The sequence below is a fragment of the Mycobacterium sp. D16R24 genome, assembly GCF_002013385.1.
GTDB lineage: Bacteria > Actinomycetota > Actinomycetes > Mycobacteriales > Mycobacteriaceae > Mycobacterium.
Window position 1 is genome coordinate 1 of record NZ_MAEV01000010.1, and the last position, 57,379, is coordinate 57,379.

General features: G+C 64.1%; 52 protein-coding genes, 1 tRNA gene, 1 other RNA gene and 1 pseudogene (1 of these 55 cut by a window edge). 34 read left to right on the forward strand and 21 right to left on the reverse strand.

The features are described 5' to 3' along the window. Positions 1-57: 57 nt before the first annotated feature. The 5 genes and pseudogenes from B4383_RS27385 to B4383_RS07750 form a co-directional block, all read left to right on the forward strand. Positions 58-702 (forward strand): annotated as a pseudogene (locus B4383_RS27385) (hypothetical protein); the annotation flags it as partial. 764 nt (positions 703-1,466) lie between these two features. After that, complete coding sequence (locus B4383_RS26220; RefSeq protein ID WP_139360619.1) at positions 1,467-2,366, forward strand: hypothetical protein; 900 nt, start codon at positions 1,467-1,469, stop codon at positions 2,364-2,366. A gap of 903 nt (positions 2,367-3,269) precedes the next feature. Then, positions 3,270-4,217 carry a hypothetical protein gene (locus B4383_RS07740; protein WP_139360620.1) on the forward strand — a complete coding sequence of 316 codons (948 nt, stop codon included), beginning with the start codon at positions 3,270-3,272 and terminating at the stop codon, positions 4,215-4,217. 132 nt (positions 4,218-4,349) lie between these two features. Beyond that, positions 4,350-5,141, forward strand: a complete 792-nt coding sequence (locus tag B4383_RS07745; protein WP_078290016.1) for a hypothetical protein — start codon at positions 4,350-4,352, stop codon at positions 5,139-5,141. Next, positions 5,138-5,506, forward strand: coding sequence for an SdpI family protein (locus B4383_RS07750; protein WP_078290017.1), 369 nt, complete (start codon positions 5,138-5,140; stop codon positions 5,504-5,506). The genes B4383_RS07745 and B4383_RS07750 overlap by 4 nt, the downstream gene beginning before the upstream one ends. A gap of 237 nt (positions 5,507-5,743) precedes the next feature. Here B4383_RS07750 and B4383_RS27065 read toward each other — a convergent pair whose 3' ends face one another. Together B4383_RS27065 and B4383_RS07760 are read right to left on the reverse strand one after the other, a co-directional pair. Further along, the gene (locus B4383_RS27065) at positions 5,744-6,238 is read right to left on the reverse strand and encodes a hypothetical protein (RefSeq protein WP_286143807.1); all 495 of its coding nucleotides are present in this window, start codon (positions 6,236-6,238) and stop codon (positions 5,744-5,746) included. Between the two features lie 78 nt (positions 6,239-6,316). Next, entirely contained in the window at positions 6,317-6,868 is a 552-nt protein-coding gene (locus B4383_RS07760; RefSeq protein ID WP_078290018.1) for a DUF4334 domain-containing protein, read from the reverse strand. An 86-nt stretch (positions 6,869-6,954) separates the two neighbouring features. Between B4383_RS07760 and tgt the strand changes: the two genes are divergently transcribed. Together tgt and B4383_RS07770 are read left to right on the forward strand one after the other, a co-directional pair. After that, positions 6,955-8,190, forward strand: a complete 1,236-nt coding sequence (tgt, locus tag B4383_RS07765; protein ID WP_078290019.1) for a tRNA guanosine(34) transglycosylase Tgt — start codon at positions 6,955-6,957, stop codon at positions 8,188-8,190. A 47-nt stretch (positions 8,191-8,237) separates the two neighbouring features. Then, entirely contained in the window at positions 8,238-9,467 is a 1,230-nt protein-coding gene (locus tag B4383_RS07770) for a cytochrome P450 (protein WP_078290020.1), read from the forward strand. On the opposite strand, the gene B4383_RS07775 is transcribed toward B4383_RS07770, so the two are convergent. From B4383_RS07775 to B4383_RS07785, 3 genes are read right to left on the reverse strand one after another with little or no spacing between them, the layout of a single operon-like run. Further along, positions 9,464-10,909 (reverse strand): ABC transporter permease subunit, encoded by a 1,446-nt coding sequence (locus B4383_RS07775; RefSeq protein ID WP_078290021.1) that lies wholly within the window; start codon positions 10,907-10,909, stop codon positions 9,464-9,466. The genes B4383_RS07770 and B4383_RS07775 overlap by 4 nt on opposite strands. Positions 10,910-10,953: 44 nt before the next feature. Continuing rightward, the gene (gene gluQRS / locus B4383_RS07780; protein WP_078290022.1) at positions 10,954-11,820 is read right to left on the reverse strand and encodes a tRNA glutamyl-Q(34) synthetase GluQRS; all 867 of its coding nucleotides are present in this window, start codon (positions 11,818-11,820) and stop codon (positions 10,954-10,956) included. Next, complete coding sequence (locus tag B4383_RS07785) at positions 11,817-12,881, reverse strand: ATP-dependent DNA ligase (RefSeq protein WP_078290151.1); 1,065 nt, start codon at positions 12,879-12,881, stop codon at positions 11,817-11,819. The genes gluQRS and B4383_RS07785 overlap by 4 nt, the downstream gene beginning before the upstream one ends. An 18-nt stretch (positions 12,882-12,899) precedes the next feature. Between B4383_RS07785 and ligD the strand changes: the two genes are divergently transcribed. From ligD to B4383_RS07800, 3 genes are read left to right on the forward strand one after another with little or no spacing between them, the layout of a single operon-like run. Continuing rightward, the gene (gene ligD, locus B4383_RS07790; RefSeq protein ID WP_078290152.1) at positions 12,900-13,928 is read left to right on the forward strand and encodes a non-homologous end-joining DNA ligase; all 1,029 of its coding nucleotides are present in this window, start codon (positions 12,900-12,902) and stop codon (positions 13,926-13,928) included. Then, entirely contained in the window at positions 13,928-15,187 is a 1,260-nt protein-coding gene (locus tag B4383_RS07795) for a glycosyltransferase 87 family protein (RefSeq protein WP_078290023.1), read from the forward strand. The genes ligD and B4383_RS07795 overlap by 1 nt, the downstream gene beginning before the upstream one ends. Then, complete coding sequence (locus tag B4383_RS07800) at positions 15,184-15,690, forward strand: hypothetical protein (RefSeq protein ID WP_078290024.1); 507 nt, start codon at positions 15,184-15,186, stop codon at positions 15,688-15,690. The genes B4383_RS07795 and B4383_RS07800 overlap by 4 nt, the downstream gene beginning before the upstream one ends. Here the strand turns inward: B4383_RS07800 and B4383_RS07805 are convergent. The 3 genes from B4383_RS07805 to B4383_RS07815 all read right to left on the reverse strand — a co-directional run bounded on the left by B4383_RS07805 (position 15,687) and on the right by B4383_RS07815 (position 17,659). Next, positions 15,687-16,361 carry a hypothetical protein gene (locus tag B4383_RS07805; RefSeq protein WP_078290025.1) on the reverse strand — a complete coding sequence of 225 codons (675 nt, stop codon included), beginning with the start codon at positions 16,359-16,361 and terminating at the stop codon, positions 15,687-15,689. The two genes, B4383_RS07800 and B4383_RS07805, sit on opposite strands and share 4 nt — an antisense overlap. A 25-nt stretch (positions 16,362-16,386) precedes the next feature. Further along, positions 16,387-16,475 (reverse strand) — tRNA-Ser (locus tag B4383_RS07810). 5 nt (positions 16,476-16,480) lie between these two features. Further along, on the reverse strand, positions 16,481-17,659 hold the full coding sequence (locus B4383_RS07815) for an MFS transporter (RefSeq protein ID WP_078290026.1): 1,179 nt from the start codon (positions 17,657-17,659) through the stop codon (positions 16,481-16,483). Positions 17,660-17,976: 317 nt separating this feature from the next. Here B4383_RS07815 and B4383_RS07820 point away from each other — a divergent pair, with 317 nt between their 5' ends. The 7 genes from B4383_RS07820 to B4383_RS07850 all read left to right on the forward strand — a co-directional run bounded on the left by B4383_RS07820 (position 17,977) and on the right by B4383_RS07850 (position 27,679). Further along, complete coding sequence (locus B4383_RS07820; protein ID WP_078290153.1) at positions 17,977-18,951, forward strand: NADPH:quinone reductase; 975 nt, start codon at positions 17,977-17,979, stop codon at positions 18,949-18,951. 124 nt (positions 18,952-19,075) lie between these two features. Continuing rightward, positions 19,076-19,624: an SRPBCC family protein gene (locus tag B4383_RS07825; protein WP_078290027.1), complete on the forward strand. Its 549-nt coding sequence runs from the start codon at positions 19,076-19,078 to the stop codon at positions 19,622-19,624. Next, the gene (locus tag B4383_RS07830) at positions 19,621-21,186 is read left to right on the forward strand and encodes an AMP-binding protein (RefSeq protein WP_078290028.1); all 1,566 of its coding nucleotides are present in this window, start codon (positions 19,621-19,623) and stop codon (positions 21,184-21,186) included. Before B4383_RS07825 ends, B4383_RS07830 begins: the two co-directional genes overlap by 4 nt. After that, positions 21,186-22,391 (forward strand): FAD-dependent monooxygenase, encoded by a 1,206-nt coding sequence (locus tag B4383_RS07835; RefSeq protein WP_078290029.1) that lies wholly within the window; start codon positions 21,186-21,188, stop codon positions 22,389-22,391. The genes B4383_RS07830 and B4383_RS07835 overlap by 1 nt, the downstream gene beginning before the upstream one ends. Then, the gene (locus tag B4383_RS07840) at positions 22,392-24,332 is read left to right on the forward strand and encodes an FAD/NAD(P)-binding protein (RefSeq protein ID WP_078290030.1); all 1,941 of its coding nucleotides are present in this window, start codon (positions 22,392-22,394) and stop codon (positions 24,330-24,332) included. Continuing rightward, complete coding sequence (locus B4383_RS07845; protein WP_078290031.1) at positions 24,329-25,711, forward strand: lyase family protein; 1,383 nt, start codon at positions 24,329-24,331, stop codon at positions 25,709-25,711. The genes B4383_RS07840 and B4383_RS07845 overlap by 4 nt, the downstream gene beginning before the upstream one ends. A gap of 240 nt (positions 25,712-25,951) precedes the next feature. Continuing rightward, a complete protein-coding gene (locus B4383_RS07850; protein ID WP_078290154.1) occupies positions 25,952-27,679 on the forward strand; it encodes a helix-turn-helix domain-containing protein in 1,728 nt (575 codons plus the stop codon). Here the strand turns inward: B4383_RS07850 and B4383_RS07855 are convergent. Beyond that, a complete protein-coding gene (locus B4383_RS07855) occupies positions 27,575-28,861 on the reverse strand; it encodes a transposase (RefSeq protein ID WP_078290032.1) in 1,287 nt (428 codons plus the stop codon). The two genes, B4383_RS07850 and B4383_RS07855, sit on opposite strands and share 105 nt — an antisense overlap. Positions 28,862-29,175: 314 nt before the next feature. Here B4383_RS07855 and B4383_RS07860 point away from each other — a divergent pair, with 314 nt between their 5' ends. The 9 genes from B4383_RS07860 to B4383_RS07900 all read left to right on the forward strand — a co-directional run bounded on the left by B4383_RS07860 (position 29,176) and on the right by B4383_RS07900 (position 39,017). Further along, on the forward strand, positions 29,176-30,801 hold the full coding sequence (locus B4383_RS07860) for a carboxylesterase family protein (protein WP_078290033.1): 1,626 nt from the start codon (positions 29,176-29,178) through the stop codon (positions 30,799-30,801). Positions 30,802-30,817: 16 nt separating this feature from the next. Continuing rightward, positions 30,818-31,999, forward strand: a complete 1,182-nt coding sequence (locus B4383_RS07865) for a 3-deoxy-7-phosphoheptulonate synthase (RefSeq protein ID WP_078290034.1) — start codon at positions 30,818-30,820, stop codon at positions 31,997-31,999. Next, a complete protein-coding gene (locus tag B4383_RS07870; protein WP_078290035.1) occupies positions 31,993-32,751 on the forward strand; it encodes an SDR family oxidoreductase in 759 nt (252 codons plus the stop codon). Before B4383_RS07865 ends, B4383_RS07870 begins: the two co-directional genes overlap by 7 nt. 3 nt (positions 32,752-32,754) lie before the next feature. Further along, positions 32,755-33,390 carry an isochorismatase family protein gene (locus B4383_RS07875; RefSeq protein ID WP_078290036.1) on the forward strand — a complete coding sequence of 212 codons (636 nt, stop codon included), beginning with the start codon at positions 32,755-32,757 and terminating at the stop codon, positions 33,388-33,390. Further along, positions 33,387-35,243 (forward strand): anthranilate synthase family protein, encoded by a 1,857-nt coding sequence (locus B4383_RS07880; RefSeq protein WP_078290037.1) that lies wholly within the window; start codon positions 33,387-33,389, stop codon positions 35,241-35,243. Before B4383_RS07875 ends, B4383_RS07880 begins: the two co-directional genes overlap by 4 nt. 5 nt (positions 35,244-35,248) lie before the next feature. Continuing rightward, positions 35,249-36,196, forward strand: coding sequence for an amidohydrolase family protein (locus B4383_RS07885; RefSeq protein WP_078290155.1), 948 nt, complete (start codon positions 35,249-35,251; stop codon positions 36,194-36,196). Between the two features lie 61 nt (positions 36,197-36,257). Continuing rightward, on the forward strand, positions 36,258-37,583 hold the full coding sequence (locus B4383_RS07890) for an HNH endonuclease signature motif containing protein (RefSeq protein WP_078290038.1): 1,326 nt from the start codon (positions 36,258-36,260) through the stop codon (positions 37,581-37,583). A gap of 7 nt (positions 37,584-37,590) precedes the next feature. Continuing rightward, positions 37,591-37,685: signal recognition particle sRNA small type (ffs, locus tag B4383_RS07895), an RNA gene on the forward strand. Positions 37,686-37,733: 48 nt separating this feature from the next. Then, on the forward strand, positions 37,734-39,017 hold the full coding sequence (locus B4383_RS07900) for an aminotransferase class I/II-fold pyridoxal phosphate-dependent enzyme (RefSeq protein WP_078290039.1): 1,284 nt from the start codon (positions 37,734-37,736) through the stop codon (positions 39,015-39,017). On the opposite strand, the gene B4383_RS07905 is transcribed toward B4383_RS07900, so the two are convergent. The 3 genes from B4383_RS07905 to B4383_RS07915 are packed head-to-tail and all read right to left on the reverse strand — an operon-like array spanning position 39,014 to position 41,010. Then, positions 39,014-39,670 (reverse strand): hypothetical protein, encoded by a 657-nt coding sequence (locus B4383_RS07905; RefSeq protein ID WP_078290040.1) that lies wholly within the window; start codon positions 39,668-39,670, stop codon positions 39,014-39,016. The genes B4383_RS07900 and B4383_RS07905 overlap by 4 nt on opposite strands. 33 nt (positions 39,671-39,703) lie before the next feature. Then, positions 39,704-40,429 carry a hypothetical protein gene (locus B4383_RS07910; RefSeq protein ID WP_078290041.1) on the reverse strand — a complete coding sequence of 242 codons (726 nt, stop codon included), beginning with the start codon at positions 40,427-40,429 and terminating at the stop codon, positions 39,704-39,706. 29 nt (positions 40,430-40,458) lie between these two features. Beyond that, on the reverse strand, positions 40,459-41,010 hold the full coding sequence (locus B4383_RS07915) for a hypothetical protein (RefSeq protein ID WP_078290156.1): 552 nt from the start codon (positions 41,008-41,010) through the stop codon (positions 40,459-40,461). Between the two features lie 284 nt (positions 41,011-41,294). Between B4383_RS07915 and B4383_RS07920 the strand changes: the two genes are divergently transcribed. Continuing rightward, on the forward strand, positions 41,295-43,271 hold the full coding sequence (locus tag B4383_RS07920) for a DNA polymerase III subunits gamma/tau (RefSeq protein WP_078290042.1): 1,977 nt from the start codon (positions 41,295-41,297) through the stop codon (positions 43,269-43,271). Here B4383_RS07920 and B4383_RS07925 read toward each other — a convergent pair. The 5 genes from B4383_RS07925 to B4383_RS07945 form a co-directional block, all read right to left on the reverse strand. Further along, the gene (locus B4383_RS07925; RefSeq protein WP_078290043.1) at positions 43,268-44,578 is read right to left on the reverse strand and encodes a class I SAM-dependent methyltransferase; all 1,311 of its coding nucleotides are present in this window, start codon (positions 44,576-44,578) and stop codon (positions 43,268-43,270) included. The genes B4383_RS07920 and B4383_RS07925 overlap by 4 nt on opposite strands. Continuing rightward, complete coding sequence (locus B4383_RS07930; RefSeq protein ID WP_078290044.1) at positions 44,575-45,945, reverse strand: FAD-binding oxidoreductase; 1,371 nt, start codon at positions 45,943-45,945, stop codon at positions 44,575-44,577. The genes B4383_RS07925 and B4383_RS07930 overlap by 4 nt, the downstream gene beginning before the upstream one ends. Before the next feature lie 67 nt (positions 45,946-46,012). Continuing rightward, entirely contained in the window at positions 46,013-47,287 is a 1,275-nt protein-coding gene (locus tag B4383_RS07935; RefSeq protein WP_078290045.1) for an enolase C-terminal domain-like protein, read from the reverse strand. Continuing rightward, positions 47,287-48,258: a phosphotransferase gene (locus B4383_RS07940; RefSeq protein WP_078290046.1), complete on the reverse strand. Its 972-nt coding sequence runs from the start codon at positions 48,256-48,258 to the stop codon at positions 47,287-47,289. The genes B4383_RS07935 and B4383_RS07940 overlap by 1 nt, the downstream gene beginning before the upstream one ends. Continuing rightward, on the reverse strand, positions 48,245-48,916 hold the full coding sequence (locus tag B4383_RS07945) for a TetR/AcrR family transcriptional regulator (RefSeq protein ID WP_176126411.1): 672 nt from the start codon (positions 48,914-48,916) through the stop codon (positions 48,245-48,247). Before B4383_RS07945 ends, B4383_RS07940 begins: the two co-directional genes overlap by 14 nt. Positions 48,917-49,006: 90 nt before the next feature. Between B4383_RS07945 and B4383_RS07950 the strand changes: the two genes are divergently transcribed. Genes B4383_RS07950 through B4383_RS07960 form a run of 3 tightly spaced genes read left to right on the forward strand, consistent with a single transcriptional unit; the run spans position 49,007 to position 51,517 of the window. Continuing rightward, entirely contained in the window at positions 49,007-50,209 is a 1,203-nt protein-coding gene (locus tag B4383_RS07950) for an acyl-CoA dehydrogenase family protein (RefSeq protein WP_078290048.1), read from the forward strand. Further along, positions 50,209-51,021 carry an enoyl-CoA hydratase/isomerase family protein gene (locus B4383_RS07955; protein WP_078290049.1) on the forward strand — a complete coding sequence of 271 codons (813 nt, stop codon included), beginning with the start codon at positions 50,209-50,211 and terminating at the stop codon, positions 51,019-51,021. Before B4383_RS07950 ends, B4383_RS07955 begins: the two co-directional genes overlap by 1 nt. A 49-nt stretch (positions 51,022-51,070) precedes the next feature. Next, a complete protein-coding gene (locus tag B4383_RS07960) occupies positions 51,071-51,517 on the forward strand; it encodes an SRPBCC family protein (RefSeq protein WP_078290050.1) in 447 nt (148 codons plus the stop codon). On the opposite strand, the gene B4383_RS07965 is transcribed toward B4383_RS07960, so the two are convergent. Beyond that, the gene (locus B4383_RS07965; protein WP_286143812.1) at positions 51,514-52,404 is read right to left on the reverse strand and encodes an Rv3717 family N-acetylmuramoyl-L-alanine amidase; all 891 of its coding nucleotides are present in this window, start codon (positions 52,402-52,404) and stop codon (positions 51,514-51,516) included. The genes B4383_RS07960 and B4383_RS07965 overlap by 4 nt on opposite strands. Before the next feature lie 28 nt (positions 52,405-52,432). Here B4383_RS07965 and B4383_RS07970 point away from each other — a divergent pair, with 28 nt between their 5' ends. Further along, complete coding sequence (locus B4383_RS07970; RefSeq protein ID WP_078290051.1) at positions 52,433-52,777, forward strand: YbaB/EbfC family nucleoid-associated protein; 345 nt, start codon at positions 52,433-52,435, stop codon at positions 52,775-52,777. After that, positions 52,770-53,378, forward strand: a complete 609-nt coding sequence (gene recR / locus B4383_RS07975) for a recombination mediator RecR (RefSeq protein ID WP_078290052.1) — start codon at positions 52,770-52,772, stop codon at positions 53,376-53,378. Before B4383_RS07970 ends, recR begins: the two co-directional genes overlap by 8 nt. 1 nt (position 53,379) lies before the next feature. On the opposite strand, the gene B4383_RS07980 is transcribed toward recR, so the two are convergent. The 3 genes from B4383_RS07980 to B4383_RS07990 all read right to left on the reverse strand — a co-directional run bounded on the left by B4383_RS07980 (position 53,380) and on the right by B4383_RS07990 (position 56,081). Next, positions 53,380-54,093, reverse strand: coding sequence for a type 1 glutamine amidotransferase (locus B4383_RS07980; RefSeq protein ID WP_078290053.1), 714 nt, complete (start codon positions 54,091-54,093; stop codon positions 53,380-53,382). Beyond that, positions 54,090-55,370 (reverse strand): Mur ligase family protein, encoded by a 1,281-nt coding sequence (locus tag B4383_RS07985; RefSeq protein WP_139360624.1) that lies wholly within the window; start codon positions 55,368-55,370, stop codon positions 54,090-54,092. The genes B4383_RS07980 and B4383_RS07985 overlap by 4 nt, the downstream gene beginning before the upstream one ends. 111 nt (positions 55,371-55,481) lie before the next feature. Further along, entirely contained in the window at positions 55,482-56,081 is a 600-nt protein-coding gene (locus tag B4383_RS07990) for a hypothetical protein (protein ID WP_078290054.1), read from the reverse strand. 286 nt (positions 56,082-56,367) lie between these two features. Between B4383_RS07990 and B4383_RS07995 the strand changes: the two genes are divergently transcribed. After that, positions 56,368-56,814, forward strand: coding sequence for a MarR family transcriptional regulator (locus tag B4383_RS07995; RefSeq protein WP_078290159.1), 447 nt, complete (start codon positions 56,368-56,370; stop codon positions 56,812-56,814). Between the two features lie 24 nt (positions 56,815-56,838). After that, positions 56,839-57,379, forward strand: the 5' portion of a protein-coding gene (locus tag B4383_RS08000) for a phosphotransferase family protein (protein WP_078290055.1). The gene runs 527 nt beyond the window's last position; only the first 541 of its 1,068 coding nucleotides appear in the window; its start codon is at positions 56,839-56,841; its stop codon lies beyond the right edge, outside the window.

Genomic DNA, 57,379 nt, shown 5'->3' on the forward strand with positions numbered 1-57,379 from the left:
AAACCTTGTGAGAAAGTGAGAACAACGATGACACCTATGAAGTCACCGAAAACCCGGATACCCGTGGGTGTTCGGCGCGCCCTCGCGGCCACCGCCATTACTGCGGTCGCCATGGCAGGTTGGCACCTAAACACCTCCACTCAGCCGGGCATCGGGGCGATCGGCCTAATCCCGGGCGCCACCGCCGAACCGACAGGACCTCCCGGACCAACAGGCGGCATGACAGACGGCGGAGGCTCCCAATTCCAGCCTCCCGGACAAGCGCCACAACTCCCGGAATATCAGGGCGGCAACAACTTACCTCCCATGAACCAAGACTCGGGGATCTCAATCTACAATTCTGGCGCTCCGCAGGCCGGACAACAAGCAGGCGGCCAGCAAGCCGGTCAGCAGCCCCAACAAGGCGCGCAACAACCCCAACACGGCACGCAGCCGCCTGACTACCAGACTGCTACTCCCTACACGCAAGGGCCCGGGCAAAGTAACCCGGATTATCAAGCACCACAGCAGAACTCACCACAACAAGGCTCACAGCAACAGCCCCAACAGCAGCAGCCGAACCAGCAGCAACAACAGCCACAGAATAAACAAGACGACAACACGCAGCAGCTCAAGGAACAGCAGCAGCAGTGCGAACAGATGGGCCAGCAGTTGGGGCAGAAGATGATTTTCATTGCGGCCGCTGGTGGACGTGGCGCATTGATTGGTGGGCGCTGGGTTGTGGCCAAAGCTCCCGGCGCAGGTGATGCCGTGTGCGAGATCTGCGACGAACAAACGGCTCAGCAACAATTAAAAGATAATAAGTGCGGCAGCGGATTTATCGCCGCACCTGGCAGCAATCTCACAATGCTTACTTGCACTCGAATTGACGGAGATCCCACCCGTGATTTCTCGAACTCGAAAGATGTAAATCGACTCACTTCACAGAACAACTGCAATGCGACCGGCGCGCAAAACACGGTGCAGCTCACGACATCGAAGAGTGTGGCTACGTGGATAGGTCAGCAGACTGCGGTCATGAATGGAGGTTCGACTACGAACACTGTTGGTGGAGAAATTGCCGGAAAGGGAAGTATCAAGTTAATTGAGTTAGCCTTGAAAGCTACCTACAGCAACGCGCAGACTGGCAGCAATTCTACAACGGTCACCAATATCAGCCAAGAGGTGACAACAGTTACTACACAGCAGGCCGTATCAGTGCTTGTCGACGCCGGATCTAAAGGATTCTTGGTCCCGACATACACATTGATTCCTTTCACGCAGATTGTAAGCTCCTCCATTACTCCGGGGGGATATCTCCTGAAGCATGATGTCCTGGCAGTCCCGGATGGCGGCACCGCCTCATACACCGGCCCTGCACTGTGTGGTTAATCGAGAAGAGGACAAAGGGAGTGCTGATACAGTTGAGGACGGCGCGGCGATCGAATCTGAGGATATTCAATAGTGCGATCTTGTCCGCGGCCACAATGATCGGTTTGGTAGGGTGCGCTCCCGACTCTTCCACGCCGTCCCAAGGATCGACGACATCATCATCATCATCATCTGCCACCTCTGTCGCTTCACCCGACACCACGCCGCAGTTTCCTCCCCAGATTGTGGACAAAGGACAACTCCGGCTTAAGACCCGTGATGAAGCAATTGAGCGACTGACCGCAGGTTTGTGGAAGCCACGGTTGATCTTCCGCGTCGGAGGGTATCGCTCAACCGATCCGATTAATACAGCGGATCTTAAGGCGCCTGAATATGGGAATCTCCTCGTCAAGTCAGTATGTTTCTACTCGGAGAGGCCCCGTGAGGTGTCTATGGAGTTGATTCGGCGCGAAGATGTGGCTTTCGTTCCCGAAGGCACACGACTGGGGCTCGGCTCGCAGCCGACCAATATCTCAATTCTTGCTGGCCAGTTTGAGAATGACCAAGCATATGAGATACCCGGCGACACCATCGGTTGTGACATGTCCAAAACAGGAATTGACATAGGCAACGAACCTCCTGCGGTAGGCCCTAAGTCGCCGTTCCAGCAGAAGCTCGTTACCGTCGATGATCTCATCTTAAAGACCCGAGCAGACGGGATCAGGCTGCTCAATGCTGGAAAATGGTGGCCAACGATATATGACAATGCTTACGTTCAAGGAGACCCAAAAGACGCAGGCTCCTTGCCCGACTTAGGTCCAGCTTGGGATGACGCGAAAATCATTGATGTGTGCTTTATTAAGGGATCTGCCAGAAGCATCTCCTTGACCTATGTGAAAGATGTAACACCCGAGATCGAAAGAAAAGCAAAGAATAAGGAATACGGATTCTCTGGCGACTGTGACCGCTCTCGGGCAAGTGTAGATATCGGAAACTTCCCACCGTTGGGCCGATGAAAAATGAATAAAGTACTTATCTTGATGACCACAGTAGTTGTGGCTGCCGGTTGCACACCGGATAACACTGGCGGGTCGAGATCGTCAGGTCCGACGCCGAATAACCCGGTGGAGAAGCTCGATCTAGCCAATATTCCTGGGCAGTACCCCACGGTTCCCTCAGCCATACCGGCGGGACAGGACCGCGCGCCGGTGGGCTCATGCGTGAGTTTGTCGGGAAGCACCTCCAAGGCCGCGCTGCTGATGACGGATTGCGGGTCACCTGATACGAACTATCGCGTCGTTCAGCGTGTGGCGACTCCTCGGGAATGCGCTGAGGATGTCGATAGGCGCTACTACAACCTTGATGGCACAGGCGTTGGTTGGACCGCATGTATGGACCTGGCATGGACGCCAGACCAGTGCTTGAGTGTCGGGAAAATGACAGTTCGTCGGGTCTCTTGTAGCGATACAGGCGCAGAAAATCGACAGAAGCCGGTTGCCGTGGTTACTGACACAACTACTGTGAGCAATTGTCCATCTGGCATGGGATTTGCGCATCCGGTGCGCCGGTTCACAGTGTGCACGGAGACACAAAAGTAGGATTCTGTTGTGGGTCGACCGTTTTCTGAGGCGGAGCGTGCGGTGGCGTTGGATGCGTCGTTGACGCCGCGGCAGGCAGCTGAGCGGTTGGGGCGCACGGTGGGCACTATTCGGGCGATGCGTACCCAGGATCGTTTGAGTCGCTGTGAGGTACCTGTCGGCAAACACGGGACGTTTTACGCGTGGTCGACGTATAAGTGTCGCTGCGAGCCGTGCGTGCAGGCGGCCCGGGCGCATCAACGTCAGTGGGAAGCCACGAAACCGGGTCGGCGCCGAATCAGCAACCCCATTCCGCGAAAGACGGTAGACGATGCTGCGTTGGTGACCATTCCGAGAGATGAAGACGGGCGTCCGTTGGTACCGCCGAAGCGGTGGACCGAGGCTGAACTTGCTATTGCTTTGGATAGGTCGTTAACACGCCGGCAGGCGGCAGTGCTGTTGGGGCGCACGGAATCTGCGGTGCGCAGGCAGCGTGATCTAGACCGGTTGCGGGATCGGCCGGTGCCGCAGGGGCGACACGGCACCGCGACCGCGTGGGCTTTGCATGAGTGCCGGTGTTCGGTGTGTGTGGAGTTCGGGCTGGCTTACAGTCGCCGGGGACAGCCCCGAAGCGCTACCGAGCATGGCGGCGAGATCGCCGCGGACGCCGGCGGGTTGGATGCGCCCGTGCGGCGGCGCTGGACTGCCGCGGAAATTGCGGTGGCTTTGGACTTATCGCTGACTAGGGCGCAAGCGGCTCAACAACTCGGCCGTACCGAGGCCGCGGTGCAGTGGGCGCGCTACAGCCACGGCGTCGGCTCTACCGAGCCGCCGACGGAGGCCGCGTCGGCGGTGAACATCGACGGTGTTCCGATGTGGCGGTGGCGGCACTGGTCTGTGGAGGAAATCGCTGTCGCGTTGGACACCTCGATACCGATCCGAGAGGCCGCCCGCCAGCTGGGCCGCTCGATGGCGTCGGTGAAAACCACCCGCCTGTACTACCGGCGCAACGATTCGGGCGCCGACCAAGCTGCCGCGCATGGGCAGCAATGGACTGGCGATGAAATCGCCATCGCTGTGGATCGGTCTCTGAGTGCCGCTGAGGCCGCTACCCGCCTGGGCCGCACCGTCAACGCGGTACGCCGCCGCCGAGCGCTGCATAACGCCGATGACCAGCCCACCCCCGAACATCTACACGGCACCCTGCACGCCTACACCGTGTATGGCTGCCGCTGCCTTCGCTGCCAGCAGGCCGCCCGGGAAGGCTCTAGTAATCGCCGCCGGGCATGAACACAGCGGCCAGTTCGCGATGAACGCAAGGCGGCATACGGTGCGGCGGGCGGCGGTGTTTGTTGATGTCGTGGCTGCTGTTTTGCGCCGCAGCCGACAATTCGCCGGTCACCGTCCTGCGAGGAGGCCGTGATGGTGGGGGCGGTGATGTTGGCCGTGCTCTCGATTGCGGCCTACGTTGTTTTGAACATTGTGATCTGGATGGTGTGGGAGGGACGGATCACCGGCTGGCGCAACAAGGATCGGCCTCTGCGTTGGCAGATCAGCGGGTGGACATGGATCAGCCTTGCTGTTCTGTTCACCGGCGCGGTGACGATTGCCGCCGTGCGCTCAAGCGACTGGTCCATCCTGTTCGCGATAATCGTTGCTGCGATGTACGCCTGGAATGCTTACCGAGATTTTCAGCGCGCCAAAGCTTCTCGATGCCAAGCCGATGACGCACACCAACCCGCCGAACGCGGTGACGAGGCCGAAAAGCCTTCCGGTGCCACGAAAGCGCCCGCGCCAGCCATGAATAGGCTCATACGGTTAGGCAAGTTGTTCGGGTATCTGGCCATGGTCGGGATCGCCATGTATGTGGGCGAGCTCGTCAAGCCGGTGACGTGGCCGAAAGTGCTCATCGGCGCAGCCGTGCTGGGGGCACTGGCCGGAGTGGCGTTCATCGCCTCCAAGCTTTTCAATGACAGTCGTGCGCAGCGTCTGTACAGCTGGTCAGAAACCTTGGGGATGTACACCCTGGGGTGCCCCGTCGTCTACGTGATTGTGAGTTGGCGGTGGTGGTATGTAGTACTTGCGGTCGTGCTCGGTGTCGCGATACTCAGGTTCGGGTACCTGGTGTGGAAGCACTGGCCAGGCGACGATGACACCACTAATAACGAACTCGAAAATCCTTTCCCCGCAACGAGTGAGGAACTGGCCCGGTGACAGCAGAGATGGTATCGGGTATAGGTGCCATGATCGCTCTCGCGGCGACTACGGTGATCTGCTTGGTTGTCACGCATCGAGCGGCGACGGGTGCCTTGCCGCGTAACCAGGTGGCAGGTATCCGTCTGCGGTCAACATATTCCAGTGAGGCGGCGTGGCGGGCAGGCCATCGTGCTGCGCGGCCGGTGATGTGGCTGCTTGTTCCGATCACCGTGGCCGCAGATGTAGCGATCGTGTCCGCCATCAGACAAGTATCGCCTCTTGCGGTGGGGCTCATCGTGATGATCTGGGCCGCTGCACTGCTGCCTGTCGTGGTCGTTGCGGCAGTGATTGCGGCTCGACACACTCAGGACGGATCTTCTTAGTTGACGGGCTGGCTGTATCCGGGAGTGCGAAGTCACATTCCGGGATTCCAGCAACACTCACTCCGGCGTTGACCGGTGTTGACGCGGTCAACAACACACCGCAATTTTTCGGCATTTTTCGGCACTGAACGTACCCTGTCAACGCCCGAACAGAAACCATATCTGCAGGCAGCAGGCTTTTCCTGGGTGATTGAGGAGGTTTCAAATCCCTCCGCCACCGCCATTACCCTCTGACTGTTAGCGCAGTTTGGGGGTATTTTCTTGCTGGCTGCGTGGAGCCGCTCGACCGGCGGTGCCCTTGTCCGGTCTCCGGTAGCGGTCCGCCAGCCGCTCGCCCAGCAGGTGTGCGGATCGCGCCGTGCTCTCGGTCACGATGCGCATCAGCACCTTCTCGGAGTGATCGTTGATGTCGACCCCCTCCAGATACGTCGTGAGAGTGGTCGCGCCATTCTCGGCCGTGAGGCGGTGGCTGATGGTCCAGCGGGCGGGTTTGCCTTCACGCACCGCGCCGACGAACTGCACAGAGAGCAGCGCACCCGGCTCCGCGGCGACGACTGTGCAGTCGCCGGTGCCGAGTAGCCGAGTGCCCAGGATGGCTGGGTGGGTGATGCGGTACTCGCAACCGACCTCGGGCCGAAACCCGGTGGCGTGTAGCGACCACAGATCGGGATCGACCATCACACCCCACACGTGCAGCGGTGTATAGGCGAAAGACCGCTTGAACAAGATCATTTCAGCGCCCTCACCGAGGCAGCTTAGACGCGATCAGGCCGCGGGGACTCCTAGGCGGCGATGGGTAGGCAACCGCGTTCAGTCTCGGCGCAACGTGAAGAAGTACGGCTGCTCCATGTCCCGCAGGTCCATGATGCCCAGCAGCGTGGCGTCGTCGACCTTGCGGAAGTGGTCGATGATCGCCTTGTGGTCGTAGACCATGGCCGCACTGACGGCGCCGCGGAACTCGATGTTGCGTAGCCGCGCGCGGTGCTTGTTGGTCCTGATCAGTGGTTTGAGCGCGGACAACGCTGTCGGGGAGGTCCGCTTGACCATCGGGGACTCGGTCAGGCCGCTGATCCGGCCCGCGAGCCCCATCGGTGCCAGCATCGGATCCACCGCGAAGATGTCGCCACCGCCATCGCTGAACAGCAGCGGGTGCACGTGGTCCAGGTCGTCGAACTGCTTGCCGTACCAGCCCGACACCGTCAGGATGCCGTCCATCGAATGCCCAGTGGGCACCTCACCGCCGTGCCAGCGCTGGCCGATCAATTCCTCTGACCGCACGGGTGCCAGATTGTCGAAGAAAGCCAGGGCTTCCTGGGTGGTGGTGCCCCGCTCCAGCGCGAGAAGATCCGACGTCGTTGTCATGACCTTGAGCCTACGACTGCGATGAGCCGCTTGCGTGAAGAGCCGAGGGCCAGGGGTACGACCCGCCCAGGGCAAAATAGCCCCCGATGACCGATCAGTACTTCTCCGTCGACGCCACCCTGCCCGGAACCGCGGGCCGGGCAGGCGTGATCCACACCCCGCACGGTGACATCCAGACCCCGGCCTTCATTGCCGTCGGAACCAAGGCCACCGTCAAGGCGGTTCTGCCCGAAACCATGGCCGCGCTCGGAGCCCAGGCCGTGTTGGCCAACGCGTACCACCTGTACCTGCAGCCCGGCCCCGACATCGTGGACGAGGCCGGGGGGCTTGGGGCGTTCATGAACTGGCCGGGCCCGACGTTCACTGACAGCGGCGGGTTTCAGGTGCTCTCGCTCGGCTCGGGGGCGCGCAAGGTCATGGCGATGGACGTCGATCGGGCCCGCTCCGACGACGTGCTGGGTGCCCTGGGAACCGGGGCGAAGAAGGACAAGCTCGCGCACGTCGATGACGACGGTGTCACCTTCACGTCGCATCTGGACGGGTCCGCGCACAGGTTCACCCCCGAGGTGTCCATGCGGATCCAGCATCAGTTGGGTGCCGACATCATCTTTGCCTTCGATGAGCTCACCACACTGATCAATACCCGCGAATACCAAGAGGATTCGGTACAGCGCACCCATGAGTGGGCGCAGCGGTGCCTGGACGAACACGAGAAGCTGACCCGTGAGCGCGCCGACAAGCCCTACCAGGCGTTGTTCGGGGTGGTGCAGGGTGCACAATACGAGGATCTTCGTCGCCAGGCCGCGCGCGGGTTGGAGTCCCTTGCCAGTGAAGAAGGCCGAGGCTTCGACGGCTATGGGATCGGTGGCGCGCTGGAGAAGCAGAACCTCGGCACCATCGTCGGCTGGGTGACATCCGAACTGCCCGAACATAAACCGCGTCACCTACTCGGAATCAGTGAGCCCGACGATCTCTTTGCCGCGGTCGCCGCGGGGGCGGACACCTTCGACTGTGTGTCCCCGTCACGCGTCGCGCGTAACGCCGCCGTCTACACCCGCGACGGCCGGGTGAACATCACCGGGGCCAGGTACCGCCGGGACTTCACCCCGATCGACGCCGAGTGCGACTGCTACACCTGTACGCACTACACGCGGGCCTATATGCATCACCTGTTCAAGGCCAAGGAGATGTTGGGCTCCACCTTGGCCACCATCCACAATGAGCGATTCACCATCGGACTGGTGGACCGCATCCGCGCCAGCATCGTGGACGGCCGCTTCGCCGAACTGCGTGAAGAGACCCTGGGCCGCTACTACAGCTGAGCCAAAAAGCTCAGGCACATCTCAGAATTCCGGCGCACACTGGACACATGCCTACTACGACTGACCCGGGCACCCTGTTGCTTCAGGTGCTCGACCCGGCCAATCGTGCGAATCCATACCCGGTCTACAGCCAGCTGGTCGAGCGGACGCAGGCCGGTCCGGTGCACCCGCCGGGTATGGACGTCAGTGTGCTGGCCACCTTCGCGGACTGCAACGCCGTGCTGCGCCACCCACAGGCGTCCTCGGATCGGCGCAAGTCGAAGATCGTCCAGCGACAGCTGGCACAGAATCCCAACCTGATCGCCAGGCCCTCGTTCCTGGGACTGGATGCCCCCGACCACACCCGGTTGCGCAAGCTGGCGTCGAAGGCGTTCGCACCCAAGGTGATCAACGCGATGGCCGAAGATATCCAAACCCTCGTGGGCCGGATTCTGGACGACGTCGCCCAGCGCGGCACGTTCAACCTGGTCACGGATTTTGCTTATCCGTTGCCCGTCGCGGTGATCTGCCGAATGCTGGGGGTGCCGATCGAAGACGAGCCCGAATTCGGCAGGGCCTCAGCGCTGCTCGCCCAGGGGCTCGACCCGGTTTTCGCGTTGACCGGTCAGGCGCCCGCCAACATGGACGCACGATTCCAGGCAGCCCATTGGATGTGGGACTACTTCATCGATCTCATCGCGGCCCGTCGGCGCAACCTCGGTGACGATCTGCTGTCCGCTCTGATCCAGGTGGAGGAGGCCGGCGATCAGCTCACCGAGGAAGAAATCGTCTCCACCTGCACGCTGCTGCTCATTGCCGGGCATGAGACCACCGTCAACCTGATCGCCAACGCGTCGTTGGCCATGCTGCGCGATCCCAAGCAATGGAAAATGCTGGGACAGAACGCTGATCGAGCGCCTGCGGTCATCGAGGAGACGCTGCGCTACGACCCGCCCGTGCATATGGTGGCCCGGGTCGCCGACGGCGACATGGATGTTCGAGGCTCCACCTTCCCCAGTGGCGAGTGGGTGCTCTTGATGCTTGCTGCCGCGCAACGCGATCCGGCGATTGGCCCAGATCTGGATATCTTCGATCCCGATCGCGCGGAGATCAAGCACCTTGCGTTCGGACACGGACCACACTTCTGCTTGGGTGCTCCGCTGGCCCGATTGGAGGCCAAGCTGGCGTTGAGCTCGATCACGGCGCGGTTCCCTGATGCGTGGCTGATCGGTGAGCCCAGCTACAAGCCTCATGTCACGCTGCGCGGGCTCGCCGATCTTCCGGTGCGTATCGCCTAGCGCGCAACCGACTTGGCCAAGCGTTCCTCCAGCCTGTCCTGTACCACCGACATCGCCATGCAGACGATCCAGTAGTAGACGCCGGCGGTGACGTAGAGCGTGAAGAACTGAAAGGTCGGCGCGGCGGCCACCTGCGCCGTGCGCATCACATCGGTCACCAGAATCGCCGACGCCAGTGAGGTGTCCTTCACCAGAGAGACCAACGTGTTGGACAACGGGGGTACTGCGACACGGTTGGCTTGCGGAATAACGATGCGCCACAACGTGGTGCTGTAACTCATGCCCAGGCTTGAGGCGGCCTCCCACTGTCCACGGGGGATGCTCAGGATCGACGACCGAATGATTTCGGCGGCATAGCCGCCGACGTTGAGGCTGAACGCGATGACCGCAGCGGGAAATGGACTGATCTTCAGTCCGAATTCGGGCAGCGCGAAGAAGATCAGAAACAGCTGCAGCAGCAGTGGTGTGCCCCGGATGATCGAGATGTAGAGCCGGGCCAGGCCGGAGAGCACGCGCCGATGGGACATACGGGCCAGCGCCACCCCGAGGGCGATCACCAGCCCAATCGTGAAGCTGATGGCGGTCAGCGGAAGGGTGACCGTGAGCATGGCGCGGGCCATCGGCCACAGATTGTCCAAAACCAGCCGGGTGTTGGACCTTCCCGGGCCGGAATTCCCCTGGCCCGCTTGTGGTTTCTGGGTGCCACTGGCATCGGCCTTGAGGTACTTCTCGGAGATCCGGGTCAACGTGCCATCGGCCGACAGCTGATCCAACGCCTTGTCCAGCTCGGGCAGCAGACCGCTGTTCTTCCGGGCCGCGAACCCCTGCTCGCTGCGTTCACCGGTGGTCCCCGCGATTTTCACCGCCGGGTCCCCGGTGCTGGCCAAGTAGGCATAGACGGCGATGCTGTCGTTGATGACGACATCGACCCTGCCCTGGCTCAGCAGCGTGATGGACTGAGTGAAGCCCTCGACGGTCTCCACGCGGGCTCCGGCGTCGCGGGCGATCTGCGACCAGTTGCTTGTCGCATTCTCGGCGGCCACCTTGCCGCGGACATCTGCCAGCGTGTGAATGGTGTTGTCGTCGGCCCGGGTGACGATCACGCCCTCGCCCACCGCGTACGGCGTGGAAAGGTCGTACTTGGCCTTACGTTCCGGGGTGATCGTCACCTGGTTGGCGACGACGTCGAATCGCTCGGCGTCCAATCCGGCGAAGATCGCGTCCCACGGGATCTCGACGAACTCCACCGGGCGGCCCAGTTTCTCGCCGACAGCGCGAGCCACATCCACGTCATATCCGGTCAGCTCTCCGGTGCGCTCGTCATGGAAACTGAAGGGCGCATAGACCCCCTCGGTGCCCACCCGCAGCGTTTCCTGTGCCGGGCCCCCGCAACCGGCTACTGCCAGTAGTGCCAGAAGTGCGAGCGCGACGGCACGAAACACCGCGGGAGGCTAACACGAATTCGTGCCAACCAGGCTGCTTCGGATCAGCCCGGGTATATCCACGGGTCGTGCGGGATTCGCTCCGCGCCGAACTGGCCCAGCAGGTCCGCGGCGTCCGCGGCCGCGTATCCGAGCGATTCGCATATCAAGGCGAACGCCCGCTGCGCACCCAGATCGGCGATGGTCACCGCACCATCGCGTTTGGCCAGTCGTGCGCCCGCCGTGTTGAGAACCAGCGGGACATGGGCGTACGTAGGCACGGGGTAACCCAGCAGCTCGCCCAGGTAGGCCTGTCTGGGCGCGGAGGCCAGGAGATCGTCGCCGCGTACCACCTGGTCGACGCCCTGTGCCTGATCGTCGACCACCACCGCGACGTTGTAGGCGGTTACACCGTCACCGCGGCGCACCACGAAATCGTCGACCAGGCCGGTGTATTCACCGTGCAATGTGTCCGACACGGTAAAGGTGGAGTTCTCCGTCCGCAGCCGCAGCGCGCGCGGGCGTTCGGCACGGCGCTGCGCGCGCTGCGACTCCGACAGTTCTCGGCAGGTGCCCGGATAAGCACCCGGCGGCGCATGCGGCGCCGTCGGCGCTTGGGCGATATCTTTTCTGCTGCAATAGCATTCGTATAACAGGCCGCGAGAGTCCAGCGAGTCGAGCACCTTGCTGTAAGCGCTGGTCCGATCGGTCTGCCAGACCACTGGCTCATCCCACTCCAGGCCGATCGCGGCAAGATCTGCCAGCTGGCGTTGAGCCACGGCGGTGCTGGTGCGGGTATCCAGGTCTTCCACCCGCATGAGGAACCGGCGCCCTGTCGATCGCGCCAGCAGCCACGCCAACAACGCTGTGCGCAGATTGCCTATGTGCAGGTCACCCGATGGGCTCGGCGCGAATCGCCCGGCACCGGTCACACCAGGCCCGGAACAATATTGTTGAGGCTGAACGCGATTGGCCGTTCGAGCTGGTCGTAGGTGCAGGAATGTGGAGCGCGATCCGGGCGCCAGCGATTGAATTGTGCGGTGTGGCGAAACCGCGCACCTTCCATATGGTCATAGCGGACCTCTACTACCCGCTCCGGACGTAACGCCACAAACGACAGGTCCTTGCCGGCATTCCAGCGAGAGCCCGCGTTCTTCTGCGGAGTGCGTTCACCGGCCTGGTGAGCCGCCCAGTTCCAGGGGTGATCCTCGAGAGAGATGACCAGCGGTTGTAGCTCCTGAAAGAGCCGCTTGCGCTCGGCCATGGGGAACGCGCCGATCACGCCGACCGAAGCCAACGCACCGTCGTCCTGATACAGGCCAAGCAGCAGTGACCCAATGGCATCATCGCCCGACTTATGCACTCGATACCCGGCCACGACGCAATCGGCGGTCCGCTCGGGTTTGATCTTGAACATCACGCGCTTGTCGGGCTGGTACGCGATGGTCAGTGGCTTCGCGATGAGACCGTCGGTACCGGCACCCTCGAACTCCTCGAACCAGCGTTGTGCCAGGACCTGGTCGGTGGTGGCGGGGGTGAGATGAACGGACGTGCCGGCCCCAGACAGTGCCTGCGTCAGGGCCGAACGGCGCTCGCCGAAAGGTCGCCCGGTGTAGTCCTCGTCGCCCAGCGCTAGCAGATCGAAAGCGATGAAGGAGGCGGGCGTCTGCTCGGCCAGCAGCCGCACCCGGGAATCCGCGGGGTGAATCCGCTGCTGGAGCGCCTCGAAGTCCAGCCCGGACTCGGTGGCGATCACGATCTCGCCGTCGACCACGCAGCGCTCGGGCAGCTCGGCCAGTACCGCCGCCACCAGTTCGGGGAAGTACCGGGTCAGGGGCTTTTCGTTGCGACTGCCCAGTTCCACCTCGTTGCCATCGCGAAAGACGATCGACCTGAACCCGTCCCACTTGGGCTCGTACGACGCATCGCCCGGGATTTTTGCGACAGGTTTGGCAAGCATTGGGGCGATTGGAGGCATGACGGGCAGGTCCATTCCCATATGATGACGGTAATGCCCACGCCCGCCGAGGAACTGGATGTCGACGGCATCGCCGTCCGGCTGAGCAACCCTGACAAGGTGTATTTCCCCCAGTTGGGCGCCGATGGCGGCACCAAGCGTCACCTCGCCGAGTACTACCGGACCGTGGCACTCGGCCCGATGATGAACGCGGTGCGCGACCGCCCTACCCACCTGCAGCGTTTTCCCGACGGCATCGACGGCGAGGAGATCTACCAAAAGCGGCTGCCCAAGCACTATCCCGATTATCTGGACAGCTGCGAGGTGACTTTTCCCTCGGGCCGCACCGCCGAGGTCCTGCGGGTGACCAAGCCCGCCGCGATCGTGTGGGCAGCGCAGATGGGAACGGTGACGCTGCATCCGTGGCAGGTGCGATATCCCGATCTGGATCATCCCGATGAGCTGCGCATCGATCTGGATCCGCAGCCGGGGACCGGATTCGACGAAGCCAAGTCGGTGGCACTCGACGTGCTGCGCCCACTACTTGACGAGCTGGGGTTCGTTGCCTACCCGAAGACCTCCGGGGGCCGCGGCATCCATATCTATCTGCGCATCGAGGCCCAATGGGATTTCATCGAGGTGCGTCGTGCCGGTATCGCGCTGGCCCGCGAGGTGGAACGTCGCGCACCCAAGCAGGTGACTACGTCGTGGTGGAAGGAAGAACGCGGCGAGCGCATCTTCATCGATTTCAATCAGAACGCGCGCGACCGCACCATGGCATCGGCCTATTCGGTGCGACGAACGCCGATCGCCACCGTTTCCACCCCGTTGACGTGGGAAGAGCTGGTCGACGCCGAGCCCGACGACTTCACCATCGCGACCGTGCCCAATCTGCTCCGGAAACGTCCAGACCCCATGGCCGATATGGACGATGCGCCGCAATCGATCGAGCCGCTGCTTGAGATGGTAGAACGTGACGAGGCGGATGGACTCGGCGATATGCCCTATCCGCCGAACTACCCGAAGATGCCGGGCGAGCCGAAACGCGTTCAGCCATCCCGGGATACCGATAGGAAGCAGTAGTGGCGGTCCGCAGTATGTCGTGGCGGGCAGCCGGCGCGTGGCTCGCGGCCGGGGTCGTGGCCGTGCTGGTGCAGCATTGGCTCATTCCGCTGAATGCCCCCAACAGCTTCGGATTATTCAGTAACGGTGGCGATCTGATGACCTACCGGTTCGGCGGTCTGCGGGTTCTGCACGGTGAGCCGTTGTATGCCACGGAGATTCCGGACGCGGGGTGGTTCACGTATACGCCCTTCGCGGGGTTGCTTTTCGCCCCATTGGGTTTCGTTCCGTTGGGGGTGGCCAAGGTCATCTGGTTCCTGGTGAATCTGGGAGCGCTCTTCGCCATTATCTGGCGATGCTGGCGGGTTCTCGGATTCTCGGCGGGTGGTCGTCTGGTGGTCGCGTGTGTGGGAATGAACTTGGTGGCCTGGGATATTCAGCCAATCCATGGAACGTTATGGCAGGGGCAGGTCAATCTCGTGCTGGCCGCGCTCATCATCTGGGACCTCACCCGGCCCGAGGGCGCACGGTGGCGCGGCTGGTCGGTGGGTGTTGCTTCGGGGGTCAAACTCACGGCGATCATCTTCGTTCCGTACCTGCTGATTTCCCGTCAGTGGCGGGCCGCGGTGACGGCGATGGTGACGGCGGTAGGCACCGTGGCGCTGGGATGGATTCTGCTGCCGTCTGATTCGTCCGACTACTGGCTGGGTGCCGTGCGTACCACCGGACATATCGGCTCGCTGGACCATCCGGCCAACGCGTCAATCGGCGGTGCGTTATCGAATATCTATGCGCCACAACCCATGCCAACATGGCTGTGGGTCCTTCTCGCGGGTGGGGCCGCGCTGCTGGGGATGGCCGCCGCACGGCGGGCGCACCGGAATGGCCTGGAGCTGCTGGCGGTCGCCGTGGTGGGAATGGTCGGCTGTGTTGTCTCCCCGCTGGCGTGGGGGCATCACTGGGTGTGGACGGTGCCGCTGATGGTGTTGTTGGTCAACCAGATTCTGATCACTCGTGGTGCTCGGCGGTGGCAGTGGACCGCGATGACGGCCATCGCCGCGGTGACCGTGTCCATGTGGTGGTACTTGGTGCTGTACGTCCGCGCTATGCGGATAGACCCCGATTTCGGCTCCTACATCACCGCGTGGGACGCCGTGATCGCACAGATGTCGTGTGCGGAAAGGGTCTTCGACTCGGCCATCTATCCGTTGCTGTTCTTTGCGGTGGCGATCTGGATACTCGCAACCACATCGCGGCGTGCCGGTACCGTGCAGGAATGAAGCGTTGGGCGGCGGCCTGTGTCATTGCGCTGCTTGCGGTGGGCGGCTGCTCGTCATGGAACGAGCCCAATTCCACCCAGGCCTCCTACACGCCGCAAAAGACCGGGGCGTCGCCAATTCGCTACGACTCCGAGCCGTTGGAGCAGCGATTCTCCAAGCTCCCGAAACCGGTAACCGGTGAATGGGTGCAGGGCTTCTTCGGTGACGAGCCCCTGCCCGGTCCGAACACCACGTACTGGGTCGACGCGATCATCGAAATGCCGCCGCAACAGCTGGCCGCATACGTAGCGCCCTTCCGCTCCAGCATGGTGCTAGCTACCAGGCCGCGTCTGTGGAAGACACTCGATACGGGTGTGCCCTCCTCCGCGCAGTTCGAACGCAGCGACGAACTCGACCGGATGCTGTCCACCAACAGCGTGAAGGGCGGGTGGGACGTCAAGGCCTTCGCGCCCAAGGACGGTTCGGTGCTTGTCTTGTCCGCTCAGGGTAAGGACGTGACCTAGGACCTGCGGGTGCGACGGTTCCGCAGGCCGTGCGCCGGTTCGAGCGCTTCCTCGTCGTGTGGGTCCTTGGTGTCCTCTGCGGTTTCATCGGCAGGCGGCTCCACCGCCTCGGACTCCTCAGACTGCTCGATCAAGGTCTCGTCGGCTGCCTTGGTCTCGTCGGTGCCAGTGCTGGGTTCCGCGACCTCGGTGGCTTTCTTCTTGGCGGGACGGGGCGTGCGTTCCTTTTCTGGGGCCTCGGCCACGAATGCCAGGTGATACGCCGCGAAGGCCAGTATTCCGATGGCCGCTGCCGCGCCGTATACCCCGAATTCCCAGATGCCGAATCGGTCCAGGTTCAGCCAGACCTCGGCGATCGCCGTTCCTACGATGAGGGCGCCGGCAAGGAAATGGCCGGTGAAGGCGGCCGCGCGCAGCGTGAGCGCCAGCTGTGGCGTCGCGAACTCGGGCTGACGAGTCCGCCGCCAGGAGAGCAGGGCTGGGATACCGGCCGCCGCCAGCAGTAGGCCCGTGAGGATGCGCAGCCCGGTACCGAAGGCGTGGCTGGTGGCCCCGTTCAGTTCGGGCCAGCGGGGCAGCACGAAGAAGAAAAAAAGCAGTCCCGCGATCAAGGAGAGAGCGGCATGGCTGCTGGTCAGAACGATGGTCGCCGTCCGGCGTCCGGCAGCCATTGCCCTCCTTGATGCGGTCCTGCAGTGGCGGAGGATAGGGGATTTGAACCCCTGAGGGCTATTAACCCAACCCGCGTTCCAGGCGAGCGCCATAGGCCACTAGGCGAATCCTCCGTCGGTCATGGTAGCGGACTGCGCTGAGTGCCAATGTCCACCATCCCCTTGACCGGCCCCGATGCACGCCGCGTGCTGGCCACGAGGGTCGCGCCGCCGATCAGCGCGGCCACCAGCACGCCCAGCAGCGGCCGGAAGCCGAAGGCGTGCGCGAGGTAGGGCGCAGAGCTGGCGCCGAGAAAAACGGTGAACCCGTACAGTGCGGTACCGGCACCGCGCCGGGGAGCCGCCCGATCACCGAACATGGTGACCATCGCCGTCGACGCGACGGCGATCCCTGCGACGAAGATGTTGCTTCCGACGACGATGACCGGAACCGAACCGGCCCCCAGGGCCTCGATCGTCAAACCTGCCGCTGCCAGCACGTACCCCACCAACGCCCCGGTTTCGGTGCCGACCTTGCCCACCCACGGCCCGACGAACGGCGCCACCAGCATTCCGGGAATGCCCGCCAGCCGAATGGTCGTGACGGTGGACTCCGGCAGCCGCAGCTCATCGACGAGCTGATTCGCCAGGCTCGTGTACATCGCGACGAACGACAGCATCAGCACGAACACCGCGGCCAGCGGCACTGCGATGTCCCGGCGGGTGAGCAGGCGGGCCTGGGCGGCGTAACCGGACACCACCCGCGCCGAGGGATCCCCACTGCGTTCCTCGCGCATGACGAGCGCCAGCAGCCCGACATTGAGTGCGAGCCCGGCCGCGCTCACCCAGAACAGCCACTGCCATCCCCATGCCTGGGTGATGACGGAGGCCAGCACCTGCCCGAGCACCCCGGCCATCAGATACGCGGTGGACACCGCGCCGATCGCGGTCGTCGCCGTCCGCCGGGGCAGCGCCTCCCCGAGATAGCTCAGTGCGGACGGTGAGAACGCTCCGCCGGCGAAGCCCTGCAACACCCGCAGCACTCCGAACAGTGCGGGTGTGGGGGCAAAGGGCACCAGCAAGGTCAGGACGGCCATCACCAACACACCAGCGATCAGTACACGTCGGCGACCGAATCGATCGGTGATCGGACCGAACAGTAGAAAGCCCGCGGCGTAGCCGAAGAGCGCCGCGGAGAGTGCGGGCGTCAGGTTCTGCCCGTCGTAGGACGCCGACACGGCGGCGTGAATCGGAATCCACACGTAGAGCTGCATGGTGACCTGCAGTGCACACAGCACGATCAGGACAACCCGCGTCATTTCTGCACTATTGGCCGGGTGTGGGGCCAGCGGCAACCAACGGTGTCGTTGTCCGTCACCTTTCCGGGCGCGTTGGCCCGAATACGACGATTCCCAGCGATTCCCCAGAATGCGCGGGACTGTGCGGCGCAGCGGCAACCGTGACTGGGCATATGCGCAGGAGGCCTTTTGCACAGGCCTTTCCCTGGGTCGCTGGCAGACTCGGGACCCCCGGGGTGCCGAGCACGCCGCTGCCCGGCAGCGGGGCGTGAATTGCAAGCATTGGCAACGCAATCCGTCACCTTGTGGGCGCGGCGGGCTTACCGCAAGATGTGCGTATGCGCGCCGCCTACATCGAGCAGCGGGGACCCGCTGAAAACATCCAGTACGGCACGCTTCCCGAACCCGTGGCATCGCCCGGTGAGGTGCTCGTCCAGGTCAACGCGGTGGCGGTCAACCCGGTAGATACCTTTGTGCGTTCGGGCTCTTACGCCACCGCGATTCCGCTGCCGTTTGTGGTGGGGCGTGACCTGGTCGGGACGGTTGTCCAGGCCTCCGAGGGATTCCGTACCGGTGAGCGGGTCTGGTGCACCAGTCTTGGGTACGACGGAAGACAAGGTGCCACAGCAGAATTCGCTGCGGTTCCGGCTGAGAGGTTGTATGAACTGCCGTCGGATGTGGATCCGGTGGTCGCTGTCGCGGTGGCTCACCCCGCCTCAACCGCCTATCTGGCGACCGTCGAATACGGGGACATCAGAGCCGGGGAAACGGTGCTGATCGTCGGGGCCGGTGGAAACGTAGGGTCGGCCGCGGTTTCGCTGGCGGTCGGTTCGGGCGCTCGGGTGATCGCCGTGGCATCGCAGCGCAGCCTGGACAGATGTGTGCAACTCGGGGCCCACGAGGTGTATGACTACACCTCCGATTGGGTGCCGCTGGTCAGTAAGAAGCACCCCGGTGCCGTCGATGTCTATGTGGACACCTCGGGCGTCAACGATGTCGTCGCGGCGGTGGATCTGCTTGCACCACACGGTCGGATCGTCCTGATATCCGGCGATGGAACCCCGGAGACCCAGCGGCCGGTGCCCCTCGGCCCGTTGTATCGCAAGAGTGGGTCCATTCGCGGGTTTGTCATGTCCAGGGCATCCTCCCGCCAGCTCGCCGATGCGGCCCAGCGCACGGCTGTCCTGCTTGCCGGCGGCGATATTGTTCCGAATTCCATTGATTTGATGCAGTTTTCAGAGACAGCGCGGGCGCACCGGCGGATCGAGACAGAAGTTATGGGCGGCACCCGGCTGGTGCTGCTTCCCGCGTGATTCCCGGCCGCAACCTGGTGTTTACCCCGCACCGGCGCACCGACCTGACGGACCCGAAAACCAACTTGACGGACCTTCTCCGGATACATCGCTGGCCCCTGTCGCCGGTGCCAGCCTTTGATGCGTGAGCCTCTTCGAAATCGAAACCAGCGCCTTCTGCACCTCATCGCCCGAAGACCTGTACGCATTGGTCAGCGACCTCCCCGAGAGTGGTCGGTGGAGCCCTGAATGCATTGGTGGACAATGGATATCCGGTGAGCCCGGACAGGTTGGCGCGGTGTTCCGCGGCAACAACAATCGCGCGACCGATGTCGTCGCATGGGCACCGGTGGTGCGCGGAGGCTGGCAGACCGAGAGTGAGATCGTGGCCGCCGAAGCTCCGAGGCAATTCAGCTGGTCCATCCTGAACCGTTCCGGAGAGCGGCAGGAGAGTGTCTGGAGCTACTTCGTGGACGCCGCCGATGGTGGGTCGATCCTGCGGCACCACTACCGGATGGGCAAGCCCACGGAGGGCATCACCGAAATCATGTCGCACCTCGACGCAGAAGGTAAGGAGCGGTTCGTCCGTGAATGGGGCGACAAGCTCCGCGCCGACATGCAGGCCACCGTGGACTCCATCTCGCGCATCACCGAGGAAGCCCATGCTACCCAGAAGGCTGGTGTACCTCAATGATTCTGCAGCGCATTGGAAACCGCGGCATCAAGCTCGGCTCACTCTTCGAGCGCGCGGCGCGTAGACACCCTTCCAACACGCTGACGCTGGACCATCGACCGTCGTTGGCGCCGCAGCTGGAAGGTACGTCGACCATCGCACAGGTGGCCACGGCCGTTGACGATATCGCGCGGCGGCTGAGGGCGGCCGGTGTCGCGCCCGGAGAAAAACTGGTTATTCACAAGTCCGACGGCTTTGACATCACGCTTGCGGCCTGTGCCGCGGCCCGTGTCGGCGCGGTTCCAGTGCTGTTGTCCCCCAAGCTGGACGGCGCGACAGTGGCGACACTCATTGGGCGGGTAGGTAATCCGGCCTTGTTGACGGACACCGCAAAGCTCGAGGGCGACCTGGCCGGACAGCCGATCACGGAGATCACCTCCCGAATCCTGCTCGCCGAGGGCGAGCACCCAGAGGCCGTGACGCTGTCGACGCTCACTCCCGCGGCACCCGCGCCGGCTTTTATCCCCAGCCCGCACGATCCGGCGCTCATCACCCACACCTCGGGTACCACCGGGGTACCCAAGCTCGCGGTGCACACCAACTTCACCTTTGAGGCGCGGTACCGTCCCCAGGCCGCCGTCGCCGCACTGGTACGCCGCCGCGAGCCCCTGGTCATCCACGTATCCTTCGTGCATTCGCGCCTGGTGACCGCACTGGCGATCGCGATGCTACGCGGCTTCCCCGTGGTGGTACTCGTAGACGACGAACCCGAGCACGCCGCGGAGATCTTCCTGCGTGTGAAGCCGGGAATCCTTGAGGCTCATCCGAACACGTTCATCAACTGGGAAGTGCTGGCCGACGATCCGCGGCGCCCGCTGGCTTCGGTCAAGTACTTCAGCAGCACCTTCGATGCCATTCACCCACGCACCGTGCGCACCCTCCTGGCGGCCACCCAACGCCGTCGTCCGCTTTTCGGGCAGCTCTACGGTCAAAGTGAGGTGGGGCCGATCGTCGCACGCGGCTTTAGCCGCCTCCGGTCCGCGGACTCCGATGGGCGGTGTGTCGGCTACCCCTTCCCGGGCATGACAGACGTCCGGATAGTTTCCCGCAATGGAGAGCCGCCGTCTTCGGAGAACCCCGGTTACATCGAGGTGCGGACCGACGGCCGGATTCGTACCTACTTGGGGGAGCAGGACCGCTACGACAATCAGCTCGACGACGGCTGGTGGCGGATGGGCGATGTCGGCTACCGCACTCGTTGGGGCTGCATTCACCTCCTTGACCGCGAAGTCGATCTCATCGAAGGCTTCGGCAGCACCCTCGCCGCCGAGGATCGCCTGTTCCTGGCGGTGGACGAGCTCACTGAGGTGATCATCGTCGCCGGCCCGAATGGTCTCGCGCAGCCGGTCGTGTGCACCAAAAACGATGTGCCGCTCAATCTGAACGCCTGGGATACCGCGGCGGCACAGTTGCCGCCGATGGCCCCGCCGCTTCAGCTGCGCCTCGATGAGCTTCCACAGACCGCTACCACGAAGATCAAGAGGCTGGAACTGTCGGCACGTATCGGCGCGGGGGCGATCTGATGTCGCGGCTCATTGTGGTCGGTGGTGGTATCGGCGGACTTGCCGTCGCGTTGAGCGCGGCCGCCTCGGGTAACGAGGTGGTTGTTCTGGAGCGGGCGCGCGAGTTCGCCGAAATCGGCGCCGGCATCCAGCTTGCCCCCAACGGATTACATGCTCTCAACGTGCTCGGCGTGGGCGATAAGATCGAGAGCATCGGAGTCCAGGTGGACTCGCTGCGGCTGTTCGACGCCACCGTCGACCGGCTGATCAACACGATGAGCCTGGGTGCGGATTATCAGCATCGGTTCGACAGCCCCTACCTGGTGGTGCATCGCGCGGAACTGCATCGCATTCTGGTCGACGCCTGCGTCTCTGATAGTCGCATTACGTTGTTGAGCCGCAGTGAGGTATTCGGATACCAGCAGGATGGCGAGGGAGTTCGGGCGCTGCTTGCCGATGGCACCAGCGTGGAAGGCGACGGTCTCATCGGCGCCGACGGCATCAACTCTTCGATCCGCCGAGTGCTGCTTGACGACGGCGAACCGCGGGTGGCCGGGATCACGGTGTACCGCACCACGGTGCCCATCGACAAGGTCGATGAAAGCCTGCAATCCAATTCGGTCACCTGGTGGACCGGGCCCGGATGCCATCTAGTGACCTACCCGATCGCGGGTGGTTCGCTGCTGAATCTTGCGGCGAGCCGCACGGACGGTGTCACACAGGCATTCTCCGGGGTCTCGGTGAGTGAGGCGCGCGTGCGCGGAGAGTTGGCGTCATTGCGCGGAACGGCGCGCAGCCTGCTTGAGCTAGGGCAAGACTGGAGATCCTGGTCGCTGGTGGATCGTGACCCGGTGCGGCAGTGGTCGGACCGCCGGGTGGTGCTGCTGGGCGATGCGGCGCATCCCATGCTGCACTACGCGGCGCAGGGCGCCAGCCAGGCACTTGAGGACGCCGTGGTCCTCGGCGCGATCGTTGGCGCCGATCCGGACCGCCTCCCGGGCCGGTTCAGCAGGTATGTCGAGGCACGCCGTGACCGCACCGCCGACGTGACGCTGGCGGCCAGGGACAGCATCGGCATCTGGCACGCGGCAGGTGACGCGGCCGTCGAGCGCAACGAGAAGCTGGGTGCCATGCGAGATTCCGATCTGCATGACGAGCTGGCATGGATGCACGGCGACACCGATTTCGGCTTGGCCGCGGTGACGTCGGCGGTAGGGGTGCGGTAGATGTCGGACCAACAGATTTGCATCATCGGTGCGGGACCTCGCGGTCTGGCAGTGCTGGAGCGCCTATGCGCCAACGAGCGCCACGCACCCAGCGCGGACCGAATCGTCGTGCACGTCGTAGATCCCTACTCGCCGGGAGCCGGATCGGTCTGGCGCACCAATCAGTCCTGGCATCTGTTGATGAACACCGTGGCGTCGCAAATCACCGTGTTCACCGACGACAGCGTGGCCATCGAGGGACCCATTGAACCGGGGCCGACGCTCTACGAGTGGGCGCAAAGCCTTGCGTTGCTGGGTGATCCATCGCGTAGCGGCGAGAAGGCGATCGCCGAGGCACGTACGCTGCGGTCCAACTCGTACCCGACGCGTGCCCTCTACGGGCACTACCTCAGCGACAGTTTCGCGCGTGTGGTCGGGTGGGCACCCGATCATGTAGCGGTCCTCGTCCATCGCTCCCGCGCGGTGGCATTGGCGGACACTCATGGCGATATCGATGGGCCACAGGGGGTTCGGCTGGAGAACGGGACCAGGCTGCATGATCTGAGTGCCGTCATTCTCGCCGTCGGGCATGTTCCCGCGGGCCTGCGTCCCGGTGAGGCCCGTGCCGCATCTCTCGCCCGTATCCACGGACTGACGTACGTCACCCCGTCCAACCCGGCCGATATCGATTTGTCCGCCATCAGACCGGGTGAACCCGTGGCTGTTCGGGGACTGGGGCTGAACTTTTTCGACTATATGGCTCTGCTGACGGTGGGCCGTGGCGGAAAGTTTGAACGGGAGCATGGAACGGAAGACGGGCGATTGGTGTACCGCCCATCGGGACAAGAGCCGATTCTGTACGCCAGCTCGCGACGTGGCATTCCGTACCACGCGCGCGGTGAGAACCAGAAGGGATCTTCCGGTCGCTATTTCCCGCGCCTGCTCACCGTGGAGCGCATCGCCCAGCTCCGCGAGAGCCTCGGCGTTCTCCTGCAGTTCCGCCGCGACCTCTGGCCGCTCATCGCGCGGGAGGTGGAATGCGTCTACTACGAAGGGCATTTGACGCAGCGCGGAGTGCCGGTCCAAGAGTTCGCCGAGCGTTACCTTGCCGCGGATGAGGGCGACCTATCGGCGATCTTGTCCGATCACGATCTGCTCGAAATTGCCTGGGAATGGGATGATCTCGACCGTCCGTGGGGTAACCGCGAGTTCAGTGGGCCTTCGGAGTTCACCGCGTGGATCCTCGAACACCTGCGTGCCGATGTGGTGATGGCACGTGAGGGCAATGTCGACGGTCCGGTGAAGGCGGCGCTGGATGTGTTGCGGGACCTGCGCAATGAGATCCGGCTGGCCGTGGACCACGGCGGGCTGGACGGCAAGTCGTACCGGGACGAGTTGGAGAGCTGGTACACGCCGTTGAATGCCTTCCTGTCCATCGGCCCGCCGGCTCAGCGGATCGAGGAGATCATCGCCCTGGTAGAGGCCGGGGTCATGCATCTGGTGGGACCGCAGATGCAGGTGCGCTTCGATACTCATGACCCGGCCGTGGTCATCGAGTCGCCACTTGTGCCGGGGTCGGCCGTCAGGACGCGCAGCCTCATCGAGGCACGGTTGCATGAACCAGACCTGCGCCGCAGCAGCGACCCCCTGCTGATCTTCCTGCAGGAGACCGGTCAATGCCGCCCGTATGAGATACCTACCGATGATCACAAGGCATACCAGACAAAGGGATTGGCGGTCACCGAGCGCCCGTACCGGTTGATCGGTGCCGACGGGCGAGTTCATCCGCGCCGGTTCGCCTACGGGGTTCCCACCGAGTCGGTGCACTGGGTTACCGCGGCGGGAATCAGGCCGGGAGTGGATTCGGTGACACTGGGCGACGCCGATGCGATTGCCCGCGCCGCATTGGCCAGTGCACCCTCTCCGGTTGCGGATGTGGGTGATCACGGAGTGCTGGTGTGAGCGGTTTCCTGGAGACCGGACTGCTGTCGCCGGTCAGCGCCGGCACCGTCGCCGAGGGCGAGTTGACCGACGCCGCGTGGCTGCAGGCGATGCTCGACGCGGAGGCGGCGCTGGCAGCAGCGCAGGCAGATATCGGAGTTCTGCCCAGGGGCGCGGCAGATGTCATCGCCAAGGCTGTGGCCGGACACGATATCGACGTCCGTGAGGTGGCGTTGTCGGCGCGGGAGACCGCCAATCCCGTCGTCGGCCTGATCAAAGAACTGACTCGGGTGGTGGGGGACATCGATCCAAGTGCGACCGACTACGTGCACCGCGGATCGACCAGCCAAGACATCCTGGACACCGCGGCGATGATGCTGGCCAAGCGGGTGCTGGCGCTCATCGCGACGGATTTGGGTTACGTAGCCGAGGCTCTTGCGATCCTGGCTGTCGAACACCGAGACACGGTCATGGCTGCTCGCACTCTGGCGGTGCAGGCCGTTCCGACCACGTTCGGGCTTAAGGCATCCGGCTGGCGGGAGCTGATCCTGGAGGCCCGCGCACGCGTGCTCGCAGTCGCGGGCAGACTTCCGGTCTCATTGGGTGGTGCCGCGGGCACCCTTGCCGGGTACCTCGCATACGCCGGACCGCACGGTGCAGATCCCGGGGCATTCGTCGAGACACTCAACATCGCCTTCGCGCGGAGGACGGGCCTGGCCGCCTCGGGGCTGCCCTGGCACGCGCTACGCGCCCCGATCGCCGATATCGGCAGCACCATGGCCTTTGTGACTGGCGCATTGGGCAAGTTCGCCATCGATGTGCTGACCTTGAGCCGCACCGAGGTCGGGGAGGTGCTCGAACCGGCGCCACCCGGTCGCGGTGTCTCCTCGGCCATGCCGCACAAGCGAAACCCGGTGCTGGCCACGATGATCAGATCGGCGGCGTTGCAGGTTCCGGCGCTCAGTACCATCCTGACCAACTCGTTGCTCAGCGAGGACGAGCGGTCCGCGGGTGGCTGGCACGCGGAATGGCTGGCTCTGCGCGAATGTCTGCGCCTCACCGGCGGTGCGGCGCAGACGGCCGTCGATCTGAGTCGCGGTCTGCAGGTGCGTGCCCAACGCATGTCGGAGAACCTCGGGTTGCTCGGCGGCCAGCCCTCGGCCGAGCGGCTGTCGGCGGCGCTGTCCGCGCAGTTGGGCAAGGGGCCGGCGAAGGCCCTCGTCTCTGCGGTCGTCGACGAGGCAGTCGCACGTGGCGTGAGTTTGCGCGAGGCAAGTCTTGCCCGGCCGGAGATCATCGCGTGGTTGAGCGAGGCTGAGGTCGATGGACTGTTGGACCCCGTCACGTACGTCGGAGCGGCAGGTCAGCTGGCACAAGCCGCCGCCACGCGGCAGATCTGAGGAAGCCACCTGCGCGAACTTTCGTTCAGGCTGATTCTTTGCGAACTGTTCGCGCGTAAGAGTCTTGACGCTGCCGTACCCCACATTTACCGTTGCCACGCACACACGGCAGACGGGTAGTTGGGATTGACTGACATACAGGTTGGTGGGGCGCGCGAGGGAGGCCCCACCGCGTTAGCCGTGCTGCGACTGTTGGCGTCCGGAACGGCGCCCGATGTCTTCGAGGCCCGGCTCAAGGAGATGGCCCGCGAGTCCTCGCCCCCGTGGAGCGCTGCGGATCTGCACCGCGCCCGCGGATACGCCGAACGCATCTACAGCCTTATCGAGGGGCAGAATCAGCGGGAGGCCCGACTGTCCAATCTCGTGGGTGTGGCCATCGAGCTGCTTGGTTGCCGCGATATCGATGAGGCTTCGACGATCTTGGTGGAACGTGCGCGAATCATGCTCGACGCCGACTTCGCGTTCATTTCGGTACGCGATGACGCCGGACCTGATCTGCGGCACCACGTCCGTTATGTCGACGGGTCTACCACCGCGATCAACCGGGGTCTGTACTTCCCGATTGGCGACGACGTCGGATTGGTAAGCCAGTACCGTCCTGGCCATGGGCCGGTGTGGACCACAGATTACCCGTCCGACACCAGGTTTAGCCGGGCCAGCGATGGCGACGCCGCGATGCGCTCCGAGGGTGTGCACAGCCTGATGGTCATGCCGATGGAGCACGAGGGGCAGCACTTCGGCAACCTCTATGTCGGGTCACGCACGGTGCGCAGCTTTACTGGCGCCGAGCGATCACTCTTCGCCAGCCTCTGCTCTTTCGCGGGTATCGCGTTGGCACGTGCCGACGAATTCTCCAGCAATACAGCACAAATCAGCGAACTAGAGCAACGCCTCGAGCTGCGGACCAGGCTTCTCAACGCCGGCGCGGGTCCCGGTGGCATGGATAGCTTTGTCCTCACGGCGGGGGAGCACCTCGGTGTCGCGATGCGGGTGACCGGGCATGACGGTGACGAGATCGCTTCGTACAAATGGGAATCCGATCCGGAAGACTTCGTGACAACCGCGCTCACGGTGGGTGATGACTACCACGGCGAGCTATCCGTCGCGAGCCTGAATGACGACCCAGTCTCGGTGTACCCGTTGAAAATCCAGGATCTCACCACCACGGCCGCGGTGGTCATGTGCGGCGACAATCGAATGTCGTTGTCGGTGTCCCAGCTGCGCGACGACCTGCTCCACGACGTGCTGGATTACCGCCAGCGTGACAGTCGATTGGTTCAGACCTACGCCCGCCGTTTGTCTTTGGACCTCAATCAGCCCCATGTCGTGGTGATCCTCAGGCCCGAACGTGGCGGATTGGATCGCGCATCGCTGTGGTCTGCGTCGTTCGCCGCACGTGTGGGCGGGCTGCGGACCACCCAGGACGAGGTGGTGGTGTTGCTCGTTCCGGGAGCGGATCCGGGGCGGACCGCCCAGGCGGTATGGGACGAAACAACCACACACCTACGCATGCCGGTGACGGTGTCGGCCGCCGGACCGTCGGATCGTGTCGAGTCCATCGAAGAGACGTATCAGGACGCGATGCGCTGCATGGACGCGATGAGTGCGCTGGGTGCTCTCGGAACCGCCGCCGCCGCAAATGAACTAGGCTTTCTGGGCGTGCTGCTCTCGCGCCACCAGGACGTCGAGGGTTTCGTCAGATCGATGGTCGGGCCCGTCATCGACTATGACGAAGACCGCGACACCGATCTGCTTCAGACGCTCGACGTCTACTTCACCGTTGGCGCCAGCCCCACCCGCGCCGCGAAGATCCTGCACACCCATCCCAACACGGTGGTGCGTCGCCTCGAGCGGGTGAACGAGTTACTCGGTGACGGGTGGCAGGATGCCGAGCGGCTCCTGGACACGCAGCTCGCCATCAAGTTGTGGAAGGTTCGAGGCTCGTTGCTCACTCGCCAGACCGGGTGACACCAGGCATCCCACCGCCGCGGCGATGGACACGAGCGTGGCGTGACGATGCCATCCGGTGAACGACCGCCCCGCGAAGTCCTGCATGCCCATGCGGTTCGCCAGGTGCAGGTATCCCTGCTGCACGTGATCGGCCAGCGCCACCTGATGTGCCTGTGACGAGGTGGAGAATTCGGGGTCGTTGGTCAGCCAGAGTTCGGTGCGGGCGCGCGAATGGTCTAACGGAGTCATGCCGACGAGCGTCAACGGTGTCCGTGACCGTACCGCCGAGGGGTCCGCCAGCTGAACCTTGGCGATGCTGATCAGGTGTCGGCGTCCCTGGTAGACGTACTGCTCGGTGCGCCGCGAGCCCTTGGTGGCCTGCACGATCTGCGCGGCGGGCAGGACGCGCCCCTGGTAGCCGGCGAAGGCCGGGTCGACTACTTGAAGCTGCAGGTCACTGGGTACCCGCGTGGTCGCCACCTGATGGGCCAGCGTTCCGAAGAGCTGTGTCAGGTCCGCACCGCTGGCACCGAGCAGGTCGAAGATCACCGGTGCTTTCGAGGGACGGGCCACCTTGAGGAATTCCTGGAACGACGACAGCGCGCATCCGCTCACCGACTCCAGGGGGTAGTCCTCGGGGATCGAGGTCTTGGTCTTCTTGGTCGCGGATTCCAGCCAGGGCTGCGACAAATGCAACCGCCAGCTCACCGGTACCGCGAATCCGTCGGCGGCGAGCCACACACTGAGGGCGAGCTGGCCGTTGACCGCGCGCCCGGCGCGAGGGCAGTACCGTCGGTCCACACCCACGGAGTGCACGCCCGCCTTCGGAATGAGCATGGGGGTCACCACCCATGCGGCGGCGTGGTACGCGCTGGTGAGGTAGGCAGTCAGGTCCCGGCGCACCGCCCACCAGTCCCAGGTGGAGCTGTTCACGAAGTGATGCAGGTTCTGCTCGCTCACTTCTCTGCCCATGGACTGGCCCATGGTGGCCGCCATGTTCCGCGCCGACTTACGTCCGCGCACCTTCAGCAGGCCGGTGACGTAGTCCTCGCCCTTGGCGCGCTGATCGCAGCGCGGCAGTGATCGCAGCACTTCGGGGCATACATGCGAGGCCACGGACGCCATGGCGTCGACCGAGCTGACGCGGGGCCGCGTATCGAACAGTTCGGTCGCGGCCCGGGCCTTGGTCGCAGATGTCATGTCTGAAGCACCTCAATGAGTTAGCGGATGTTCGGAGTCGACCCAAGAATGGGCCAGAGTCGCGTTGAGGGCCAGGTATTGGCACCACACAAAGTGACGGACTATGCGGGTGCCCCACTACACCAAGCGTGGTGGACTAATGCGAGATGACGGATTGATGAACAACCCCGTGACCTGCAAATTATTGTCTGCAGGCTGAGTCATTAGGTGGCGCAATGGGGTGTCAGGGGGGTCAACTTGACGGATTCCCTCCGAACTGACGAACTGAATTCACGATTGTTTGGTGCGTGACGCCCCATCTCGAAGATAGAGAGGTGATTACCCGGCGGGCGTTGCTAGGAACGACATTTGCGTTGGCTGGCGCGGCGGCACTTGCTGGCTGCGGCTCCCAGGCCAGCGCGGCGGACCCGCAAGTCTCTGTGACCGGTGGCGCGATCCGTGGGGGAACCGCCGGCAAGGTGCGCGTGTTCCGGGGCATTCCCTACGCGCAGCCGCCGACCGGGGAGAATCGATTCCGGTCCCCGCGCCCGCCGGTTCCGTGGCGAGATACCTTGGACACCAGGAGATTCGGCTCGGACTTCATTCAGCCGGCTGGCGGTGATCCGGTGCGTCAGGAAGACGCACTATATGCCAACGTATGGACGCCCACGGTCGATCGGGCAGCGAAGCTGCCCGTGATCGTCTATATCCACGGCGGCGGCTGGTCTCGGGGAGCGGGCAGTCTTCCGGTCTACGACGGGGCGGCGCTCGCCGAGCGCGCCGGTGCCGTCGTCGTGAACTTCAATTACCGGCTGGGTGCCTTCGGCTTCTGCGGTCATCCCGCCCTCGAAGACCCCGATACCGGACTGCACACCAACTGGGGCCTCCAGGATCAGATTGCGCTGCTGCGCTGGGTTAGTGAGAACGCCACGGCGTTTGGTGGCGACCCGGGGAACATCACACTCGTCGGGACCTCGGCGGGTGGTGCCAGCACCTGGCAGTTGTCTCTGCATCCACAGACGCGGCCGCTGCTGCGCCGAATCATCAGCATCAGTCAGGCGCATGTGTGGAGTCCCTACCTGAGCTTGACGCCGGCCGACGCCACCGCGGTGTTTGATGCGCTGGCCGCGGCTCAGGGGGTATCGGTCAAGGACCTGAAAGACGTACCGGCGGACCGGATACGCGACTGGTGGGTCGCCCAGTTCGCCCAACCGAGGTCGCAGCGGGTGGTCATGAGCGGCCGCCAGTATCGCGGGCCCGTCCTCGATCCGGTGCTGCTCCCGGCCTTCGATGTCAGTCAACCGATGCCGGACATCCCCACCATTTCTATCTACACCAGCACGGAGGGGTCGTTCTTCACCGGCCCCAACGCGCCCGACCCGCAACCGCAGCCGACCGATGCCGCCTCGCTGCGCGCCGCCTTCCGTGACATTCTCGAGCAGGGGGCGACGCCCATATCCGACGAGACTGTCGCCGATGCCGTTGCGGTGTACACGGATTCGGCAAAGCAGGATGGTCGGCCGGCGGATCCGCTCTCGCTGTGGACCGAATTGTGGGGAGACGCGCTGATCCGCCACGACGTCCTCGCCTTCACTCGCAGTGCGACGGTCGAGCGGCGTGCACCGCTGTACCTCATGGAGTACGCCCACCCGGTACAGCCGCCGTACTTCGGCGTGCCCCACGAGTCGACGTCACCGTTCCTCTTCGGTACCTACGCGCACCCGTCCAATGTGGCCAAGTTCGGCGACGGGCCCAAGGAGCGTGAAACCTCTGCTGCCTTTATGGATGTGGTGACAGAGTTCGCGCACGGCCGTGCACCGGCCAGCCCTCGGCTTCCTCAATGGGATCCGGTTGGCCAGGACTTGCGGCAGCTTGTGCTGCATGACGGCGCCGGAACAATCACCACTCCTGCCAAGACCACACAGCTGGGCGTTCTCGACGCAGTCCAGTGGGGCAAGTGAATCAGAAATCAATCGAATGGAGATCACGAGAATGGCTGCGCCATCACTGCTGCTAACTACCGGACGCGCTGTGCAACAACCGGTCTGGGAGAACGACGTGCACCTGGAGCGTGTGCGGGCGGAGCTCAGCGAGCTGCCCGCGCTGGTCGGCGCCGACGAGATCAGGACCTTGCGTGCGCTGCTGAGCACCGTCGCTCAGGGCCGGGCCACCATCATCCAGGCGGGTGATTGCGCGGAGGATCCGCAGGAGTCGACCAATGCTCACGTGGCGCGCAAGGTAGCGCTGCTTAACGTGCTCGCCGGCACCATGCGAATGAAGACCCATCGGCCGGTGCTGCGGGTCGGCCGCATCGGCGGGCAGTACGCCAAGCCGAGGTCCAAGCCCACCGAGATGATCGATGGTATCGAACTGCCCTCTTTCCGAGGGCATCTCGTCAATGGTCCGCAGCCGCACCCGGTACATCGGCGTGCCAATCCGGATCGGATGCTGGCCGGATACTGGGCCGCGAACCGGGTGATGGGTCACCTGGGGTGGCGGGTGCCATCCTCACTGTCGGTCATCGAACCGCCGGTGTGGACATCTCATGAGGCGCTGCTGCTCGACTACGAGGCACCGCAGCTGCGGCGCGACGGCGAGAACCGCATGGTGCTCACGTCCACGCACTGGCCCTGGATCGGCGACCGGACCCGGCATCTGGACGGCCCGCATGTTGAATTGTTCTCCCGCATCGCCAATCCGGTGGCATGCAAGGTCGGCCCATCGATGACGACCGAGGAGCTGCTCGCGCTGTGCGACAAGCTGGATCCGGGGCACGAGAGCGGACGGTTGACGCTGATCGCGCGTTTGGGTGCTTCGGCCGTGCGTAACAAGCTGCCAGATTTAGTTGCGGCGGTGCGTGAATCTGGGCACCCCGTGATCTGGCTGTGCGACCCACTGCACGCCAACACGGTGTCCACCGACTCCGGGTACAAGACGAGGCACGTCCAGACGGCCATCGACGAGGTGCGCGGCTTCCGTGAGGTGCTCGATGCTGCGGGCGTGCACTCGGGCGGATTGCACCTGGAAGCGACGCCGGATGACGTCGTCGAGTGCGTCTTTGACGATTCCCAGAATCACGAAGTAGGTCAGCGGTACTCGACGCTGTGCGATCCGCGTCTCAACACCGCTCAGGCCGCCGAGGTGGTGTCGGCATGGTAGCGGTGGTGACGGGTGCTGGCGGGGGAGTCGGCTCTCGAGTGGTGACGACCCTGGCTCGCCGCGATGAGCGAGTTGTCGCGGTGGACATCGACGAGGTGGCCATCAAGCAGCTCGTCGAGTATGCCGCCGATGAGGGGCTGGACATCATCGGACAGGTGCTCGACATCACCGATGACACCGCGGTGGCGGTGGGGGTGGCCGACATTGAATCTCGGATAGGCCCCATCACCTCGCTGGTGAACGGTGCGGGGGTGCTGAGAACAGGGGCGGTGGTGGAGTTCTCCGACTCCGACTGGGCTCAGACCTTTGATGTCAACGTGCGGGCGCCCTTTGTGCTGAGCCGGGAGGTGGCCCGGCACATGATCCCCCGCCGCGCCGGTTCCATCGTGACGATTGCCTCCAACGCAGCGTTGGTGGCCCGTAAAGGAATGACGGCGTACGCCGCGTCCAAGGCAGCCGCCAACGCCTTCACCAAGAGTCTGGGGTTGGAGCTTGCGGAGCACGGAATCCGGTGCAACGTTGTCGCTCCCGGTTCTACGGACACCCCCATGTTGCGCGCCATGCTGGGAGATTCCTCCGACTCCGGACTGGTTTCCGGCAGCCTGGATGACTTCAAGCCAGGGATTCCCCTGGGGCGCGTCGCCCAACCACAACACATCGCTGACGCTGTGGCCTTCCTGCTTTCCGACCAAGCCGCCCACATCACCATGCACACGCTGGTGGTCGACGGCGGCGCGACGCTAGGGGTTTGACCGATGACCACCGTTGAACGCGGTATCCCGATCATCGCCGAATACGAGCTGCCGACAGTGGATCTGCTGCCCGCCAACACGGCGGCGTGGCAGATCGACCCGGCTCGCGCGGTGTTGCTCATCCACGATATGCAGCGCTACTTCCTGGCCCCACTGCCCGCTTCGCTGCGTGCGGAGCTGGTGAGCAACGTCGCAGCCATCCGTGACAGGTCCGTGGCTGCAGGCATCCCGATCGCCTATACCGCTCAGCCCGGCAGCATGACTCAGGAACAGCGCGGACTGCTCAAGGACTTCTGGGGCCCGGGGATGCGCGTGGACGAGGAGCATCGCCAGATCGTCGATCCGATCGCGCCAGATCCCGGCGACTGGGTCTTTACCAAATGGCGGTACAGCGCCTTCCACCGTTCGGCGCTGCTGGAGCGGATGCACGCCGCAGGGCGCGACCAGCTGATTATCTGTGGGGTTTACGCGCATGTAGGAGTGCTGATGACCGCGGTTGATGCGTTCACTCACGATATCGAGACCTTCCTGGTCGCCGATGCGATCGCCGACTTTGATGACGAATCCCATTGGATGGCATTGGAATACGCGGCACGGCGGTGTGCCGTGCTGACCGTTGCCGATGAGGTGCTGACATGAGTGATCTACTGGGGCGCGTCTTGGCCGGGGCAACCGGACCGTTCGCGCTGCTGCACCGGCCGGAGTCCGGGGCGCCCGACGCCGTCGATGTGTTCACCGGGGAGGTGACGTCCGTCGAACGGATAGGCGACCTGCCGTTGCGCGATGGACTGGTTGGGCATGACCTGCTGGCATTGGTGCCCTACCGCCAGATCGTCGAGCGCGGATTCGTGGCGCCCGATGACGGTGCTCCGCTGCTGGCACTTGCCATCGAGCAGCAGGAGTCGGCGCCGTTGTCTGCGGTGCTGGATCGAATTCCCGAGTATCCGGTGGTGGTGGGCCACAGCGATTTCGATATCGATGACGAGGAGTACGCACGCCTGGCCTCCGGGATCATCTCCGAGGAGATCGGTCAGGGGGCCGGCGCCAACTTCGTGCTCAAGAGGAACCTGCTCGTGCAGTTGCACGACTATTCGATCAACACAGCGCTGACGCTCTTTCGCAGGCTGCTGGAGCGGGAGAAGGGTGCGTACTGGACCTTCCTGGTGAGTACCGGGGAGCAGGTGTTCGTCGGTGCCACGCCCGAACGCCATATCAGCGTGCAGGATTCGTTGGCCGTGATGAATCCGATCAGCGGGACCTACCGATACGGTGCCAACGGCCCGAATCTGGATGCCGTGATGGAGTTTCTTGCCGACACCAAGGAATCCGATGAGCTCTACATGGTGGTCGACGAGGAGCTGAAGATGATGGCTCGTATCTGCCCGGATGGTGGTCAGGTGCAGGGTCCGTACCTGAAGGAGATGGCGCGGCTTGCGCACACCGAGTATCTGATTTCCGGTGTGACGAAACGTGATCCGCGAGATATCCTGGCCGAGACGATGTTCGCGCCGACGGTGACAGGAAGCCCGCTGGAGAATGCGTGCCGCGTCATCCAGCGGTATGAACCACAGGGCCGGCGGTACTACAGCGGAGTCGCCGCGCTGATCAGTACCGATACGGCCGGTGTGCGGCAAATGGATTCGGCGATCCTGATCCGTACCGCGGAGATTTCGCCGGATGGAGCACTTGTGGCAGGCACCGGCGCCACCATCGTTCGGCATTCCCATCCCGTGAGTGAGGCCGCGGAAACCCGCAGTAAGGCGGCAGGATTGCTCTCCGCGTTGACGACACGTCGCGAACTACGCAGTCATCCCCGCGTTACGGAGGCTCTCGCCAGTCGCAACACCGGCATAGGGACCTTCTGGCTGGGGCACGAGTCAGGGGCGAGTGCCGCGAATCTGGTCGGCCGGACCGCGTTGGTGGTCGACGCAGAGGACACGTTCACCTCGATGATCGGATTGCAGCTGCGGGCCTTGGGCTTGCGGGTGGATATTCGTCGCTTCGACGAGGACATCAAACCCGGTTCGCATGACATTCTGGTGCTGGGTCCCGGCCCGGGTGATCCGACGGCCATTGACGTTCCGAAGATCGCGACGCTGACCGCGTTGACGAAGGCCGCACTGACCCAGCGCATTCCGTTCCTATCGATTTGCCTGAGTCATCAGGTGCTGTGCCGACAGTTGGGTCTGCCTGTCCGTCGCCGGGAGCAGCCCAATCAGGGCGTCCAGCGGCAGATCGATTTGTTCGGGACCGAGCGGCATGTCGGGTTCTACAACACCTTCGCCGCGGTCACAGGCGGAGAGTGGGTGGATACTCCGGCGGGCCGAGTGCAGATCAGTTCGGATGCCGTGACGGGTGAGGTTCACGCGGTGCGCGCCAAGCGATTTGCATCGATCCAGTTCCATGCCGAATCCATCCTGACGCGGGATGGAGTAGGGATCTTCGCTGAGCTGCTGACGCCGCTGGCGACTGGGGTTCCGGTACTAGCATGACAAGTGTGCGCATAGACATTCACGCTCACCTGTGGTCCGACGACTATCTCTCGCTGCTCGATGAGCACGGACGGGCCGGTACCGATGTACATCGTGGTCTCGGGGCCGGGGCGGTGCGCGCCGATTTGGATGGGCGTTTCGCGTTGATGGACGAGGCGGGTGTAGACCTGCAGATCCTGTCGGCGACACCGGCATCGCCCCATTTCGAGGAGGAGTCTGCCGCCGTCGAGAGTGCCCGATTTATTAACGATGAGTACGCGAAGCTTGCCAGCGAGTACCCGGGCCGGTTCCGGGCGCTGGCCTCGTTGCCCTTGCCTCATATCCCGGCCGCGTTGGAGGAGCTGAGCCGCGCGATCGACGATCTGGGGATGTGCGGTGCGGCGATCACGACTTCGGTGCTTGGTCGATCAATCGCCGACCCGATCTTCGATCCGCTGTACGAGGAGCTCAATCGCAGGAGCGCAATCCTTTTCGTGCACCCTGCAGGGTGCGGAGCGGACTCTTCCTTGATCACCGAGCACTCGCTCACCTGGTCTATCGGAGCGCCGATCGAGGACACGATCGCGATCATGCACCTGATCGTCGCGGGCATCCCGTCGCGTTATCCGGATATGAAGATCGTGACGTGTCATCTGGGTGGGGCATTGCCGATGGTGCTGGAGCGGGCGAACCGGCAAGTGACCGAATGGGAAGCCACACATTGTCCGGAGGCTCCCAAGGACGCGGCCCGACGGATTTGGTACGACACGGTGGGACATGACCACGCGCCCGCGCTACAGGCGGCTGTCGCGTCACTGGGTGCCGACCGGCTGGTGTTCGGATCGGATTTCCCGTACCAGGGAGGTGCCAGGTACGTCAGTTCCGCGACGTACATCCAGGAGGGTCTGTCGGCCGAGGATGCGTCGTTGATCCTCGATCGCAATGGGGCTGAGTTATTGGGGCTCGCGAACTGAGGCTCTGCCAGGGCTAGCTGTGTCCGCTCGACTTGTCGGTGGTTGTGTTTAGTATTCGAACATGAGTTCGATTGGGGTGTTGGAGGCGGCGGTTGATGCCTTCTGCGCCGAATCGCGCGATGGGTTGACCGCCGCTGATGCGTTGACGGTGCTGGCCCGTGTGGAGGTGGTGCAGCGTCGGTTGTCTGCCCATGGGTTGGGGCTGGTTCCCAAGGTGATGTCGCAGGCCTCGCCGGTCGAGCTCGGCGGCACCTCGTTCCCGGATGTGTTGTCGCGCCGGTTGCATATCGGTAAGGGGGCGGCCCGGCGCCGGATCGGTGATGCCGAGCAGTTGGCGCCGCGGCGGGCGTTGACCGGTGAGGTGCTGGCTCCGCAGCTGCCGAATGTGGCCGCCGCGCTATCTCGCGGCGATGTCGGGGACGAGCATGTGCGGATCATTCGCACATTCTTTGATCGGCTCCCGGTGGTGGTGGATGCCCCGACCCGCCATGCCGCCGAACAACAGCTAGCCCAGATGGCCGTCCGGTTTCGGCCCGAGGCACTGCGCATCGGTGCCGACAGGATGATGGCCCTATTGAACCCGGACGGTGAGTTCGCCGATGTGGATCGGGCGCGGCGGCGCGGAGTCACGATCGGGCAGCAGGGTTTTGACGGCATGTCACCCATCAGCGGCCTACTGGATCCGGAGACGCGTGCGTATCTGGATGCAGTGTTCGCCAAACTGGCCGCACCGGGCATGTGCAACCCGGCCGACCAGAGCCCTCTCGTGGACGGGGAGCCCGACCCGGAAGCCGCCGAACACGACCACCGCTCGGGTGCCCAACGCAACCACGACGCACTGCGCACCTGCCTACGATCGACGCTCGCGTCCAGAGATTTGGGTTCCCACCACGGACTGCCGGTCGCCGTCGTGGTCACCACCACCCTGGCCGAGCTCGAACACGCCGCCGGCATAGCGGTCACCGGCGCCGGCACCAGGCTGCCCCTGCGTGATGTGATCCGCATGGCCGCCCACGCCCACCACTACCTGAGCATCTTCAACGACGATGGCCGACCGTTGTATCTGGGCCGCACCAAACGCATCGCATCGGCAGATCAGCGGATTGTGTTGCACGCCCAAGACCGCGGCTGCACCCACCCCGACTGCACCGTGCCCGGATACCTGTGCGAAGTCCACCACATCACCGAATGGGCCGATGGTGGCCCCACCAACATCGACAACCTCACCTTCGCCTGCGCACCCCACCACCGCCTCCTCAACCACGGCTGGACCACCCGAAAACACACCAACGGCACCACCGAATGGATACCCCCACCACAGCTCGATATCGGTGACTCAATCGCCAACAACCACCACCATCCGGGACGGCTGACGCCCGCCTACTAGACTGGTCGGCGGACCCCGCGCGGCGTCTATCCTGTGAACTCCCCCAGGGCTGGAAGGCAGCAAGGGTCAACGGGCTCTGTCGGGTGCGCGGGGTCCCCTTTCCGAAGATCGCGACCTCCAGATGCCCCGCAGGGCGAATAGGGGAAAGCCGTGTCGTTCCTGTCGCTCGGACCCGACGAACTCGCAGCTCAGCATCGGTTGCAGCAGGAGAACTATCACCAGCTCAAGGCCAAGGGGCTATCGCTGGACCTCACCCGCGGCAAGCCGGCGCCTGAGCAGCTCGACCTGTCGAACGGCCTGCTGGCACTGCCCGGTGACGGCGACTTCCTCGACGGCAATGGCACCGACACTCGTAACTACGGTGGAGGCAACGGCCTCCCGGAGCTGCGTGCAATCTTCGGTGAGCTACTCGGCGTTCCCGCACCCAATCTGATCGCCGCCAACAACGCCAGCCTGTCTCTCATGCATGACGTGATCGTGTACTCGCTGCTCCACGGAACCGTCGACTCGCCCCGGCCCTGGGGCGACGAGCCGTCATTGAAGTTCCTGTGCCCGGCGCCCGGATACGACCGTCATTTCGCGATCACCGAATCCTTCGGCATCGAGATGATTCCGATCCCGCTGCGCGAGGACGGCCCCGATGTCGACCTCATCGAGGAACTCGTCGCCTCCGACCCGACCATCAAGGGCATGTGGAGCGTTCCCGTCTTCTCCAACCCGACGGGAACCGTGTACTCATGGGAGGTCGTTCGTCGGCTGGCCCAGATGAACACGGCCGCACCGGATTTCCGTCTTTTCTGGGATAACGCATACGCGGTGCACACGCTCACGCATGATTTTGTCCGAAATGTGGACTTGCTGGGTATCGCCGAAACCGCCGGACATCCCAACCGCCCGTTGATCTTTGCTTCCACCTCGAAGATTACTTTCGCCGGTGCGGGTGTCAGCTTCATGGGAGGATCGCTCGCCAACATCGCGTGGTACTTACAGCATGCCGGTAAGCGCAGCATCGGACCCGACAAGGTGAATCAGCTGCGGCACCTGCGTTTCTTTGGCGATGCCGAGGGTGTCAAGCTGCACATGCAGAAGCATCAGCAGATCCTCGCGCCTAAATTTCAACTGGCGCTTGAGATTCTGGACGACCGATTGAGCGAGAGCAAGATCGCGTCGTGGAGTGAGCCCAAGGGTGGATACTTCATCAGCCTCGACGTTCTCGACGGCACTGCCAAGCGCACCGTGGCTCTGGCCAAGGAGGCCGGGATAGCGCTTACCGAGGCAGGGGCCACGTTCCCGTACCGAAACGACCCGAACGACAAGAACATTCGACTGGCGCCGTCATTCCCCCCGTTGGAGACCGTTGGTGCTGCTGTCGATGGTCTTGCGACGTGCGCGCTACTGGCGGCAACAGAAAAGCTGTTGGAGCGTGCCGACTAGGGCGCCCTTTGTACCCTGTCGACCTGTTTGTTGAGCAGCGTCAACGCCAGCTTGTCGTTGTCGCTGGTCCAGGGCTCCATGGCATGAAGGACTTTGACGGTCACCGTGGTTCCGCGCAGCTGCGCGGTGAGCGTTTTGATGGTGATTTCCACAGTCTGCTCACCGTCCATGCCCAGACCGCCGGTGAAGACGGTCTCCGTCGCGTCGACGGAGGCCCCGGGCACCTTCGCCATCTTGACGCTGCCGGTCCCGTCGATCCCATCGAGATCCAGCGTGACGGACCCGCATCGTCCGGCCTTTTCCTCGATCGTCTGGAACGAGTCGGCAATGCCCTTGCCGACCACGACGTCCACGCGAAGAGCCCCATCCTCGTACTGAGCGGCCGCCTGCTCAAAGGGGACCGTGTCATGGTTGACAAAGATGTTGCACTCGACCGGTTTCACCCTCGGTCCGTCATCGCCCGGCTGCTCGACCACTTCGTACGAGCCGGCGCCGTCGGGAAAGTCCTCGCGCGGCAGCAGGAGCGTTTCGGGAGAACCCTTGGGCAGCCCGGGCGAGCCATCCGACTTCGCCTCGCCCTCGACGACGCTGGTGCACGCCGACGCCAAGATCAGCACAGCGGATATCGCACCGATAGACAGCATGCGAGCCACGGGATATCTCCCATCCAGTATGTGCGGATTCGCCTACGGCGCCTTTTGTACCTTGGCGATCTGCTTGTTGAGTAGATCCAACACCAGCGTGTCCTGATCGGGCGTCCACGGATCGATGAATCGATCGACCTCGATCCTGACGGTCGTGCCCCGAGGATGGGCGATCGCGATATGAGACTCGACGCCGATCTGATCTCCCTCGGGTCCGAGGAGGCCGCCGACCTTCACCAACTTGGCCTCCACGGAGGCGCCAGGCAAATCGGCGATGGAGACATGCGCCTTCATTGCCACGCCGTCACCTTCCATCTGGACTGACGCGCATTCCTGGGCCCGCTTCGCAAGGTCGTCGAAGGACTGCTTGATCCCGAGCCCGACACTGCTCTCCGCCGTCACGGTGTCCGAGTCGTATTTGGCCCGCGCCCTGTCGTAATCGCCGTCCCCCTCGGAAATGAACTCGTAACATCCGGGCGGGTTGACCTTCTCCGGCTTGGACTTGCCCCCTTTGTCCTTGTCGAGTTTGAGCTTGTCCTCGATGCTGAACGTCCCATTGCCCGCAGGGAAGTCCTCGCGGGTCAGCAACAGCGCGGTCGCTGGGCCCTCGGGCAACTTCACGTTCGGCTCGTCAGCCTTCTGGGTACTCGAGGACGGCGCCGGCGGATTACTCGGCGAGTCCTTCGAACAAGCGGAGGTAAATGCGAGTGCGATGACACTCGCGCCAACCGCGAACACAGTGTTCATATCAACGCGACGTGTCGTCATGTACGGACTTTAGCGACCATGTCGTGTGGCTACGGCGCTTCGTTCACTTTGGCAATCTGCTTGTTGAGCAGCGCTAAAGCAAAGGCATCGTCGGTACCAGTCCAGGGCTCGGCTGTACGGGTCACCGACACCTTCACCGACGTGCCGCGCGGATATGCGCCGAGAATAGTGCTCTGGATGGGAACCTGCTGTCCACGCGCCGACGCGTGGCCCACGAGCACCAGCTTCTTGGCCTCCACCGCTGCTCCGGGGACGTCGGTGAAGGTGACATCGGCGTTGACGGTGATGCCGTTGATTTCGAATGTCACCGACGGGCATTTCTTCGCGCCCTCTTCGGCTTTGGCGAACGAACCGTCTATGCCGATCGACACGGTGCTGTCCGCGTCGAGGGTATCGGTGGAGTACTTGGTGCGCGCCTTGTCGAACTTGTCGTCGTTCTTCTTCTCCTCGTTGATCACCTCATCGCAGACCGCCGGGGTGACGACCGGGTCGGGCCGTTCCGCGTCGTCCTTCTTGATGCCCGCTTTGTCCTGGACGACGAACTTTCCATCCTCCTGGGGATAGTCGGCGCGCGTCAGCATCAGGCTCTCAAGCGGGACAGCAGGTAACTTGACCGCGGGTGTGGACGAAGTCGGTGCGCTGGCGGAAGGCGAACTTTCCGCCGACGGCTTGTTGGTATTTTCTCCGGAACAAGCAGAGGTAAACGCGAGGGAGATGACGCTGACGCCCAGGGTCAGCACAGTGGCGATGTTCACCTTGAAGGTAGGCATGAACGGACATTAGCAAACTTTTTTCTCACTTCGCGACCGGAGTGAGGGAGGCGGCCGCATGTGACCGTCTGCGGTCGCCGGTACCCTTGCTCCCCGTGGCCCTGTACCGGAAGTATCGTCCGGCGACTTTCGCCGAAGTTATCGGTCAGGAGCACGTCACCGGACCGTTGACCACCGCGCTGGACGCCGGCCGAATCAACCACGCTTATCTGTTCTCGGGGCCCCGTGGCTGCGGTAAGACGTCCTCCGCGCGCATTCTGGCGCGCTCACTGAACTGTGTGCAGGGACCCACCTCGACGCCGTGCGGAACCTGCGATTCATGTGTCGCGCTGGCGCCCAACGGCTCGGGGAACGTCGATGTCATCGAACTCGACGCCGCCAGCCATGGTGGAGTGGACGACACCCGTGAGTTACGCGACAGAGCCTTCTACGCACCCGCGCAGTCGCGCTACCGCATCTTCATCATCGACGAAGCGCACATGGTCACCACCGCGGGTTTCAACGCGCTACTCAAGATCGTTGAGGAGCCGCCCGAGCACCTGATCTTCGTCTTCGCCACCACCGAGCCGGAGAAAGTGCTGCCCACCATCCGGTCGCGCACCCACCACTACCCCTTCCGCCTGCTGGCCCCGAAGACGATGCGGACACTCGTCGAGGGCATTTGCGCGCAGGAGAATGTCGCCGTCGACGATCCGGTGTATCCGCTGGTGATCCGTGCCGGTGCCGGATCGCCCCGTGACACCCTGTCCGTACTCGACCAACTGCTTGCCGGTGCGGACGAGGAACGCGTCACGTACCAGCGGGCACTCGCGCTGCTGGGCGTCACCGATATCGCGTTGATCGACGATGCGGTCGACGCCCTCGCCGCCGGTGACGGCGCCGCGGTGTTCGGAGCCATCGAAGGCGTGATGGATGCCGGACACGATCCGCGCCGATTCGGCACAGACCTGCTGGAACGCTTCCGCGATCTGATTGTCCTGCAAGCTGTTCCGGACGCAGCGGAGCGCGGTGTGGTTGACGCGCCGCAGGACGTGCTGGAGCGGATGCGTGAACAGGCCGAGCGCATCGGCCCGGCGACGCTGACCCGCTACGCCGAGGTGCTGCACGCCGGGCTCGGGGAGATGCGGGGCGCGACGGCACCCCGGTTGCTGCTGGAAGTGGTGTGTGCCCGGCTGCTGCTGCCTTCAGCCGCGGATGCGGAATCGGCTGTACTGCAACGCGTCGAACGCATCGAGAAGCGTCTGGACATGTCGGTACCCGAGGCCGATGGGGGAGGCACGGCGCCGCGCTTTGTCCGCAGGTCGCAGGCCCCCGCAGCCCCGGCCGCGGAAGCACCTGCGCCACCGGCTCCGGCGCCTGAGCCTCCCGCGCCGGCACCAGCACCCGCGCCGCCGACGCCCGTTCCTACTCCGGAACCGGAACCTACTCCGGAACCGGAACCAACTCCGGAACCGGAACCAACTCCGGAACCGGAACCAACTCCGGAACCGGAACCAACTCCGGAACCGGAACCAACTCCGGAACCGGAGCCCGCTCCGGCACCTGCACCGCACCAGCCCGGCGCCCTCGACACCACTGCCGTCCGCAACGCCTGGGCCGAGATCCGGTCCAAGGTCAGGGATCGCAGCCGCACCACCGAGGTCATGCTCTCCGGTGCCACGGTGCGAGCCATCGAGGGTAAGACCCTTGTGTTGTCCCATGATTCGCCGCCGCTGGCCAAGCGCATCACTGAGTCGCGCAATGCCGAGGTCATTCGGGACGCGTTGAAGGACGCGCTCGGTGTGGACTGGGAGATCCGCTGCGAGGTGGGCAGCGGAGAAGCCGGTGCTCCGGCTCCCGCTCAGAAAGCCAGCAAGTCTGCGCCGCGGGTGGTGACCCGGCCCAGCCGCCCCACACCCGAGCCTGAGCCAGCTCCCGAGCCCGAGCCGGAACCCTCGTCCCCTGAGGACGAGGAGGAGCAGATGCTTGCCGAGGCCGGGCAGGGCGAGACCGGGCCGCGACGCGACCCCGAAGAGGTTGCGCTGGAACTACTTCAGAACGAGCTGGGTGCTCGCAAGATCGATCCCAGTTAGGGCTGCCACCACGGGCGCAGCGGCAGTGAGGATCCACCGCGCTCATCCAGCTTTGTGGCCAGCACCTGGTGCAGTTGAACGACATTGCGCTCGAATCCCAGTCGCGAACCCGCCATGTACACCCCCCACACCTTCGCGGTGGCCTCGCCTACTTCGGCGACAGCCTCATCCCAGTGTTCGACGAGGTTGGCGCACCACTCCGCGAGCGTCAGTGCGTAGTGGTGGCGCAGGTTTTCCTCGTGGAGCACTTCCAGGCCAACATTTTGTATCTCGGTGATGATCTTGCCCGACCCCGTCAACTCGCCATCAGGGAAGACGTAGCGGTCAATGAAATAGCCCGCGACGGCCGAGGTTCGGTTGTCCGGCCGGGTAATGCAGTGGTTGAGCAGTAGGCCACCGGTCTTGAGGCGTGACTGCAGAAACCGGAAGTAGGCGGGGTAGTTCGCGATGCCGATGTGTTCGGTCAGCCCAATCGAGGAGACCGCGTCGAACCCGCTTTCCGTGATGTCGCGATAGTCTGCATGATGGACCTCGGCAAGGTCTGAGAGTCCTTGATCGGCAACGGCTTTCTGTGCCCAGGCGGCTTGCTCTGCCGACAATGTGACACCGATGGCGTGCACCCCGCGCCGCGCGGCATACCTGACCATCGACCCCCAGCCGCAGCCCACATCGAGCAGCCGGTCGCCGGGCTTGAGTGCCAGTTTGTCGAACACCAGCCGGTATTTGTTGTCCTGCGCTTCCTCTAGGGTGGCGTCGACGTTCGGATAGCACGCGCACGTGTAGGTCATGGATGGCCCGAGTACCCACTCGTAGAACGCGTTCGACACATCGTAGTGGTGATGGATGGCTTCGGAATCACGTGTTTTGCTGTGCCGGAACCCCTCGAGCAGCCGACGCCAGCGGGGCAGGGCTTCCTGCGGCGGCGGCGCGATGGGGCGCAGATGCTCGAAACCGATCGACCTGACGATGTTGGCCAGTACTCGCGCCGGTGGACGCTTGAAGTCCAGCCTGTCGGCCATGGCCTTCAGTAGTTCGTAGGGATCACCCGGGTGCACTCCCTGCATTTCGATATCGCCGGAAACGTACGCACGTGCCAGCCCCAGATCACCTGGCGCCGTAGCCAAATACGTTGTGCCACGCGGTGTCAGCAAGTCGAGCCCCAGTTCGGCATTTTCGGGTCCGGCCTTGCTGCCGTCGTACGCGCTGAAGCGCAACGGCAGGTCCCCGGCCGCCATGATCTCCAGAATCTCGGCTAACGAGAGCCTGCCGTTCTCGCCCCGCTCATTTTTGGCCTGAGTAGTCGTCATTGTCGCCGCACCGCCTTCGCGTAGAGATCCAGCAATCGGTTATCGGGGTCGTACGTCTTCTTGAGTGTCCGATAGTGCTCTCCGCCGTACAAGGCCTCGAACTCATCACGGGGGTAGAAGGATTCGGAGTATAGGGACTTGTGTCCACCGAGCTCGCTGATCTTGCGTTCGATAAGCCGGTTAGTGGCTCCTTCGGTGGAACCCGCGGGCACCGAAGACCAAAATCCGATATTGACGTATGTCTGTCCCGATCGTATCGGGTACAGTGGCCATCCCTCGCTGTCACGTAACCGTAACGGGCACAGCCATACCGGCTCGATCGGTACCTCGTCGAGGAACCACCGCAGGAATTCCGCGGTGTTCATGATCGGTACCTCGACGTCCTGCACGACGCGTTCCCGGGCTGCGCGCCCGTTAAGCCTCTCGATGCGGTCGGCAATGTCGTAGCGTTGGTCGAGTCCGATCATCTTCCAATAGACGCTGCTGCGCCGGTATTTTCGTGGCCAAAGCCTGCGGATGCGCGGATTCTGTGCACCGAATGCGCGGGAACACCAGAACCAGTCGGTGTCCCAACGCCATAGGTAGTCGTGAATGGTCAGTCGATCGTTGCTGGTTCCGTCCGCATGCCGGATCGATCGGTAGTAGATCCGTTGTCCCGTGTAGTCGCTCACCGGGCCTGGTGCATCCGTCTGGGTGCCCAGGGTCAGGTACGATTCCCCGGCCGTGAACACCACCCCGTCCAGGTAGTCCACTCGTTCGCCCTGGAAGGTCGCCGAGCCCACGATCGATTCCATCACCGTCACCAGTTCATCGAGATTGTGGAATCGGATGTGCCGCAGGGCAACGAACGGAGCCACGGGCTCCAGTTCGATGCGCAGACGCACCGAATAGCCCAAGGTGCCGTATGAGTTGGGGAAACCCCGATACAGATCGACGTGCTGGTGTGGCGATGCGGTGATGATCTCGCCCGAGCCGGTGAGGATGTCCATCTCGAGAACGGACTCGTGGGGAAGCCCATTGCGGAAGGACGCGGATTCGATTCCGAGCCCGGTGACCGCGCCACCGAGCGTGATGGTCTTGAGCTGTGGCACCACCAACGGCGAGAGCCCGTGGGGAAGTGTCGCGGCGACCACGTCCTCATAGGTGCACATGCCAGCCACATCGGCAGTCCTGTTGACGGTGTCCACGTCAATGACACCGGTGAGGCCCGAGGTATTCAGGCCCGGTGTAGTCGACTTTGCCCTTGCGCGGAACAGATTTGACGTGGGTTTAGCCAAACGAACGGTCGCCGTCGCGGGAATGGCCCGATAACTCCGTAGTAGCCGGTTTACTCCCTCGGCGTGCGCCGATCCTGATGAGATAGGCACAGTTACTACGCTAGCCCGGTTCCTGGCCAGGCGCACCCGAGATCTTTGATTAGGTGACTAAGCGCCCCTAACCGAGGGTCAATCGTCCTAACCGAATCGGTGCTCCGCCAAGCTGTTCGTCGATGCGGAGCAACTCGTTCCACTTCGCGGTGCGTTCGGATCTGGTGATGGAGCCAACCTTGAGTTGCTCGGCGCCCCAGCCGACCGCCAGGTGCGCGATGGTGACATCCTCGCTCTCACCCGATCTCGCGGAGACGATGGTGTCCCATCCGCAGTCGTGAGCGGTGTCGTGCGCAGACTTGGCAGCACTGAGTGTTCCCGCTTGATTTGGCTTTACCAGCAAGCCGTTACATGCTCCGGCCTCGGTTGCTCGGAGCACGCGCCCGGCATTGGTCACCGTGAAATCGTCACCGACGACCAGGACACGGTGTCCCACTGCTTGGGTGAACTCCGCCAGGGCAGCCGGATCGTCCTCGGCCAGGGGATCCTCGATGGAGGCGATCGGATATTTATCGATCCAGCCGATCAGAACCTCCGACCAGGCGTCGGAGTCGAGTTCGGTGCCGTCGAGGCCGAGACGGTAGCGGCCACCACTACCGAACTCGCTCGACGCGATGTCCAACGCGATCGTGACCTGGGCGCCCGGCTGCAGACCGGCCCGCTCGATGGAGGCGACCAGCAGCTCCAGCGCGTCCTCGTTGGACTCCACCACCGGCCACCAGCCGCCTTCATCGGCCACTCCGGCGAGTCGGCCTTTCTCGGAAAGCAATGCCCCGCAAGCGCGATGGATCTCCGCCACCCAGTTAAGTCCCTGTGCGATGCTGTCGGCGGCCGCCGGCACCACCATGAAATCCTGCACATCGGTGCGGCGCGCGGCGTGGGCGCCCCCGCCGATCACCTGAATCTCCGGCAGCGGCATTGTGGCCGTTCGGTCACCGATCAGATACCGCCACAACGGGATTCCATGCGTTGCGGCTGCGGCGTGTGCGGCCGCCATCGACATGGCCACCGCAGTGTTCCCGCCGATGACGGAGAACGCATCTGACGGGTCCGCCGCCGCGAGCGCCGTATCGACGGCCTTTTGATCGGTGGCATCGACGCCGACGAGATATTCCGCGAGGCCGCGTGCTGCTGCGACCGCCGAATTCACGTCGTATCCGGCGAAAGGTCTGCCGCCGTCCCGTAAATCGGTGGCCTCACCGCTGCCTCGGGATGCTCCGGCGGGTGCGATCGCTCGTCCAATGCTGCCGTCGCTCAAGTGTAGTTCCGCTTCGATGGTCGGCCGGCCCCGTGAATCCCATACCCGCCGAGCGTGCACACCACTGATCTGTGTTCCGGTCATCATCCCTCTAACTGTTGTGCGATGGACAGCGGGTCGGTGGCCGATTCATGTAGGGCCTGCCCCGCGCGGTCGCGCAGTGAATCCTGTTGGGCGGCAGATATATAGTCCACGGGGGAACGCCCGTCGATGCGGGCGAGGGCCAAAGCGGGCAAGAGGCGTGCGGTACGGGCGGACACCGCCTCCGGCGGCTCCCAGGAGACCCCCTGTAGGTACGTGGCGAACAGTCGCGCGCTCGTCTCGCGCAGCAGCTCGCGGTACTGCGGTTTCCATATTCGCTTGAGCAGTAGGTGATTGAGGCAGAACGCCAGATCGAACGCGGGGTCGCCGTACCAGGCGCATTCGGCGTCGGTCAGCACCGGTCCGTCTGCGGTGACGATGACGTTCTTCGGGCTCACATCCCCATGAACCAGCGCGAGGTGCGTGCCCGCGAGATCGTCGGCCAGTCGCGTCAGGATCGCCGCGTGTTCCGGGAGGCGCTCTGCCGTGTAGCGCAGGTACGGTTCTATCCGTAACGCCTCGAAGAGGTCGTCGGCTGCGAATTCGCTTGCTGCCATGTCATCACCGGCCGTCTGGGCGTGAACGGCGGCGAGGCGTGCACCGAGCACCGCGCCGATCTCCGGGTCGATGCGCCCGCCTGCCAGATCTTCCCGCCAGGACGGGATTGGCCCGAGGTCGGTCATGGCGAACGCGTGCAGATCTTCGGCGGACGTGACAACCCGAGGCGTGAAAGACGGAACGATCGTCGATGCCCGGACGAGATAGCGGGCCTCAAAGGTATTGCGTTCCAGGGGTGCCACCCAGTGAGCCTGCACGCGGAGCCGTTCAACGGCGCGCTTGGCCACCACCGATTCGCCCGAACTCAGCCGTATCCGCCACACGTCGGACGACACCCCGCCGGTCAACGGTTGCGCATCCAATGGCACGAGTTCAGCGCGGGAGAGCAGTTCGACCACCCAGTCAGGTGGCGCCATGCGCGCCTTCGGATTTCCACCACAGCGCGTTGAACCAGATGCGGGCCAGCGTGTCGATGGCCTCCTCATCGGTGACCGAGCTGCGCCCGGTCTCGCCACCCTCGACCAGCCAGACGTAACAGAAGTAGTCCATCATCGCCCCGATCGCCGACGCGGTGATATCGGGATCCATCCCCGGGCAGTACTCGTGTTTCTGTAGCCGCCGAATGTTGTTGGCGATCATCGTGCGTGCCGGGGCGCGCAGGTCTCGCCAGTACTCGACGAATGTCGGATCGATCTGCGCCGCCTGGAACACCCCGGAGAGAACCGGCGCATGGTCGCGGTAGGTGGTCCAGTACACGGTGACGATGTCCTGGATCACCTCGTACGGTGCGCGATCACCCGTCTCGACGGTGTCGCCGCGGGTGTACGCCTCGTCCCGGAATTCGTCGACCATGGTGCGTAGGAGCTCAGCCTTGTCGGTGAAGTAGTTGTAGAAGACCCCGACGGATTTCCCGGCCTCGGTGGTGATGTCGATGACGCGGGTCTCGGCATACCCGACTCTGGAGATGACCTCACGCGCCGCATCCATCAGGGCACGGCGCGTGCTGCGGCCACGTTGCGTCGAGGGCTGTTCGACGGGGACGGGCGGGATCGCTGAATCGCTAGACATCACCACCTGCCCAGGTTACATTAAACCTGAATCGAGATTCAGGTTCAGTCCGATCGCGTGTCATCCCGTAATGATTACGCAGGTTGCGAGGTTTTGATGACGAGTTCGACAGCAGTGCTGACCGATGCCGTTGCACGGGCACGTGAGCTGGCACCCAATATCGCCGCACGGGCGCTGGAGGCGGAGCGCTTGCGCCGGATGCCCGACGAGACCATTGCCGAACTGTCCCAATCGGGTCTGTTCAGCCTGATGGCGCCGCGGCGGTATGGAGGCGACGAGGCCAGCCTGGAAACGTTGGTGAGCGCCGTCATCGAGGTGGGCAAGGTCTGTGGATCGACGGCCTGGACATTCTGTATCTACGGAATTCACAACTGGCTCGCCGGATTGTTCCCCGAGAAGCTGCAGGACGAGATGTTCGGGTCGGTGTCCCCTGGCTCGCCCTTGCTGTTTCCGGGCAGCTGGTCGCCGTCGGGCGTCGCGGTACCCGTCGACGGTGGCTACAAGATAAGTGGGCGTTGGCAATTCGGCAGTGGTGTCTGGCACTCATCGTGGGCTTCGGTCGCTGCGGTGGTGCAACCTAGAGAAGGCGCAGAGCCGCCGAAGTATCCGGATCTGCGCACCTTCATGATTCCCCGAGATGATCTCGAGGTCATCGACACCTGGTTCACCTCCGGCCTGCGGGGCACCGGAAGCATGGATATCGCCGTCAACGACGTGTTCGTTCCCGAGCATCGGGTGCAGGAGTTCGGCCCGCTGGCGCGCGGGCAGTCACCGTCGGCCGACCTGCATGGCGCCGCGATCTACCGCATACCGCTGTTCTGTGCGCTCTCCAACGTCGCGGCCGCACCCGCGGTGGGCATGGCACTGGGCACGGTGGAGCTGTTTACCGAGAAGATCAAGACCCGGGTGATGCGCTACTCGATGCAGGAGCAGTCCAAACTCGCCACCGCACACCGCCGCATGGGACATGTTGCCGCGCAGGCGGAGTCGGCGCACACTCTGCTGCTGCAGACGGTGCGCGATGTGGAGGGCAAGCTGCGTTCGGGCGAGGGGTTGACGACGGAGGATCGGGTGGCGGTGCGCCGCAACTGTGCCTACGTTGTCGAGGTCTGCAAGCAGGCCATCGCTGAGGCTGTCGAGGCGTGCGGCGCCTCCGCGCAATACGAAGACTCGCCGTTGCAGCGTCACCTACGCGATGTGAACACGCTGTCCACCCATGTTGTCTACGACACCGATTCTGCCTACGAGCTGTTCGGACGGGTGGAACTCGGGCTGCCCCCGGGATCTGTCGCGTTCTGATGCCCCCCGAGCTCACCGGTCTGCACTGCGTGCTCGCGGACCGAATCCTGACCGTCACCATCGACAACGGCCCACTCAATCTGCTCGACGGGCCACTCATGTCGAGTCTGTCGCGCCTGGCCCGATGGCTGGCCGATCGTGACGACGTGACGGTGGTGCTGTTCGGCAGCGCCAATCCCGACTTCTTCATCGCCCATCTGAATGTCGAAATCCTGCAAACGGATTCGGCGCGAACGGCGGAGTCGGTCGAATCCTTCCAACGACTGGTTGGCAGGTTCCGCGCACTGCGCCAGGCCACTATCGCCCTCGTGGAGGGTCGGGTCGCGGGTGGGGGAAGTGAGTTCCTCCTCAATCTGGACATGCGCTTCGCGGTTCGCGGCAAGGCCGTCTTCAATCAGGTGGAGACGGGTCTTGGCATCGTGCCGGCGGGTTCGGGCCCGCAGCACCTGGTCGAGAGCATGGGTCGGGCGCGCGCACTTGAGGTGATTTTGGGTCACGAGGATTTCGATGCTGACCTGGCGGAGCGATACGGCTGGGTGAATCGTGCCCTGGACCCCGACGAGGGGTGGCGGTTTGTGAATCGGCTCGCCCGGCGTATCGCCGTCAATCCGCTCGCACTGATCGCCGGTGCCAAGAGCACGGTAGATGCGCTGGTCACCGACCTGGAGCCAGGGTTGGCCGCGGAGCGGGCAGCCATCGTTGACGCGTTCGCCGACGTGCACAGCACTCAAAGAATCGCTCTCTTTCTGCAACGGGGCGGCCAGACGGTGGACGGTGAACGTGGCCTCGGCGACCTCGTGGGTGACCCTTAGACTGCGACTACAACCAGTAGTAGAACCAAGTCGTAGCGAGGGAGAACTCATGGGTCAGGTCAGTGCGTCCAGCTCGGTGTTGATCGACGCGGCACCCGAGGCAGTGCTCGCCGCGGTTGCCGACTACCAGAATGTGCGCCCGAAGATCCTGTCCGGCCACTACCGCGACTACCAGGTGCTCGAGGGTGGTCAGGGCGAGGGCACCGTTGTGGCCTGGAAGCTGCAGGCCACCGAGTCGCGCGTGCGGGACATCAAGTCCAGCGTCAGCATTGCCGGGCACACCGTCATCGAGAAGGACGCCAACTCCACGTTGGTGACCAGCTGGACCGTCGCACCTGCCGGAACCGGCTCCACCGTCACCACCAAGACCGCGTGGACGGGTGGCGCCGGCATCAAGGGATTCTTCGAGAAGACCTTTGCGCCGCTGGGGCTCAAGAAAATTCAGGCCGAGGTGCTGGACAACCTGAAGAAGACGGTCGAAGGTTCGGCGACCTAACCGCCGGGTGCAGGCGCCGCCGCCGGGTCTACCCCCGGCGCCGGTGCGGTACCGCTGAGGTAGGCGACGATGCCCTGAACGACGGCCTGCGCGTACTTGGCGCGGCCCTCGGGGCTGGTCATCATCGCGGAGTCCTGGGCGTTCTTCATGTTTCCGAGCTCGACGAGCACCTTCGGGTGCTGGGCCAGGTTGAGGCCCGCCAGGTCGGAGCGGCCGTAGAGCCCGCCGGTGCCGATGTAGGTCGCCGGTGTCAGGCCCGCCGCTTGCAGGCTGTCGCGCATGGTCTTGGCGAAGCGCACCGTCGGCTCGCCCTGCACGGCGTTCACCGGTGGGTTCGAGAAGTTGACATGGAAGCCGTGGCCGCCGGCCGGGCCGCCGTCGGCGTGGATGCTCACCACCGCGTCCGGATTGAAGCTGTTCTCGATTTCCGCGCGCTTGTCGATACACGGTCCGAGCTTGTCGTCGTCACCACGGGTCATCGCCGTGCGCACGCCGAGCTGGGTCAGCTGCTGACGGATGAGCAGCACGGTGTTCCACGCGAAGGTGTGCTCGGGGTATCCGCCGTCGGTGACGGTTCCGCTGGTCTGGCAGCTCTTGGTGCCGCCGCGCCCGTCGGGTACCTGGTTGTTGATCGAGCCGTCGTTGGCTCCGTTATGGCCGGGATCCAGCACAACGATGCGGCCGGCGATGCCGGGAGCCGCGCCGGCGGTGAAGGTGGTGGGGGCCGATGAGGTGACGATGGGCAGTACCGTGATCGATGCCGCCGTTAGCAGCGTCACGCCAGTCAGGCCCGCGGCACGCCAAAAACTCACTCGCACCTGGCCACGGTAGCCCGGACGGCGGCTACCCTTGTTGACGACCCGCCGAGGCCCGGCGAGCGTGACCAACTTGATACCCGCCCGTTTAAGGAGACACATGCAACCCGGAGGCGCCCCGGATATGTCCGCCCTGCTCGCGCAGGCACAGCAGATGCAGCAGCAGCTGATGGCTGCCCAGGCGCAGATCGCGGCGGCCGAGGTCACCGGGGAGTCCGGTGGCGGCCTGGTGCGGATCACCGGCAAGGGCACTGGCGAAGTGACCAGCGTGCAGATTGACCCGAAGATCGTCGATCCCGAAGATATCGAGACGCTGCAGGACCTGGTCATCGGCGCGCTCGCCGATCTGACCGCGAAGACGCAGGAACTCGCGAGTCAGCGGTTGGGCCCGCTTGCTGGTGGTCTCGGCGATCTTGGTGGAGGGCTGGGATTGCCCGGTGTTTGAGGGGCCGGTCCAGGACCTCATTGACGAGTTGGGCAAGCTGCCCGGCGTAGGACCCAAGAGCGCGCAGCGCATCGCCTTCCATCTGTTGGGTATCGAGGCGCCGGATATCGATCGACTGACCGCAGCCCTGACGCGGGTGCGCGATGGCGTTCAGTTCTGTGAGGTCTGCGGGAACGTCTCCGATAAGGAACGCTGCCGTATCTGCTCGGATCCACGGCGCGATCTCGCGCTGGTTTGTGTGGTCGAGGAGCCCAAGGATGTGCAGGCGGTCGAGCGCACCCGAGAATTCCGCGGTCGTTATCACGTGCTCGGTGGCGCGCTGGACCCGCTCTCGGGTGTCGGCCCCGATCAGCTGCGCATCCGGGAACTGTTGACGCGCATAGGAACCGAAGAAGATGGGGTCTCCATTTCGGAGGTCATCATCGCCACCGATCCGAACACCGAAGGTGAGGCGACGGCCACCTATCTGGTGCGGATGCTGCGCGATTTCCCCGGGCTGAGCGTCACCCGGTTGGCGTCCGGTCTGCCGATGGGCGGGGACCTGGAATTCGCCGACGAGCTGACTCTGGGGCGCGCCCTCTCCGGACGCCGCCCCCTCTAGATCATTTGGCGGACAAACGTTCCTTACGCAGCCGCGCGACCTCGTCCAGATCCAGCGCGGTCAGCTGCGGCACACCCATGGCACGAGCGAGTAACAGGTCTGCCAACTCGGGATTGCGTGCCAGGCACGGACCGTGCATGTAGGTGGCGATCACGCTGCCCTGCACCACGCCGTCGGTGCCGTCACCGGCACGGTTCCCGGCGCCGCGGGCAACCCTGGACAACGGGGCCGCAGCGGGTCCTAAAACCGTTCCGCCGCGGTGATTCTCGAACCCGGTGAGCGTGTCTTCGAGCTCATCCATGATGGGCACGCCGGCTAATTCGCCGATGGTGCGCTTGTCTTGCGGGCTGGTGGTGACATCGAGAAGACCGACGCCTTCGACTCGCTCACCGGATGACGTTTCGTACCAATGCCCGAGCACCTGGATGGCCGCGCAGATCGCCAGCACCGGTGCACCGCGTTCGGCGGCGCGCTGCAATCCCGGATGCGCGATGAGATGGCGGGTGGCAAGCCGCTGGGCGTAATCCTCTGCCCCGCCCAGCGTGTACACGTCCAGCGAGTCGGGGACGGGGTCGGCCAGGGTGATCTCCACGATCTCGGCGTCGATGCCGCGCATCCGTAGCCGTTGCCGGAGCACCACAGCGTTGCCCGAATCGCCGTAGGTGCCCATGACGTCGGGAAGTACTAGGCCGACTCGTACGGTGGATTCGCTCATGCCGCACCACCTTTGGCCAGCGCACGATTGAGGTTGAGGAACGCTGTGTAGTTGGCGATCACGTCGACCTTGCCGGGCGGACAGGCCTTGATGGCCTGCACCGGGTCGTGGTGCAGGGCGTGTGTGACGCTGGCGTACGTCAGGCGGACCGCCAGATCGGTGCCGCGCTCTCCGGATGCGACGACGGGCGGAACGGTGGTCTTGTCGTCGTCAGCGCGGTTATCGCATGCGAAATGTTCGAAGTTGACATCCCACAGCCAGGACAGGTCCTCACCGTCGGGCACCTGTCCGTTGACCGCGATGACGAGCCCGTCGGCGTCGGTATCCACCATCGACAGTGCCTCTTGCCAGCCGGCCGGATTCTTGGCGAGCAGCAGCCGCACCGTGTGGTCGCCGAGGTCGATGCTCCGGTAGCGGCCCGCCACCTGATCGACGGCCGACACCGCGTCGACGGCCGGGCCGGGGCGGGCGCCGAGCTCGATCGCCACAGCGACCGCGAGCGTGGCGTTTCCGCGGTTGGCGGTACCGGGCAGTGTCAGAGACATCGGCAGGCTGATTCCGCTGGGCCCGTAGATGCGATCGTCGTCGAACCACCAGTCCGGATCGGGCCGGGAGAAGTCGGTTCCGGTGCTGTACCAATGGTTTCCGTCGCGGACAATGAGCTCTCCGCTGCGCGGACAGCTCACCGAGTCTCCGGCCCATCCGCCGCCTGCCGCCACCCAGATGACATGGGGGTTGTCGTATGCGGCCGATGTCATGAGGACGTCATCGCAGTTCGCGACGATGACCGCATCGCGATGCCGGGACAACCCCTTGCGCAGGGTGCGCTCGATGTTGTTGATCTCGCCGACGCGGTCCAGCTGATCACGGCTGAGGTTGAGCAGCACGATGGCCGCCGGGTTGACGGCGTCCGCGACATGCGGCACGTGCATCTCGTCGACCTCGAGTACCGCGACCTCGGCCTCGCGGGTCCCGGCCAGCGCGGCAACCAGCCCGGCATCCATGTTGGAGCCTTCGGTGTTGGTGGCCACCGGTCCCACGGTCGCGAGCGCGGCGGTGGCCATCCGGGTGGTGGTGGACTTGCCGTTGGTGCCGGTGATGAGGACCGTGCGACGTCCGCGGCCCAACTGCGCCAGCACTGAGCTGTCCAACGTGAGCGCGACGAGCCCGCCGATCATGGACCCCGCGCCGCGACCACTGATCCGGGAGGCCCAGCGCGCTGAGCGTCCTGCGGCCAGTGCAATCCGGCCGCGCACCGACAGGTGGTCTTGGGTCACTCGGGGAGTTTATTGGAGGCCACGCGAGGCGACGATGTCACCGTCGTTGAGGAAGCGCTCACTGCCCGTGCGGCCGGAGCGGATGGCCACACGGGCAGTGCTGAACGGCTCCTAGGCGACGGCGCTCTGTAGCGATCGCTTGACCTCGTTGACGGTGGTCAAGAGGGTGGCGCTGGCCTCGGCCAGCTTCTCCTTCTGCTCGTCGGTGCCGGTCACGGCGATTACGCGCGCCAGCCCGGCGATCTCGGTCAGGCCCGAGCGGAGCTTGAGAACGTTGACGAGTTTCGGGAAGAGCTTGGCTCGCAGTGCCTGCGCGGTCTGGCTGGTGATGCCCCGCTTCGCGAGGAGCTTCCGGCCGAACTCGGTCAGGGTGGCTACGCCGTCCTCGGTCTTTACGACGCCGCGATGAGCGAGCCGTTCGAGGACTCGCTCCACCACGGGCTCGGGAAGGGTGATCTCACCCTCGGTCGCATCCGAGACCCGCTGCACGATCTCTGTGGCACTGGCCGGCCCGTCAAGCAGCAGTGAGGCGGTGACCGCGCGCTTGATTCGTAGACCGAATCCGCCGGGTCCGCTAAATCCGGGTCCACCGAACCCTGGTCCACCGAACCCTGGGCCGCCAAATCCGGGTGCGCCGAACCCGGGTGCGCCGAACCCGGGCCCGCCAAAGCCGGAGCCGGGACCTTCGAAGCCTGCAAATGGATCAGACATCTAACTCTCCTTTTCTCATGATCAGGCAGCTGACCTGTCGCCGACTGCATCCGTATCAACTTCCTTGATACGGATGCCTCATGAGATATGTCAATGTTCTTGATATGAGTACGCTGAGAATTTCGCCTGGGGTGGTAATCCATTGCACGGCAACGGTTCGCCTGCTTGTCCGCTGCCGGGCCCTCGCACGCAGCCGACAAACGGGGCGTGCCGACCGAGCCCACTGCTCGCGTGCGCCGCGTCAATGGGCGCGAGTCTGGGTGCGTCCTGGAAGGTTCATGCCAGGATGCTTGCGATGACTGAATCCGATGAGGCCGAGCCACTGGGGTACCTGATGTTCCGGGCCGGTGCTGTGATGCGTCCGCAGGTCCTTGCTGCGCTGCGGCCGCTCGGGCTCGGGATGCCGGAGTTCATGTGTCTGCGGATGCTCAACGAAAGCCCCGGCCGTACCAGTGCCGAGCTGGCACGCGAACACAGTGTCTCGGCGCAGGCGATGAATCAGGTTCTCAACGGATTGCAGAACGTCTCGCTGGTGTCCCGGCCGACGGTGCCGGCCTCGGGGCGAGCGCTACCGGCCCGGGTTACTGCCAAGGGCAAGGCGTTACTCCAACGCGTGGAGTCGGCAATCTGGGCCGTGGAAGGCGAGATGTTCGGCCGACTAAGTGCCGATGATCAGCGTGAACTCCGGCGGATACTGGGGCGGCTGATCGACGCTATCGGCGAAAACGAGTGACCATCCACCCAACCAACCAGCCGGTTGGGGTACGCGGCTAGGGTAACTCGTGTGTTCCGCGCCACAGCAGAGACGACGCCACAGGATTGGGTCGCGTTGTCGGCGTGGGCGACGCGGCAGGGACACACTCTCGATACCGCGACGGCGCGACAATTCGCCGGCGGTAAGGCCAATCTCAACTATCTGGTGACACTCGACGGCCAACGGGCCGTGTTTCGCCGCCCGCCGGCGGGTCCGATCGCCGAAGGCGCCAACGACATGGCCCGCGAATGGCGAGTGCTCTCGCGGCTGAATGACGGCTTCACACTCGCTCCGCGCGGCCTGTTGTACTGCGACGACCTGGATGTCCTGGGCGCTCCCTTCCAGTTTTTGGAGTATCGGGAAGGACTGGCGATCGGCGGTGAGCTGCCGCTGGGTCTACCCGGAGATGCCCCGGAACGCATCACCGCCACCCTGATCGAAGCCATGACCTCCCTGCACCGGGTACAACCCGAGTCCGTCGGATTGGGCGAACTCGGCAAGCCTGAGGGCCTGCTGGAACGTCAGCTGATCGGCTGGACTCGAC

What these genes read in the sequence shown, in the direction of transcription:
- B4383_RS07760 (WP_078290018.1), bottom strand. Translation starts at nt 6,868, where the DNA reads ATGACAACGACGTCGGATCTTCTCGCGCTGGAGCGGGGCACCACCACC.
- B4383_RS07925 (WP_078290043.1), bottom strand. Translation starts at nt 44,578, where the DNA reads ATGACGACTACTCAGGCCAAAAATGAGCGGGGCGAGAACGGCAGGCTC.
- B4383_RS07850 (WP_078290154.1), top strand. Translation starts at nt 25,952, where the DNA reads ATGGCCCGCGAGTCCTCGCCCCCGTGGAGCGCTGCGGATCTGCACCGC.
- B4383_RS07785 (WP_078290151.1), bottom strand. Translation starts at nt 12,881, where the DNA reads ATGGACCTGCCCGTCATGCCTCCAATCGCCCCAATGCTTGCCAAACCT.
- B4383_RS07960 (WP_078290050.1), top strand. Translation starts at nt 51,071, where the DNA reads ATGGGTCAGGTCAGTGCGTCCAGCTCGGTGTTGATCGACGCGGCACCC.
- B4383_RS26220 (WP_139360619.1), top strand. Translation starts at nt 1,467, where the DNA reads ATGATCGGTTTGGTAGGGTGCGCTCCCGACTCTTCCACGCCGTCCCAA.
- tgt (WP_078290019.1), top strand. Translation starts at nt 6,955, where the DNA reads ATGACCGATCAGTACTTCTCCGTCGACGCCACCCTGCCCGGAACCGCG.
- B4383_RS07830 (WP_078290028.1), top strand. Translation starts at nt 19,621, where the DNA reads ATGATTCTGCAGCGCATTGGAAACCGCGGCATCAAGCTCGGCTCACTC.
- B4383_RS07770 (WP_078290020.1), top strand. Translation starts at nt 8,238, where the DNA reads ATGCCTACTACGACTGACCCGGGCACCCTGTTGCTTCAGGTGCTCGAC.
- B4383_RS07855 (WP_078290032.1), bottom strand. Translation starts at nt 28,861, where the DNA reads ATGACATCTGCGACCAAGGCCCGGGCCGCGACCGAACTGTTCGATACG.
- B4383_RS07915 (WP_078290156.1), bottom strand. Translation starts at nt 41,010, where the DNA reads ATGCTGACGCGCGCCGACTATCCCCAGGAGGATGGAAAGTTCGTCGTC.
- B4383_RS07995 (WP_078290159.1), top strand. Translation starts at nt 56,368, where the DNA reads ATGCTTGCGATGACTGAATCCGATGAGGCCGAGCCACTGGGGTACCTG.
- B4383_RS07880 (WP_078290037.1), top strand. Translation starts at nt 33,387, where the DNA reads ATGAGTGATCTACTGGGGCGCGTCTTGGCCGGGGCAACCGGACCGTTC.
- B4383_RS07865 (WP_078290034.1), top strand. Translation starts at nt 30,818, where the DNA reads ATGGAGATCACGAGAATGGCTGCGCCATCACTGCTGCTAACTACCGGA.
- B4383_RS07800 (WP_078290024.1), top strand. Translation starts at nt 15,184, where the DNA reads ATGAAGCGTTGGGCGGCGGCCTGTGTCATTGCGCTGCTTGCGGTGGGC.
- B4383_RS07990 (WP_078290054.1), bottom strand. Translation starts at nt 56,081, where the DNA reads ATGTCTGATCCATTTGCAGGCTTCGAAGGTCCCGGCTCCGGCTTTGGC.
- ligD (WP_078290152.1), top strand. Translation starts at nt 12,900, where the DNA reads ATGCCCACGCCCGCCGAGGAACTGGATGTCGACGGCATCGCCGTCCGG.
- B4383_RS07955 (WP_078290049.1), top strand. Translation starts at nt 50,209, where the DNA reads ATGCCCCCCGAGCTCACCGGTCTGCACTGCGTGCTCGCGGACCGAATC.
- B4383_RS07910 (WP_078290041.1), bottom strand. Translation starts at nt 40,429, where the DNA reads ATGACGACACGTCGCGTTGATATGAACACTGTGTTCGCGGTTGGCGCG.
- B4383_RS07820 (WP_078290153.1), top strand. Translation starts at nt 17,977, where the DNA reads ATGCGCGCCGCCTACATCGAGCAGCGGGGACCCGCTGAAAACATCCAG.
- B4383_RS07950 (WP_078290048.1), top strand. Translation starts at nt 49,007, where the DNA reads ATGACGAGTTCGACAGCAGTGCTGACCGATGCCGTTGCACGGGCACGT.
- B4383_RS07870 (WP_078290035.1), top strand. Translation starts at nt 31,993, where the DNA reads ATGGTAGCGGTGGTGACGGGTGCTGGCGGGGGAGTCGGCTCTCGAGTG.
- B4383_RS07745 (WP_078290016.1), top strand. Translation starts at nt 4,350, where the DNA reads ATGGTGGGGGCGGTGATGTTGGCCGTGCTCTCGATTGCGGCCTACGTT.
- B4383_RS07980 (WP_078290053.1), bottom strand. Translation starts at nt 54,093, where the DNA reads ATGAGCGAATCCACCGTACGAGTCGGCCTAGTACTTCCCGACGTCATG.
- B4383_RS07890 (WP_078290038.1), top strand. Translation starts at nt 36,258, where the DNA reads ATGAGTTCGATTGGGGTGTTGGAGGCGGCGGTTGATGCCTTCTGCGCC.
- B4383_RS07840 (WP_078290030.1), top strand. Translation starts at nt 22,392, where the DNA reads ATGTCGGACCAACAGATTTGCATCATCGGTGCGGGACCTCGCGGTCTG.
- B4383_RS07815 (WP_078290026.1), bottom strand. Translation starts at nt 17,659, where the DNA reads ATGACGCGGGTTGTCCTGATCGTGCTGTGTGCACTGCAGGTCACCATG.
- B4383_RS07970 (WP_078290051.1), top strand. Translation starts at nt 52,433, where the DNA reads ATGCAACCCGGAGGCGCCCCGGATATGTCCGCCCTGCTCGCGCAGGCA.
- B4383_RS27065 (WP_286143807.1), bottom strand. Translation starts at nt 6,238, where the DNA reads ATGATCTTGTTCAAGCGGTCTTTCGCCTATACACCGCTGCACGTGTGG.
- B4383_RS07835 (WP_078290029.1), top strand. Translation starts at nt 21,186, where the DNA reads ATGTCGCGGCTCATTGTGGTCGGTGGTGGTATCGGCGGACTTGCCGTC.
- B4383_RS07805 (WP_078290025.1), bottom strand. Translation starts at nt 16,361, where the DNA reads ATGGCTGCCGGACGCCGGACGGCGACCATCGTTCTGACCAGCAGCCAT.
- B4383_RS07940 (WP_078290046.1), bottom strand. Translation starts at nt 48,258, where the DNA reads ATGGCGCCACCTGACTGGGTGGTCGAACTGCTCTCCCGCGCTGAACTC.
- B4383_RS07935 (WP_078290045.1), bottom strand. Translation starts at nt 47,287, where the DNA reads ATGACCGGAACACAGATCAGTGGTGTGCACGCTCGGCGGGTATGGGAT.
- B4383_RS07875 (WP_078290036.1), top strand. Translation starts at nt 32,755, where the DNA reads ATGACCACCGTTGAACGCGGTATCCCGATCATCGCCGAATACGAGCTG.